Source organism: Deltaproteobacteria bacterium, from assembly GCA_028818775.1.
Lineage (GTDB): Bacteria > Desulfobacterota > Binatia > UBA9968 > JAJDTQ01 > JAJDTQ01.
In genome coordinates this window covers 1-57671 of the sequence record JAPPNE010000044.1, presented here as the reverse complement: position 1 = coordinate 57671, position 57671 = coordinate 1, and the positions used below count along the sequence as shown (strand labels likewise).

The following is a 57671-nucleotide window of genomic DNA, read 5'->3' as shown; positions in this document are numbered from 1 at the left end:
CGCCTTGATGTCGCTGCGGATGGTCGTTATCTCACCTTCGATGCGCTCGAACCGCTCATCGATGGTCTCGAACTTTGCATCGATGGTCTCGAACTTTGCGTTCACCGTGCGTTCGAAGCTCTCAAGCCGTTCATTCAGCACCTTCTCGAAGCGCGCAAACCGCTCGTTCATGGCGGCTTCGAAGCGGGTGAATCTCTCGTTTCCCTGCCTGATGCTGGCATCCAGCTTGCGGTCGATTTGCCTGAGCAGCGTCTCGTGCACGTCGATCCGCGCTTCCAGCCGCTTGATCTCGGGTGTGACCTGGGCATTGATGGCCCACAGACCCAGAGCACCCAAGGCGGCAATCACCGTAACCAACGCGGTGACAACCGCGGCGTATTCCTTCAAGATCACCATGCCTCATCCCTTCATCCAAAGATATCCTACATTTCGTTTATCGGACGGTCAAATATTTTTTAAGCGGGCAGAACATGACGCGGGACAATCTCATCCATACGCTGTATGGCAGCCGGGACGCGGCGCGTGCCGCCTTCCTGCGGCCGGGTCAGGCCGTATTGACCACCGGTGAAGCGCTCGCCGCCATCGACCGAGCGGCGGGAGCATTGGCGGCCTGCGGCATCCAGCCGGGCGAGCGGGTATCGGTCCGGGTGGAGAAGTGCGTCGAGGCGGTCTTTCTAGCTCATGCGTGCTTCAAGATCGGCGCCATCCTCCATCCCATGAACACGGCCTACACCCCGCGGGAGGTGGAGACCCTGCTGGATGACGCGCGCCCTGCGCTGCTCGTCTGCGACCCGGCCGAGAGGGATACCTTCGCACCAGCGGCCCGGCGGCTGGGGTGCCGGGTGGAGGATCTGCGCGGCGACCAGGGCTCCTTCGCCGAGTTGGCGCGCACTTCCGGGTCCGCGCCCGTGATTGCCGAGGTGCGCGAGGAGACGCCGGCCGCGCTGCTGTACACGTCCGGCACTACGGGCCGTCCCAAGGGCGCCTTGATCACCCACGGCAATCTGGCGGCGAGCGCCAAGGCGCTCGTGACGGTATGGCGGCTGGGACGCGACGACGTGCTGATGCACGCGCTGCCCGCCTATCACGCCCACGGGCTCCTGACCGCCATCAATGTCATGCTCACGGCCGGCGGCGCCGTCTGCTTTCTCCCCCGGTTCGAGGCGGAGAGCGTACTCCGGGAACTTCCGCGCTGCACCGTCATGATGGGGGTGCCGACGCACTACGCGCGGCTGCTCAAGGAACCGGGCCTGGGGGCGGCCGTCACCGGGACGTTTCGCCTGGCCATCTCCGGGTCCGCACCGTTGCCGCCGGAGACCGCCCAACAGTTCCGGATGGTCACGGGCATTGAAATCATCGAGCGCTACGGCTCCACCGAGGCGGCCATCATCACCGCGATCCCGCCGGGTACCGACGGGCGCCGGGGCTGGGTGGGCTGGCCGCTTCCGGGTATCGCGGTGCGGACAGCCAACGAGGACGGACGTTTCACCTCGTCCGCCACGGGAGTGCTGGAGACCCGCGGCCACAACGTCTTTGCCGGCTATTGGAACCGGCCGGAAGAGCGGGCCTTCACCGAGGACGGCTGGTTCGTGACCGGCGACGTGGCGGAGATCGACGGCGACGGTTGCGTACGCATCCTGGGACGGGAAACCGACGTGGTCATCACCGGCGGCCTCAACGTGTATCCCAAGGAGGTGGAGGACGCCCTCGACGGCTGCGAGCGCGTGTCCTCGTCCGCCGTGTTCGGCGTGCCTCATCCGGATTTCGGCGAAGCGGTGACCGCCGTGGTGGAGACCGCCACCCCGGCGGCGTTCGACGAAAGCGCCTGTATCGGGTATCTCAAGACGGAGCTTGCGTCCTTCAAGGTGCCGAAACGCATCCTTGTCGTGGATGCAATCCCGCGCAACGATCTCGGCAAGGTGGCGAAGGCGGCGTTGCGGGAGCGGTACCGGGATCTGTTCATCCGGGAGGAGTAAGCGCAGGAGTCGCGATCGCGGAGAACGGACGGCGCCGCACGGGGGTGGGTCCAAGACCCCGCCGTGCCTCGCAGGCCGCGGAGACCGGTGGCCGGGCGTCAACAGGAGAGATCCATGGACCTGGAGCTGCAAGGTAAGACCGCCGTCGTGACCGGCGGCAGCGAGGGCATCGGCAAGGCCATCGTGCAGGCGCTGGCGCGCGAAGGGGTCGACGTGGCCATGTGCGCCCGCCGGGCAGGGCCGCTGGAAGCCGCGGCCGAGGAGGTGGCGGGCGCCACCGGCCGCAGGATCGTTCCCATCACCGCCGACCTGACCAAGGACGAGGACGCGCGCCGCTTCGTCGAGTCCGCGGGCGAGGCGCTGGGGCGCATCGACATCCTGGTGAACAACGCCGGCGCCGCTCCGGGCGGGGTCATCGAGAACCTGACCGAAGACGACTGGGACCTGGCGTTGCAGCTCAAGTTCATGGGTTACGTCCGCTGCATGCGCTACGCTCTTCCCATCATGCGCGAGCAGGGCGGCGGGCGCGTCGTGAACCTCATCGGCAACGACGGTGTCAAGACGTCCTACTGGGAGGTCGCGCCCGGCGCGGCCAACGCCGCGGGCCAGAACCTGACCAAGTCGCTGGCGGGCCAGTACGGCAAGCACGGCATCAGCTTCGTCGCCGTAAACCCGGGCCCGGTGCGCACCGAGCGCTGGACCGGGCTGGTGCAGGCCATGTCCCGGGACATGCGCCTGAGCTACGAGGAGGCCGACAAGCTGGCGCCGCGCTCGATCCCGCTGGGACGCATCGCCGAGACCGAGGAAGTCGCCAATCTCGTGGTGATGCTGGCGTCGCCGCTCATGCACTTCGTCAACGGCACCATGATCGAAATCGACGGAGGCCAGGAAAAGGCCTTGATGGATCGTTCCCGTGACCGCGATTGACGTGCACGCGCACTTCGTGCCGCCCAGGGCGCTGGAGGCGTTGTCCGCCAGGGGCGTGGAGCTGGGCATCTCGCTGGTGGACAAGGGGGCCGGCGCCCGATGTTGCCGGTTCGACGACGGCCTGGAGGTGCGCCCCTTCCTTCCCGGCCTGCTGGACCTGGATGGGCGCCTGGCGGAGATGGACGGGCAACGGGTGGCGCGACAGATCCTCTCGGTGTGGACGGACATCTTCGGCTACGGCCTCGACGCCGGGCGCTGCGACACCTGGCACCGCATCCTGAACGACGGCATCGCCGAACTGTGTGCCGCCCGTCCGGAACGGTTCTCCTGGATGGCCTCGGCGCCCCTCAACGACGCGGCCGCGGCGGCGCGGGAACTGGAGCGTTGCGCCGCCAACGGCGCCGTCGGCGTCATCGTCACCGCCAATGTTGACGGCCGGAATTTGGGCGAGGTTTCCCTGGAGGAGTTCTGGAGCGCCTGCGAGGCCCTGGACATGCCGGTGTTCGTGCACCCTTCCCTGCCCCAGCCGCCGCCCCGGGCCGAGAAGTTCAGCCTGAACCAGACCTGCGCCTACACCATGGACACCACGTTGGCGGTGAGCTCCATGATCCTCGGCGGCACCCTCGACCGCTTCCCCCGGCTGCGCCTGCTGCTGGCCCATGGGGGCGGCAACCTGCTCTACCTCATCGGCCGCTTCGACCGCATGCACGACGCCGCCGACCGGAACGCCACCGGCGACCGGGCGGCGCACCCCCCCAGCGCCTACGTACGACGCTTCCTCTACGATAGCATCGTTCACAGCCGCGACGCGCTGCGGTTCCTCCGGGAGATGGCGGGCATCGACCGCATCCTGCTGGGCGGCGACGCGCCGTTCCCGCCCGGCGACCCCGACCCTCTGGGGAGCCTGGAAAAGGCAGGCCTCGACGACGACGCCATCGAGCGCATCGCCGTCACCAACCCGATGAGGGAGTACCGCCTGGATTAGCATCCGGCGGCGCGGACCCTCGAACGCCCATGGACCCAGAAGCTTTCAACAGGGAGTTGATGGACTTCCTGGCCGCGTCGCCCACGCCGTTCCACGCGGTGGGCGAGATGGCGCGGCGGCTGACGGATGCCGGCTTCGAACGCCGGCCCGAGGCGGAGCCGTGGGAGTTGCGACCCGGAGGACGCTACTTCACCACCCGCAACGACTCCTCCGTCATCGCCTGGACCCTGCCGGCCCGGACGTCGCTTCCGGCGAGCGGGCTGCGCATGGTGGGCGCGCACACCGATTCGCCCTGTCTCAAGCTCAAGCCCCAACCGGAAACCCACCGGAAAGGCTATCTGCAACTCGGGGTCGAGGTGTACGGCGGCGCGCTGCTGAATCCCTGGTTCGACCGGGACCTGTCCATCGCCGGGCGCGTGAGCTATCTCGACCGCGACGGGGCCATCGCCCACGGCCTCGTGGACTTCAAGGAGCCGGTGGCCGTGATCCCAAGCCTCGCCATCCACCTGGACCGGGACGCCAACGAGAGCCGCTCCATCAACCAGCAGACGTACCTGCCGCCCGTGCTCGGACGGCAGGGCGAGGACTTCGACCTGAAAACGCTGCTGCGGCAACGGCTGGAGGAAGCAGGCGCCGGGGCCGCCGAGATACTGGACCATGAACTGGTGCTCTACGACACCCAGCCGCCGGCCCTGGTGGGACTGGAACGGGAGTTCATCGCCTCGGCGCGGCTCGACAACCTGCTGAGTTGCTTCGCCGGCATGCGGGCGTTGCTGGAGGCAAGCGGCGACGCGGGCGCGCTGCTTGTGTGCAACGATCACGAGGAAGTGGGCAGCACCACGGCCTCCGGGGCCCGCGGCCCCATGCTGAACCAGATGCTGGAACGCCTTTTGCCCGACCCGGAGGAACGCAACCGCGCCCTGCCCCGCTCCATGCTCATCTCCGCGGACAATGCCCACGGCGTGCACCCCAACTTCGCCGACCGGCACGACGACAACCACGGGCCGCTGTTGAACCGCGGCCCGGTCATCAAGATGAACGCCAATCAGCGCTACGCCACCAACAGCGAGACCGCCGCGATTTTCCGGCGGCTGGCGGCGGCTGAGGGAGTGGCGGTCCAGACCTTCGTGGTGCGCAGCGACATGGCCTGCGGCAGCACCATCGGGCCGCTGACCGCGGCCGAAACCGGCGTGCGCACCGTGGACGTGGGCGTGCCCCAGTGGGCCATGCATTCGGTGCGGGAACTGGCGGGCGCGGCGGACGCGTTCAACCTGAGCCGCGTGCTGCGGCGCTTCTTCGACACGGCCGCGCTGTGACGCGCCGTGGCGCGTCGCGCATCAAGGCCACGTTGCCGCGGGCGTCAGATTCGTTCGAGAAAGGCGCCGTCGCCGCGGTTCGGCTGTCGCTGCGGCGACAACTGGCGCGCTCCCGGAAGCACTTCACCCAGGGCGGCGAGCGTGGACAGGCAAACCGCCGCGTTCCGGTTGCCGGAGCTGGCCTGGGTAGGGACGGCATACAAGCCGATGTGGGTCCGCAACCAGTTGTCCCTGAGCCGGACGAGCCGCCCGGAATCCAGGTACGCGCTCACGAAGCCGTTCCAACCGATGGCCATCCCCAGACCGCTGGCGGCGGCGTCCAGCAGCTCCTGATAGTCATCGAGGGTTTCCGTCGGGGCCTTGGGCGGATCGCAGTCGTGTGCGCTGAACCACGTCGTCCACGTGGCCCACGTTTCGCCGTTCTGGATCGCTTCCAGACGTGGAATATCCGCCCAATGGCGCGGGTGCCTGCCGAGAGCCCGTTCGAACCGTCTGACGAGGGTCGGAGAGGCGACCGGGACGATCTCCTCGTCCAGCACCTTCACCGCGGCCGGCTCGCTCGGCGCGGCCGCATACTCGAAAAGGACGTCGATCCCCGTCGGCGCGAGGAATTGCAGCATGTCGTAGTCGCAGGTCAGAACGCGCACATCCGCGTTGTCGTCCATGGCGCGCTTGACCTGTGGAATGGAGGGGCGCAGCAGGAAGTTCGCCACCTCCTTCGTGCACGCGATGGTCACGCTGGGCGTCTGCACGCCGAGCCCTTTGCTGGCCGCATGCAGGTTTTCCAACGCGGCCTTGACCGCGACATAGTAATCCTGACCGCTCGGTGTCAAAACCACTCCCCGGCCTTGCCGCCGAAACAGCTTCTCGCCGATCCTCGTCTCCAGGTTGCGGATGTGACGGCTGACCGCCGACTGGGAGGTGAGCAACTCCTCGGATGCGCGTATCACACCGCCGAGCCGAGCCGTAGCCTCGAACGCGACCAGAGCGCTGGTGGACGGGACTCTGAACCTGGGTTCACTCATATCATTTACGATATCAGTTTTTCTTGGAAAGAAAAGAGTTTCTTGAGGTATTGGAACAGGTTTTGTTCAGCCCACGGTGCCGCCGCTGCTGATGCTCCCGAGACCTTCCGAGCCGTCGGTGATCACGTCGATCACGGTGGGACGCTTCTTCGTCAACGCCTCCCTGACCGCGTCCTGAATTTCGGCGGGTTGGTCGACCCGCAGGCCGTCGGCGCCGAAGCCCCGCGCAATGGCGGCGAAGTCGGTGTCGCTGAAGGCGGCGGGGGAGTCCCCTCCCAGGTCGCCGGTGGCGATCATGCTCAGCGCGGAGTTGTTCATGACGACGAAGACCACAGGCAGGTTGTACTGCACGGCGGTGGCGATGACGTGCACCGACATGGAGAAGCCGCCGTCGCCGCTGACGCTCACCACCGGACGATCCGGGTGCACGAGTTGCGCGCCCACCGCGGCGGGCGCGCTCCAACCCATCCCGGCCAGACCTCCGGGCACGAAGAGGGTTCCCGGCGCCTTGGTCTTGAAGTAGTGGGCCATCCACACGCGGTTGCTGCCGGCGTCGAGGGTGACGATGGCCTCCGGGTCCAGCGCCTCGTTGAGATCCCGAACCAGGCGCTGCGGCAGGATGGGCACCGCGCCGGAGTGGAGCGCCGGGTTCTCGAAGAACCGCTCGGTGCGCTTGCGTTCCTCCAGCCGGACGGCCGCTCCTTCCCGGCCATCGCGCCGGAGGCCCTCGCCGCCCATGCGCAGCAGTTGCGCCAACACCGCCTTGGCGTCGCCGATGAGCGCCGTCTCCACCGGATAGGACCAGCCGGCGTTGCGCGGCTCGATGTCGATCTGGATCAGGCTCTGCCGGCCGGCGTCGATGAGCTGCTCGCTGTTGGTGTCGTTGGGGGCCAGCCGCGACCCCACCACCAGGAGGGTGTCGGCTTCGCGTATGACGCTGTTGGCCACCGGCTGTCCGTAACGGCCCATCATGCCGACGGCCAGCGGATGGGTCTCGGGGAACGCGCTCTTGCCGTTGTAGGTGGTCGCCACCGGGCTGCCCAGCAGCTCGGCCATGGCCGCCAGTTCGTCATACGCCTTGGCGGCGTGCACGCCGTTGCCCGCGATGATGACCGGCCGCGCCGCCGCCTGGAGCCGCTCGATGGCCGAAACCAGGTCCTCCACGGCCGGCAGGGTCGGGGACTTTCGCAGCCAGTTTTCGGTCGGGTGCACGCGCGGCGGCTTGTCCGGATCCAGCGCGCCCGCGATGGCTCCCTGGCGCATGACCACGGCGGTGGGGCCCGGCCGCCCGGTGACCGCGTGCTTGATGGCCATCTGAAGGCCCAGCACCGCTTCCTTGGGGGAGGCGGCCAGCACCGAGAACTTGGTGATGCCCTCCAGCAGCTTCCTCAGGTCGAACGCCCCGTAGTGGCCCCAGCCGCTGGCGTTCCTGGGGTTCAGGGAGAAGTCGCCGCCCTCGGTGGTGTCCCCCAGCACCACCATGGGCGAACCCGCCAGATACGCCTCCAGGGTGCCGAATATGGCGTTGGTGCCGATGAACGCACCCTGCCCGAGAACGACCCCCGGCCTGCCTGTAAGGCGGCCGTAGATGTCCGCCATGATCGAGGCGGACTGCTCGTGCCGCACCAGGATGGGCCGCACCTTGTCGGCATGGCCGGCCAGCGAATCGAAGATGCGCATGGCGCTGCCCCCGGGAATGCCGAAGACGAAGTCGATCCGCGCCTCCGACAGAACTTCGCAAATCTTCTCGTGGGCTGTGATCATCAGCTCTCCCGCGCTCCGATCATCGGCGCTGGTGTCCCGCGTTACAAATATGCTTATGAATATGCGGTGGCTCGAGTCCGGTTACCATACATGCCTTTTGTCGCCTACAGGAGTGAACCCCGATGAATGCCACAGACGAAAAATTCGTGGACGTGAACGGCATCCGCACGCGCTACTTCGAGAAGGGAAGCGGCGAGAACCTCGTGCTGATCCACGGCGGCGTGTTCGGCTCCAACGACGCCGCCGACTGCGGCCTGGACTGGGGGCTCAACTTCGACGCCTTGGCACGGTGGTTCCACGTCTACGCCCTGGACAAGCTCGGCCAGGGGCTGACCGACAACCCGCCGAGCGACGACGACTACACCATGGCGGCGACCGTGCGCCACGCCATCGGCTTCATCGAGGCCCTGAAGCTGGGCGGCGTGCACGTCGTGGGCCACTCCCGCGGCGCCTACGTGGCCGCCCGCATGACCCTCGAGCGTCCGGACCTGGTGCGGTCGTGCATCCCGGTGGACACCAACACGCTGGCGCCGGGCATGGGACGGAACCACATCGTCTTCGCCGACGCCCCGGAACCGCGGCTCACGCGGGAGAGCCAGCGCTGGGTCATCGAGCGCTACTCCTACAGCGGCGCGCACATCACCGAAGACTGGCTCGATTCCATGACCGAGATCGCGCAACTGCCCAAGTACCAGGAGACCGTGGACCGGATGGTCACCCGGGGTCTGCGCAAGAGCCTGTTCCTGACGAAGCACTCGCTCCAGAAGGAGGAGACCCTCGGCTGGATCCGCGACCGCGGGCTGCAGAGGCCCACCCTGCTGGTGTGGGGCTACAACGACCCCACCGCCACCCTGGCGCAGGGACTGCGGCTTTTCGAGCTGCTGGCCATGCGCGAGCGGCGCTCGCAGATGCACATCATCAACCGGGCGGGGCACTTCTCCTACCGGGAGCACCCGCGGGAGTTCAACGAAGTCGTTCGGGGATTCATCGCCGCCCAGGGACGGTAGGCGTCGGCCCTACCCGCCCAGCCACTGCAGCAACGCCTCCTGCGGGGCGGCCACCAAACCCTCCGGCCAGGGGATGTGGAGGGTGTAGTGGAAGATGCCCAGGAGCAGCGCCAGCGCCAGCGCGGTGTAACCGAGGGAGAGGCGCCAGCCGGCGTGGGCGCGTAGCGCCAGGTAGAGCCACATGAAGAGCGGCACGCTCAACAGGAAGCCCATCAGCCAGATGGATGCGAGCAGCCCCAGGATCCAGCCGAAGATGTCGGCGGCGCGGCGCGCGATGACCCGGCCCGGGACGCCTCGCTCCGCTTCCAGGTCCATGATGCGGCCGGCGCCTCGCACGGGGACCCGGAAGAGGTCCAGTAGCAGTTGAGCGGCGCACATGCCCGTCGCGGCCAGACCGATCACCAGGGGAAAGAGCCGTGCCTGGGGCGGCCACCCACGGGCGGTGACCACGCCGGTGAGCACCAGGAGGAGGATGGCCAGGGAGAACACGGCGGGGACGCTCAGGTGGAAGCGGAACGCCGGCGCCGACGGCTCTGGCGCGGGCTCGTCCGCCGGCATGCCCGTCCGGGTCCACCGTTGACCGTACACCAGGCTCAGGACGATGAGCGCGCCGATGACGAGGACGATGGGGCGCCACAGCCAGGTCACGCCGAAGTGGCTGGCGGCGATGAAGAAGTAGTTCTCCAGCACGCTGCTCAGCACCAGCCCCAGGATGAGGGGCGGACGGGGCCAGCCGAAGCGCTTCATCAGCCATCCCAGGATACCGAACGACAGCAGCAGGATCAGGTCGCCGAAGTGGCGCTTGGCCTGGAACGCGGCCAGGAACACGACGACGATGATCAGCGGCGCCAGCAGGTGCACGCGGACGTTGGCGAGGCGGGCCAGGTGGTTGGTGAGGAGCAGGCACAGACCCGTGCCGAAGATGTTGGCGATGGCGATGCTCCACACCATGGTATAGGTGACGTCCAGGTGCTTCGTGAGCATGTCGGGGCCCGGGGCGATGCCCTGGATCAGGAACACCCCGAGCAGGATGGCCATGGCGGCGCTGCCGGGCACGCCGAAGGCCAGGGTCGGGATCAGCGAGCCGCCCTCCTTGGCGTTGTTGGCGCTCTCCGGCGCGATGACCCCGCGCACGTCGCCGGTGCCGAAGGTGTCGCGGGCGCCGCGCTCCGTCTGCACCGCGTGGCCGTAGGCGAACCAGTCCACCACCGCGCCGCCCAGGCCCGGCGTCGCGCCCACCCACACGCCCACGGCGCTGGAGCGCAGCACCAGGAACCAGTGGCGCAGAGCGTCGCGGATGCCCGCGGTGACGCCGCGCAGCGCGTCCCTGGGCACGTCGGCGATGCGCGTGCCGCGGATCACGAGGTCCGCCATCTCCGGGATGGCGAAGATGCCCAGGGCCACCGGCACCAGCGGCACCCCCTCCCAGAGGTAGAGCTGGCCGAAGGTCCAGCGCATCTCCCCCACCTGGTAGTCCATGCCCACCATGCCCACCATGAGCCCCAGGGCCCCCACCACCAGCCCCTTTAACGGCGCACCGCCGCTCAGCACCGCCACCATGGAGATGCCCAGCATGCCCATCATGAAGAACTCGGGGGCGCTGAACGCGAGCACGATGGGCCGCAGCACCGGGATGGAGACGGCGAGGATCAGCGCGCCGAAAAGGCCCCCCATCATGGACGCCATGTACGCGGCGCCGAAGGCCCGCCCCGCCTCGCCCTTCTTGGCCATGGGATGACCGTCCAGGATGGTGGCCTGCGAAGCCGCGGTGCCCGGCACCCCGAACAGCACCGACGGGATGGTGTCCGACGTGCTCGTCACCGAGATGAGCCCGATCATGACCGCGAACGCGCTCAGGGTATCGAGGTCCAGCGTGAACGGCAGGAGGATGGCGAGACCCACCAGCCCGCCGAGGCCGGGAATGGCGCCCAGGGAGAGCCCCATGACGACGCCCAGGCCGAGGAAGGCAAGACTCTTCGGCACCACTCCGGCGACACAGGGACAGCCGAAGATGTTCTCCACCGCGCTGAGGGCCGCTTCCCACATGGGCACCTTCCCTTGTAATTCCCGTGCGGTTTGGACTAGTGGTTTGGACGAGTGTCGTGTCCCGTTGACTCGTATGAACGTGTGTAACCTACCGCAACGGATTCAAAGAGGACAAACCATGGGAATCGCAGCCATTGACCACTGGGTGCTGGTCGTCAAGGACCTGGAAGAGACCTTCGCGTTCTATCGCAAGCTCGGACTCGACGCGGGGTGGCAGGAGCGTCCGGGCGGACGCGGCACACGGCCGATCATCCGCATCAGCGAGACGCAGAAGATCAACCTGTACGTGGTGGACCGCTACGAGACCGAGAGCCCCACGCACGCACCCAACTACGCCACCGGCGGCGCGGACTTCTGCCTGCGCTGGGAAGGGACCGTGCAGGAGGCGCGGGACTTCCTGCAGCAGGCCGGAGTCGCCGTCATCTCCGGTCCCGTGGCCCGCACCGGTTCCGAGGGCGTCGGCACCAGCCTGTACGTCCGCGACCCCGACGACAACCTGATCGAGCTGATGACCTACGGCGACCCCGCGTACGCGTAAACGGGGTGAGGCTAGGCCGCCTCCGGCCGCGGCCCCACGCTGATGGGACCGGGCTCGTAGAGGGGCTGGTGGATGCCGGACTCGTCCACGTCCAGCTTGTAGAGCTTGATGGCGTTGTCCATCAGCATCTTCTTGCGCTCCTCCGCGGACGTGACGTCCTGCAGCGAGTGGGTACGGCACCACACCGACTTGGGAAACGTGGTGGTGCCGTGGGGGTAGTCCACCGAGTACATGATCTTGTCCACGCCGATCTCGTCGCGGCTGCGGATGCCGTGGCGCTCGTGCCAGAAGGTGGCCCACATGTTGGTCTGGAAAACGTCGCTGGGCTTGCGCGTGAGGGAGGAATTCTCGGCAACCTTGCGCTCCTCGAACTCGTGGTCCAGCTCCTCCAGCAGGTAGGGCAGCCAGCCCACGCCACTCTCCACGCTGATGGTCTTGAGCCTGGGGAATTTCTCGAACACGCCCGAATAGAGGACGTTGGAGACTATCTCCATGTGGCTCACGAAGCTCATGGAAACGCCGAGAGCAAACTGGGCCTGTTTCTCGAGTGACTCCCACGATGGCAGCGCGGGCAGCGCGGTGGAGTGCAGGCAAATGGGCACGTCCAGGTCGCAGCAGGCCTGATAGACCGGGTACCAGTAGGGATCGTTGAAGTGCTTGAGCCCCAGGATATGGGGAGCGCCGTGCCATACCAGCGCCTTGTGGCCGCGCTTCACCGCGCGATGGATCTCGGCCACGCTCAGGTCCACGTCCCACATGGGGGCGACGCACTGGGCGATGAACCGGGGGGTGACGTCCTGCCACTCGTCGATGAGCCAGTCGTTGTAGGCCTGGATGCAGGCCAGCCGGAAGGCCTCGCTGCCCTCCTTCTGGAAGTTCTGGTTGGTGATGCCGATGATGTTGGGGAAGAGCACCGAGGCGTCCAGCTCTTCCTGGTCCAGGACCTTCAGGCGCTCCGAAACCTCGTACGTGGAGCGAGGCACGTCCTCCCACCTCTTCACGTTGGGGTTGACGCCGGAAACACGAGCCAGCCCGCCGAATCCCTTGGCGTTGCCGCCCAGGGACCAAGTCTGGGTGCCGTCCGGCAGCTCCACGATGTGGGGGATGTCGTCGCCGAACTTCGCCTTCGACATCCTGTTGGTCCAGACATCCGGGGCCTCCTGGATGTGATCGTCCGCGGAGACGACGCCGTACTTCATCTTGAGCGTTGCCATAGAACTCCGGCCCTCCAGTCGAGCCTGATCGGTTCCCACGCCGAGTACGAATCGAACTTGTTCTCGGTGTACTCCCGGCTCAAGGCCGTGTCAAACCGGACCCTTACGGCTCCAGCCACGTCCTCCAAAGCCCGCCCTTGGCGTGCCAGTACTCCTGCGTGGGACCCCGCTCCCAGTTCTTGACCTCGTCGCGCCACACGTAGTTCCGGATGTTGGACCAGCCGATGATGTAGTGGACCACGTCGTCGACGAAGTATGTCTGGGCGAACTTCTTCCAGATGGCGAGCCGCTTGGCCCGGTCCGGCTCTTCCAGGTACTGCGTCACGAGCTTTTCCAGCTCGGGAGTGCAGTAGCGAGTGACGTTGCTGACGCCGTGCTTGCCCTCGGCGCAGCCGAGGTGCTGGATGTTGGCCACGAACGGCTCACCGGTCCCGCCTCCCCCGTAGACGGAGACGTGAAGCTCACCCGCGATGGTCTTCTTGATGAGCTCGGCTCCGCCCAGGTTCTGCAGCGAGAACTTGATGCCCGCCTCGGCCGCCTGCCGCATGATGGGCTCGGTCCAGGGATCGCCCTGGCCGCGGGTGGCTCCCAGGGTGATGGGCTGGCCCTTGTAACCGGCCTCCTTGAGCAGGCGCTTGGCCTCGGCCACGTTCCGCTTCCACTTGAAGCCGAGGGAGGTCTCCCAGTCGGTGTTCGGGACGCCCCAGGTCTCCACCGGGACGCCGAGCCCGAAGGTGGCCTCGTCGAGGATCGCGCCCTTGTCCAGCGAGAGCGCGATGGCCTTGCGCACGCGCGGATCGGAAACGGGCGCCGACTGGGTGTTGAAGACGAGAAGCCTGAGCCCGGCGGCGCCGATGGGCATGTACCGCAGCCCCTTGATGCGCTTGCTGTCGATGCGCTGCACAAAGGTCGGCCCCAGGCGCTCCGTCAGGTGCACGTCGCCCGCCTGGACCGCGGCGGCCCGGGCCGCCTTCTGGCGGATCACGATGAAGCGGACGCCGTCGAGGTACGCGGCCCCGCCCCAGTAGCCGTCATGACGGACCACGTGCAGCTCCTGCCCCGGGGTCCAGGACTTGAACTTGAACGGGCCCGTGCCCGCCGGCGGCGCGCCGCCCTTTATCTTCTGCTGGCCCTTGGCCAGAGACCCGGCCGGGGCGATGTGAAGGGTCGACGTGTTGGCGAGAATCTCGGGCAAGAGGCCGCGCGGCCCGGGTGCCTTGAACCTCACGGTGTGCTGGTCCACGGCCGTGGCCTCGGCGACGTTGTCGGCCAACTGCCCCTGGCCCGCCGCGCCGTTGGCCGGGTCCCGGATGTGGTTGACGGACCAGACCACGTCCTCGGCCGTCAACTCCTTGCCGTTGTGGAACTTGACCCCCTTGCGGAGCTTGAACGTCCACTCGCTGGAATCGGCGTTGGGCGACCAGCTCTCCGCCAGCCACGGATGGATGTCGCCCTTCTGGTCGTACATCACCAGGGGCTCGTACATGTTGTTCTTGATGTACTCGGGGATGGAGGTGAAGGCCACGAAGGGAATGGGCGTGCCGATGCCCTTGGCGTTGCCCAGCTTCAGGGTTCCTCCGATGCGGGGCTTGTCCGCGGCTTCGGCCGTGGAGAGGCCCGGCGGGCCGACGGCGAGCGCGACCCAACCGGCCAACAAAAATGCCACGCCCACCAATGAACCGCGCACAATATCTCTTCGGGTGCTGCCTGTCATCGTGATCTCCTCCTCTCGGGTTGGGCTCGATCAGGGTGATGATTCGGCCGCGACGCTAGCACCGCGGCCGGACGAGTGTCAACTTGCGCCGCGCGTTGGGAGGGCCCTCCGTGGCCTACCGCCCCCGCCGGTTCAAGGGCAGGCGCGTGCGCGGATCCATGCGGTCCCGCAGGCTGTCGCCCAACAGGGTGAAGCCCAGGATAACGCCGGCCAGGGCGATGCCCGGAAACACCGCCAGCCAGGGCGCCACCTCCAGAAAGTCCTGCGCCTCCCGGACCATCAGGCCCCAACTGATGTACGGCACCGACAAGCCCAGGCCCAGGTAGCTGAGGGCCGCCTCCACGCCGATGGCGCGGGCGAAGTCCAGGGTGATCTGCACCGCGATGGGCGCCATGATGTTGGGCAGGATCTGCTTCATCAGGACGCCCATGGGCCGCTGTCCCATGGCCCGGGCGGCCTCGACATACTCCCGTTCCTTGTGCGTCAGCACGCCGCTACGGACGATGCGGGCGTAGCGCGGGATGGAGCTGAAGGCGATGGCGAACCACAGCATCGGGACGCTGGGCCCGGCCAGCGCCACCAACGCCAACGCCAGCACCAGCGACGGGAAGGCCATGATGCCCTCCATCACGCGCTGGACCAGCGCATCGAAGGCCCCGCCCACGTAGCTCGACAGGGCGCCCAGCGGCGCCCCCAGCAGCAGCGCCACGATGACCGCGCCCGCGGCCACGTGCAGGCTCACGCGCGAGCCGGCGATGATGCGGGTGGCGACGTCCCGGCCGATGCGGTCGGTGCCGAAAGGGTGCTCCCAACTCGGTCCTTGCATGCGCACCTTGATGTTGGGCGTGGTGGTATCGTAGGGAGAGAAGCTCGCCCCCACCAGGGCGATCAGGATGTAGAGAAAGAGCAGCGTGACGCCCACCGCGGCCCGCGGATCGTTGCGGGTCGCGCTGACCGCGCGGCCGGACGCGCGCCACAAACGGTACCCCGGCCCGGAGGTTGTCGACGGATAGGGGGCTTGGAGTTCCACCCGGCGTTCCTCCCTACTTGTAGCGGACCCGCGGATCCAGCACCGCGTAGAGAATGTCCACCACCAGGTTGACGCCGATGGCGAGGAAGACCATGAACAGCACCACTCCCTGAACCACCACGAAATCCCGCGTGTGAATGGAGTTCAACAGCAGAAAACCGATGCCGGGATAGTTGAAGACGTTCTCGACGACGGTCACCAAGCCGCTCAGGTAGGCCATCTGCAGGCCCACCACCGTCACCGTCGTCATCAGCGAGTTGCGCAGGACGTGCTTCCACAACACCAGCCTCTCGCTCAGGCCCTTGGCCCTGGCGGTGCGCACATAGTCCAGGTTCATCTGCTCGAGGAAGTCCTGGCGCTGGAAGCGCAACACCGTGGCGGCCACGTTCAGGGCCACCACGGTCATGGGCAGGACCAGGTGCTGCAGGAACTCCACGATACCTTCCTGCGGAGGCGTATATCCGATGGCGGGAAGCCAGCCCAGGTACACCGCGAACACGAGAATGGCGACGAGGGCCAGCCAGAACGTGGGCACGGTGATGCCCAGGATGACGAAGCCCGTGGCGAAGTGGTCCCACTTGGTGTTGTTGTGGATGGCGGCCAGCACGCCGCCGGGCACGGCGATGGCCACGGCCATGATGACGCCGCCGACCATGAGGTAAGCCGTGGGCACCAGCCGGGCCAGGATGACGTCGAGGGCCGGAATCCGGTAGGTAATGGACGCCCCGAGGTCGCCCCGCACCATGTCCCACAGCCAGTCGAGGTACTGCACGATCAGCGGCCGGTCCAGGCCCAGCCGCAGGCGCATGGCGTTGTAGACGTCCTCCGAGATCGCCGCCCCTTCCACCGCGCCCAGCATCACCAGCACCGGGTCTCCGGGGATGATCCTCATGACGAAGAAGACCACCATGGTGACCACCAGCACCATGGGGACCAACTGCACGAGGCGCATGGCGACGTACCGTATGAGCACTGCCGAGTCTCCTCCTGGCCCTGCTTCGCCGGCCCGCTGCTCCGTCGCGAAGCGACGGTTGCGACGGCGACGCGGAAGGCACCGCCGACATTGCCACAAACCGCGCCTTCACACAAAGCCGGCCGTTCCGGGACGCCCCCCTTCTAACCGCGCCCGGCCGATTCCCCAACCGTGACGGCAGCGGCTTGACAAACGAATCACAAGTCACATAGAGGGGTCCATGACAAAGGGCGTCATCCAGAGGGAATCCATCCCACACGACGCACCGGAAGGAGGACGATGCATGACTGTTCTTCGCACTATCCTTGGAGCCCTGATCGTGCTCGGTTTCCTCGTCCAGGCGGCCACCGCGGACGAGTCGGTCTACAAGGGCAAGCAGGTGGTGATCGTCGTGTCCGCGGACGCCGCCACGTCCTACGACCTCTACCCGCGGACCGCGGCACGATACATCTCGAAATACATTCCCGGAAACCCGAAGGTGGTGGTGAAGAACATGCCCGGCGCCTCGGGGATGGTGGCGGCGAACTGGCTCTACAACATAGCCAAGAAGGACGGCCTCACCATGGGCGCGATTCACCGGACCCTGCCGCTGACGAAGGCCTTGGGCGTCAAGCAGGCGCGCTTCGACCCGACGAAGTTCAACTGGATCGGCACCCCGGTGCAGGAGACCGCGTCCTGCTTCGTCCGCTCCGACAGCAAGTACAAGACCGCCGAAGACCTGGTCAACGCCAAGGAACCGGTGAAGATGGCGGCCACGCAGCCGCGCTCCGACATCTTCATCGTGCCGCTGATGCTCAACAACGTCATGGGCACCAACATGAAGGTGACCTCCGGGTACCGCGGCATCATGGCTACCGCGCTGGCCGTGGACAAGGGAGAGGTGGACGGCATCTGCGGGTGGGGCTACGCCTCGCTGCGCGCCCTCAAGAAGGACTGGTTCGAGAAAAAGGCCATCCGCATCCTGGTGCAGGTCGGACGCGAGAAGCACCCCGGACTGAAGGACGTGCCGCTGGCCTCCGACCTCGCCAAGGGGGACAAGAAGGCCATCCTGGAAGTCTACAACAAGCAGCTCTCCGTGGGGCGGCCCTGGACCATGCCTCCCGGAGTGCCGCCGGAACGCGTGGAGACCATGCGCAACGCGTTCGCCCAGGTGATGAAGGATCCTGAATTCCTCAAGGACGCCGCGAAGGTGCGGATACAGATCAACCCGCTCCACGGGAAGGACCTGCAAACCCTCGTGCAGCAGATGGTCGACATTCCCGAGGCGAACAAGCCGGTGCTGAAAAAGACGTTCAACTACTGAGGAGGCGAGGAGCCTCGACCCAAGGAAGTGGCATGCCCCACGCGGAGGCACGGGGAACCTCCCGTGGTGCCCCACGCAGCGCCTGGAGGGAATCGTGATGAGGCCCAGCCTGGGCTCCATTGCAGGGTCGCTGGTATTGGCCGCAAGTCTCGTCCTTTCCGGCACGGCCGCCGCCGCCGAGGGCAAGCATGCGGGCATGGTGCTCATCCCCGCGGGGGAGTTCACCATGGGGCGGGACGGAGGTCCGCCCGGGGAGGGGCCGGCCCACAAGCTCTTCCTGCCGGCGTTCTTCATCGACCGGAACCTCGTCACCATGAAGGACTACGCGCGCTTCATCTCGGCCAAGGGGCCGGTGGGGCCCAAGGGCGAGATGTACCTGGACGTGCTGGACGACGACAACCGCATCCACCCGGCGGGCGACACCTGGCAGGTGGAGAAGGGTTTCGAGGACTACCCGGCCTCGGAGATGGCTTGGCACGGCGCGGTGGCGTACTGCAAGTGGCTCGAGAAGAAGCTCCCGAGCGAGGCGGAATGGGAGAAGGCCGCGCGCGGCGCCGACGGGCGGCTGTACCCGTGGGGCAACCAACCGCCCACGGGGGAGCTGGCCTTCTTCGGCGGCTGGCGCGGCGAATCGGTGCCCGTGGGCCGGTATCCCAAGGGGCGCAGTCCCTACGGCGTCATGGACATGGCCGGACAGGTGTGGGAGTGGACCCGCTCCACTGCGACGACTTACCCCTACGACCCCAAGGACGGGCGCGAGGACCTGTCGGTACCTTACCCGAGGGTAACCCGGGGCGGCAACGCCTCCAGCGATCCCGAAGGCCTCACCGCCACGTCGCGGCACATCGTGGACCCTGGCAGGCAGGCGCGCGGACACGCCTACTACGGGTTCCGCTGCGCGTCCAAGGTTGAGATGGTGTTCTGACCGCGCCGCCAATCCGTCGTTTCGTTCCTTCCTCTAGTTCGTCTCCGGGCTCCGCACCGGCGGCAGGAGCGTCCTCTTTCACCGTCACCTTGCGTTTCCGCCGCCACCGGGCTATCTGATTAGCCTAGATTCGATTAGCCCAGATCCGGCGGAGTAGGCGGTGAGGCGTTCGTTTCCCCGCTCACCGCCCATGCCTGTGCGATCCTGTCCCGGCAAATTCGCGATCCCGCACCGGAGGTATTCATGGCCCTGTTTTTCCATTCCCAGGACGTGGACGAGTTGGTTCCCTTTCCGGAAGCCGTCTCCATCACCGAGAACGCGCTCAGGAAGATCGGCACGTCCGAGGGCGTCAACGCGCCGCGCAAACGCTTGAACCTGCACCGCACCGTGGCCGAGGCGCCGTTCGACACCGTGCTCAACATCTACGCCGGCGGATCGTCGAGCTACGGCGCCGTGGGCGCGCAGGTGGCGCTGCACCGGAAGGCCATCGTCGGCGACCAGCAGCGGCGGCCGCCCTACAACCCCGACCAGACCGAGCTGGCACTGGTCTACGACGCGGACACGGGGACCCTCCTGGGGATCATGGCGCACCGGCCCAAGCACGCGGCGGGGGTGGCGGACCTGCGCACGCCGGCCACGAGCCTGGCGGGCCTCGACCTGTTGGCCAAGGAGGGCGCGCGCACGGTGGGCATCTACGGTTCCGGCAACCAGGCCTACTCCACCTTCGTGGGCCTGACCGAGCTGCGCAGGATCGACAGCGCAAAGGTCTACAGCCCCACGCCGGCGCACCGGGAGGCCTTTGCCCGAAAGATGACGGAGATCACCCACGTGCCGGTGGAGCCGGTGGCGGAAGCGCCGCGCGCCGCGCAGGACGTGGACATCATCCTGTGCATGACCAACACCAACGTGCCCGTCATCGACGGCTCCTGGCTGGAGCCGGGCCAGTACATCATCTCGGTCATCGGCAGCAACATCGAGCTGGTGAAAAGCGGCAACCTGGACAAGCCGCGGCGGGAGATCGACGACGCCACCTTGCAACGCTGCGACTTCATCGTCGCCCTCTCGCGCGAGCAGGCGGTGGACTCCCAGCAGGGCGACATCTACTGGCCGGTCCAGGACGGCGTCATCACCTGGGACAAGGTGGTCGACATCGCCGACATCCTGACCGGGAAGGCACCGGGACGCACCAGCGACGACCAGGTCCTCCTGTACAAGAACCAGGGCGGCCAGGGCATCGTGGACATCGCCCTGGCCAAGAAGCTGTACGAACTGGCGCGGGAGCACGGCAAGGGGTTCGAGCTGGACATCCAGGCGCGGGAGAACTGGTGGGTCCAGGGAGGGCGTGAAGACTACTGGTGCTGATTTGTGTGCGACGGGTCGCTGGGCTATATAGGGGAACCCTGAGCCGGGAACAGGCGTGCACCGGGTTCATCAGCCTTCTGGGGAGTTCGGATGGCCACAACGGAAGTAGCCGAAACGGTAGTGTGCCCGAACTGCAGCCACAAGGTCGTCATCAAGCTCTACAAGGTCGACGTCACCATCAACAGCTCCCAGGGCCACTTCCACACCGTCTACCACCGCCGCGAGCCGGCCTACACGGTCTATTGCATCAACTGCGGGCACTTCATCACCAACGACCCCAAGGGCACGCCGCCCAAGAGCGACGACCCGGACAGGCCAGCAACTCGAGGGACGCCGCCGTCGAAACGCGCTCCGTCGAAGCGGAGAGGTATCAAATAGAGGGAACGCATGCACGTGAACGAGGCTGTTCGGAAGTTCGTGAAGGAAGCGGCGGCCGTGTGCCGCCCCGACGACGTGGTCTGGTGCGACGGTTCGGAGGAAGAGCGGGAACGGCTGACCCAACTGGCGATCCGCGAGGGCGACCTGATCCCGCTGGACCAGAAGAGCCTGCCGGGCTGTTACCTCCACCGCAGCGCCTCCAACGACGTGGCGCGCACGGAGCATCTGACCTTCGTGTGTTCCCGCGAGCAGGACGACGCCGGCCCCTCCAACAACTGGATGGCGCCGGACGAAGCCTACGACCGGCTCGGGGTGATCTTCGACGGCTCCATGGCCGGGCGCACCATGTACGTGGTTCCCTTCCTCATGGGACCGGCGGGCTCCCCGTTCAGCAAGGTCGGCATCGAGCTGACCGACAGCGTGTACGTGGCCCTCAGCATGGGCTCCATGACGCGCATGGGCCAGGTCGCCCTCGACCACCTCGGCGGCTCAGACGACTTCACCCACGGACTCCACTCCAAGGCGGACCTGAACATCGACCGGCGCTTCATCTGCCACTTCCCGCAGGACAACACCATCTGGAGCGTGGGCTCCGGCTACGGCGGCAATGCGCTGCTGGCCAAGAAGTGCATGGCGCTGCGGCTCGCCAGCGTCCTGGGCCAGCGGGAAGGCTGGCTCGCCGAGCACATGATGATCGTCGGCCTCGAGAGCCCGGAGGGTGAGACCACCTACGTGTGCGGCGCGTTGCCGAGCGCCTGCGGCAAGACCAACCTGGCCATGCTGGTGCCGCCCGAGTCCATGAAGGGCTGGCGCGTGTTCACCGTCGGGGACGACATCGCGTGGCTGCGGGTGGGCGACGACGGGCGCCTGTGGGCGGTGAACCCCGAAGCCGGGTTCTTCGGCGTGGTCCCCGGGACCAACTCCAGGACCAACCCCAACGCCATGCGCACGATCCGCAAGAACACCATCTTCACCAACGTGGGGTTGAAACCCGACGGGGGCGTGTGGTGGGAGGGGCACGACGACCCGGTGCCCGAGCGCGTCACCGACTGGCGCGGGCGGCCGTGGCACCTCGCCAAGGAGGGTCCCGTGGCCCATCCCAACAGCCGTTTCACCGTGCCCGCCGGCGAATGCCCGTCCATCTCGCCGGAGCGCGAGAACCCCCAGGGCGTCCCCATAAGCGCCATCCTCTTCGGCGCCCGGCGCCAGAAGCTGGTTCCACTGGTCTACCAGTCCTTCGACTGGGCCCACGGCACCTTCCTCGGCGCCACCCTGGCGTCGGAGACCACCGCGGCCGCCACCGGAGCCGTCGGGGTGGTGCGGCGCGATCCCATGGCCATGCTGCCGTTCTGCGGCTACAACATGGGCGACTACTGGAACCACTGGCTCTCCATGGGCAAGCGCCTGACCCGTCCACCCAAGATCTTCCGCGTGAACTGGTTCCAGAGGGACGAGCGCGGCGGCTTCCTGTGGCCCGGGTTCGGCGAGAACCTGCGCGTGCTCCGGTGGATCATCGAGCGCTCGCGCGACGGCGGCAGCGCCGACGAGACCCCCATCGGCTACCTGCCCAAGACTTCGAGCATCGACTGCGCCGGAGCGGACGTCGCCGGCGGCGCCCTGAACCGGCTGCTCCACGTGGACCGGGAAGGCTGGCGCACGAACCTGCGCAGCCAGTCGGAGTTCTTCGAGAAGTTCGAAGACCGGCTCCCGGCGGGGATCAAGGAGCAGCACGCGAACCTCAGGCAGAGACTCCGCGGAGGATAGGGGGACGGGCGGTCCGCCGGTCCTCACCTGCCTGCTTGTTGCGCACATGCCTGTTTGTTGAGCAAGCGCGGAAACGAACCGCCGGCTCGGAACGTCATTCCCGCGAGCCGAGAGACCGACATCCCTGTTGGCACCGTATTTGCTTCTTCTCTCCCGACATCCGCCCGCGGATCGAACCGCGAGGCAGGAAATCACTTCAAACGGGGGACAATCTGGTGCAAATCAACAGCGGTGACACCGCCTGGATACTCACCTGTTCGGCGCTGGTGCTGATGATGTCCATTCCGGGACTGTTCCTGTTCTACGGCGGTCTGGTCCGAACCAAGAACGTCCTGGGAACCATCATGCAGACCTTCGTCGTCGTCGCCCTCATCAGCATTACGTGGGTGCTGTGGGGCTACACGCTGGCGTTCGGCCCGGACGTGGGCGGCATCGTCGGCAACCTCAAGTGGTTCGCCTTGAACGGCGTGGGCGCGGAGCCCAACCCCGACATCGTGGAGGGCATCCCGCACCTGGCCTTCATGGTGTTTCAGATGATGTTCGCCATCATCACGGTAGCCCTCATCACCGGCGCGTTCGCGGAACGGGCGAAGTTCAGCACCTTCGTCGTCTTCGCGGTCCTGTGGAGCACGTTCATCTACTCGCCGCTGGCGCATTGGGCCTGGGGCGGCGGCTGGATGGGCGCCATGGGCGCGCTGGATTTCGCCGGCGGCACCGTGGTGCACATCAGCTCCGGCATCTCCGCCCTGGCGGCGGCCCTGCTCTACGGCAAGCGGCGCGGCTACGGGCGCGACGCCATGATGCCCCACAACCTGCCGTTCAGCGTCATCGGCGCCGCCCTCCTGTGGGTGGGCTGGTTCGGCTTCAACGCCGGCAGCGCGCTGGCGGCGGACGGTCTGGCGGCGGTGGCCTTCGTCACCACCAACACCGCGGCGGCGGCAGCGGCCCTGGCGTGGATGTTCACCGAATGGGCCTGCGGAGGCAAGCCAACCCTGCTCGGGGCCGCCACCGGCGCGGTCGCGGGCCTGGTCTCCATCACGCCGGCGGCGGGCTTCGTGAGCCCGGGTTCCGCCATCATCATCGGCGCGGGCGGCGGCATCCTGTGCTACGCCGCGTGCAACTTCAAGACGCGCATGGGCTACGACGACTCGCTGGACGTAGTGGGCGTGCACGGCGTCGGCGGCGTGTGGGGCGCCCTGGCCACCGGCCTGTTCGCCTCCACCGTGGTAAACTCCGGCGGCGCCGACGGCCTGTTCTTCGGCAACCCCGGGCAACTGTGGATCCAGTTCGTCAGCGTGGCCGGCACCATGGTGTTCGCGTTCGTGGGGACCCTGGTGATTCTCGGCATTCTCAACGCGACCATGGGTCTGCGCCTGTCCGACGACGACGAGCAGATGGGCCTGGATTTGAGTCAGCACGAGGAACGGGGTTATAGCTGGTAGGCGCATTCCCGCTTCATTGCGCAGGAGGAACTTCATGAAAAAGATAGAAGCCATCATCAAGCCCTTTCGGCTGGATGAAGTGAAGGAGGCGCTGACCGCCGTCGGCGTCTCGGGGATGACCGTCAGCGAGGTCAAGGGGTTCGGGCGGCAGAAGGGCCACACCGAGCTTTACCGCGGCGCGGAGTACACCGTGGACTTCCTGCCCAAGGTCAAGATCGAGGTGCTGTTGCCGGAGGAGTTGCTGGCCGGCGCCGTCGACGCGATCCTCAACTCGGCCCAGACCGGCAAGATCGGCGACGGCAAGATATTCGTCACCACCGTGGACGAGGTCATCCGCATCCGCACCAACGAACGCGGCGACGAAGCCCTGCGTTGACTCCCTTCACCGAGGGGGGCGGGCCGCGAGCCCGCCTCCCTCTCCCCTCTCCGCGCGGGCCGGCCGACGATCCGGGAGCGCTGGCGGTTCCCGGCGTGTTCGTGTACGAACACGCCATAGAACCATCACCCGGAGGCCCGCATGCTCGTTCACTTCATCACTTTCGGCGAGAACCCCGCGGTCGTCATCGGACGCCAACGCGGCCTCTTTGCCGCCCACGGCCTGGAGGTGGAGACCATCGTCACCCGCAGCTCCACGCAACAGATGCGCGGCCTGAGCGACGGCACCTACGATCTTGCCTCCACCGCCTTCGACAACGTGCTCGCCTGGTCGGGGCGCGAGGGCGCCGACATCCACGCGGTGGCGCGGGCTTCCGAGCGCATGGGCCTGCCAGTGTACGTGCGCCCCGAGATCGGCGACTGGGAGGACCTGCGCGGCCGCCTGCTGGCGGTGGACGCCGTGGACACGGCCTACGCGCTGGTGCTCCGGCGGATCCTGCTGGCCCACGGACTGGACATGAAGCGCGGCGACTACAAGCTGGACCCGGTCGGCGCCACCGGTCCGCGCTTCGAATCCATGAAGAGCGGCCAGACCTTCGCCGGCATCCTGAACCCGCCCTGGGACCGGCGGGCGGAAGCGGAGGGCATGCGCCGCATCGCCGACTACCGCGAGGTGCTGCCCAACTACCCGGGCGGCGTCTTCGCGGTCACCACCGCGTGGGCGGCGGCGCACCGGCGCGAACTGGTGGATCTCCTCAAGTGCCTGGCCGAGGCCACCGCGTGGGGCAACGACCCGGGCAACCGGGCGGAGGCGCTCGGGGTGCTGCGGAACGCCCTGGAACTGGACGAGGCAGGCGCGGCCAAGGAGCTGTCCTCCCTGCCCGCCACCACGGACCTTGACGTCGACGGGTTGCAGGTGCCGCTGGACCTCCGGGTCTCGTTCGATCTCCCGCCGGGCAAGGGCACCGACCTCGCCGCCTACTACGACCTGCGGTACCACGCGGAAGCGGTCGGCTAGGGTCCTTCGACTTCGCTGCGCTACGCTCAGGACGAACGGGGAAGGCTGGGCTCCGTTCGTCCTGAGCGTAGCGCGAGCGAAGTCGACGGATAACAATTGATCAAAATTCCTCTTTGTTGTAGTTTCTCGTTCCTGCGTTGCCATGGCCGGACGGAAAAAAAATTCGACGCTGCCGCTGCGAAACAAGGAGATAAGCTGGCTGGCGTTCAACGGCCGCGTCCTTCAGGAGGCGTCGGACCCGTCGGTGCCGTTGCTTGAGCGGCTGACCTTCCTCGGGATCTTTTCGTCCAACCAGGACGAGTTCTTTCGCGTGCGCGTGGCGCACCTGCGGCGCCTGGAGCAGATCGGCGCCGGCGCGCAGCGCCTCATGGGCGACGACCCCGCACAGGTGCTCCAGGAAATCCATGCCGTCGTCCTGAAGCAGCAGGCCGACTTCGAGAGCATCTACCGGAACATTCTCGCGGAGTTGCGGCGCCACGGCATCTCCATCGTCACGGAGAAGGACCTGAACCGCGATCAGCAGGCGTTCATCGAGGAATTCTACCAGCAGAAGCTGCGGCCGAACCTGATTCCGTTGATGATCAACCACCTGACGGAGTTCCCGCAGCTCAAGGACCAGGCCATCTATCTTGCCATCTGGCTCTACAGCAGCGGCTCCCGGCGGTCGGAATACGCGCTGATCGAGATCCCCACCGACGTGTTGTCGCGCTTCGTGATCCTGCCGCGGGCGGGCGACCGGCACTACGTCATCCTGCTGGACGACGTCATCCGCTATTGCCTCAAGGACATCTTCTCGATCTTCCCGTTCGACCATTTCGAGGCCTACACCATCAAGCTGACGCGCGACGCCCAACTCGACCTGGACGACGACCTCTACGAGAGCTACATCGAGAAGATCTCCAAGGGACTCAAGCAGCGCCGGTCCGGGGCGCCGGTGCGCTTCATCTACGACAACCAGATCCCCCGGCGGTTGCTCAAGCTGCTGAAGGACAAGATGGGGCTGGACGACCAGTCGGGACCGTTCATCCCCGGCGGACGCTATCACAACTTCAAGGACTTCATGGGGTTCCCGCGCATCGGCCCGAAGAAGCTGTCGGCGGTTCCCTTGCCGCCGCTGCCGCACGGACACATCGACGCGGAGAAGACTTTCTTCAAGGCCATCCGGCGCCGGGACATCCTGGTGCACTACCCGTACCAGGACTTCGACTACCTGATCGAGTTCCTGCGGCAGGCCGCCATCGACCCCAAGGTGCGCTCCATCAAGATGACGCTGTACCGGGTGGCGCGGAACTCGAAGATCGTCAATGCGCTGATCAACGCCAGCCGCAACGGCAAGAAGGTCACGGTGGTGATGGAGCTGCAGGCGCGCTTCGACGAGGCCGACAACGTCTACTGGTCGGAGCGGCTGCAGGAGGAAGGGGTACGGGTCATCCACGGCGTGCCGGGACTCAAGGTCCACGCCAAGCTGATCCTCATCACCCGGGTGTCGCACCGCAAGACCGTGCTCTACGCCAACGTCAGCAGCGGGAACTTCAACGAGACCACCGCGCGCATATACACCGACGACAGCCTGTTCACCGCCGACGAACGCATCACCGGCGAGGTCAAGCGGGTCTTCAGCTTCCTCGAATCCAATTACCGGCGGACCACCTTCAAGCACCTGCTGGTTTCTCCCTACGACACCCGGCGCAAGCTCACGCGGTTCATCGACACCGAGATCAAGAACGCCGGCAAGGGCCTGCCCGCCTGGATCATCCTCAAGGTCAACAACCTCGAGGACCGCGGCCTGATCCGGAAACTCTACGAGGCGAGCGAGGCCGGTGTCGACGTGCGCCTCATGGTGCGCGGGATGTTCTCGCTGGTTCCGGGTGTCAAGGACGTGAGCGAGCGCATACAGGCCACGGCGATCCTCGACCGCTTCCTGGAACATTCGCGGGTCATGGCGTTCGCCGACGGCGGCGACGAGAAGTTCTTCATCTCCTCGGGCGACTGGATGGAACGCAACGTGGACCACCGGGTCGAGGTAGCCTGTCCCGTCTACGATCCTTCGCTCAAGAAGCGGCTCAAGGACCTGCTCGACATCCTCTGGGACGACAACGTCAAGGCGCGGGTGCTGGACAAGGACCTGCGCAACCGCTACCAGCCCGCGGCCGGCGGCAGTCGAACGCACGCCCAGGAAGCCATCTACGCCTACCTGGCCGAACAGCACGCGCCCAAGCCGGAAGCGGACGTGGGCCTGCGCCTGGCGCGCTGATCCGTCTCCCCTCCCCACAAACAGCCGTAAACTATGGTACAATCGCGAACCGCGGTTCTGGCCCTCCTGCGTCACTCCCAACCCCACCGTCATTCCCGCGAAAGCGGGAATCCAGGGGTGGTGCGGGGAGTGACGCAGGAGGCGGGAGTGACTACGGCGGCTCAGGGCGAGTCGACGCGGATAACGCGCGCATCAGCAAACGGCAAGGAGGGTACCACGGGACGATGAAAAGGCTGCCATTGGGAGCGGGCGAACCGTTTGCGCACTGGCGTTCGTGGGGCGAGGGCTTCGTGAACGTGAACGACGCGGGTCACCTGGAGGTCATCACGAATACGGCCACGGCCGGCAAGGTGGACTTGCACGAACTCGTGATCCGCCTGCAGCGGCAAGGGGTCCGGTTGCCGGTGCTGGTGCGCTTCCCGCAGCTCATCGACCGCCAGATGGAAACTCTCCAGCGGGCGTTCAAGACGGCCACCGAGACCTTCGACTTCCGCGGCTCGTTCACCTCCGTGTATCCCCTCAAGGTCAACAGCCGCAAGGCCACGGTGGCGCGCATCTGCGCGGCCGGCCGGCCCCACGGCGCCGGCCTCGAGGTGGGCACCAAGGCCGAGCTGTGCATCGCCCTGTCCATGCTGCGCGACAGCACCGGTCCGATCATCTGCAACGGCTACAAGGACTCGGCCTATCTCGAGCTGGCGGCCGCGGCCGGGGCGGCCGGCTACAACATCGTCGTGGTGTTCGAGCGCCCGCGGGAGTACGAGCTCATCGCCGAGCTGCGAGCCAAGGGGCTGCCGTGCCCGCGCCTGGGCGCACGGGTCAAGCTCAACGCCAGCGGCATGGGCCGCTGGGAGGAGTCGTCGGGCGACCTCTCCAAGTTCGGCCTGACCGCGTCCGACCTGCTGGACTGCACCCGGCTGCTCAAGGAGTGCAGGCTGCTGGACCGCCTGCGGCTGCTGCACTTCCACCTGGGCTCGCAGATCACCCACATCCGCAACTTCAAGCAGGCGCTCCAGGAAGCGCTGCGGTTCTACGTGGAGTTGAAGGAGCTGGGAGTCCCCCTGGACACACTGGACGTGGGCGGCGGGCTCGGCGTGGACTACGACGGCAGCAACAGCTCGGCGGACTCCAGCGTCAACTACAACGTCCAGGAATACGCCAACGACATCATCTACACCACCAAGGAAGTGCTGGACCGGGCGCGCATCGTGGAGCCGCGCATCATCACCGAAGCCGGGCGGTTCCTGGTTACCCACCACGAGGTGCTGCTGGTGGACCCGCTCGAACAGCCCAAAACGAGCCCGAAACCCGTGCGTGCCCGAGCGCGCGCGTCCAACGTGGACGCCGTCAACGAGCTCAACGACATGGTGGTGGAGATCAACAGCAAGAACTGGCGCGAGTATCTGCACGACGCCTACCAGAAGAAGGACGAGATGCTGTCGGCCTTCTCCTTGGGCTTCCTGTCGCTCAAGCAGCGCGCGCAGGCGGAGTCCGCCTTCTCCCGCATCGTCGAGCTGGCGAGCCGCTACGCGCGCCACGGACGCTTCGACGGCGAGGACAAGGCGGCTCTTGAACGCATCGCCGCGCGTCTGCACGCGTTCAACTTCTCGATCTTCAAGTCGCTGCCGGACAGTTGGATCCTGGACATGCTGTTCCCCATCATGCCCACCAGCCGGCTCAAGGAGAAGCCCGCCCTCAAGGCGGTGCTGGCGGACCTGACCTGCGACTCCGACGGCGTCATCAACAAGTTCTCGCATCCCCAGGAACCACGCTCGACCTTCGAGCTCCACGCGCTGCCCTGGGACGACGCCTACGCCCTGGCGGTATTGTTCGTGGGCGCCTACCAGGAAGCCCTCAGCAGCGATCACAACCTCTTCGGCCGGCCGGCCGAGGTCACGGTGGAAACGGACGCCGAGGGCGCCCCGGCGATCCTCGACGTGCGGGAATCCGACACCTGCGCCGACATGCTCGCCCGCTGGGGCTACGAGGAACTCGCCCGCGAGCAGGCCCCGAGGGAGCTCCACGCCGTGCCCGACCCGGCCCAGGCGGATGCCCCTTCGGCGCGCCTGGAGCGCCTCCTGGCGCAAGTCCTGGCCGCCGGCACCTACCTGGACCGGGATGTCGCGGCGGAGGAACCGGCCGCCGCCGGGGAGGCCGGTGCCGGGGCGGGACAACCAGTGGGTACCCGTTTACCGGCCGCCAGCGAGCCGAAACGGGTACGTTCGGCAACGGGTTCCTGAAAAGTTCCACCACTCTAACATTAAGGGTTTGAGTCACAAGACTTCTTGTGCTAGTTTCCGGCATCTGACGCAGGGCGGGCTTCAGGCTCGCCCTCGGCCGCACCGCGCATGGGCATCACCCCGGCCGCGGCCGGAGCAGCCAGCAGATGCAGGACACGCAGACCAATCCCGCCGGCGCGGCCTCGGCCGCGCCGCAGGTTCCCAACCAACGCGCCCGCTCCCGATCGTCCCGGCTCGACGGCTGGACCCTCGGAATCCTCGCCCTGGCGGCGCTGTTCTTCAGCCCGATGCTGGCGGTGCTGGGCATCGCCCTGGACAACAGCGGGGACGCGTGGACGCACCTTGCCTCCACCGTCCTGGGGACCTACATCGGCCAGACCCTGCTGCTCATTGCCGGAGTGGGCGCGGGCGTGCTGGTCATCGGCGTGAGCACGGCCTGGCTGGTCACCCTGTTCGAGTTCCGCGGCCGGCGCGTGCTCCAGTGGGCACTGCTGCTGCCGCTGGCCATGCCCTCCTACATCGTGGCGTACGCCTACACCGACCTGCTCGAATTCGCCGGTCCGGTGCAGACCGCCCTGCGCCAGCTCTTCGGCTGGCACCGCCCGGGCGATTACTGGTTTCCGGAAATCCGTTCGCTGGGCGGCGCCGCGACTTTCATGTCCCTGGTGCTTTACCCCTACGTGTACCTGCTCGCGCGAGCGGCCTTCGTCGAGCAGTCGCAGAACCTGTGGGACGCCGCCCGCGGCCTCGGGCACGACACTTGGGGCTGCTTCGTGCGCGTGGGCCTGCCGCTGGCGCGACCGGCCATCGCGGTGGGCGTGCTGCTGGCGCTCATGGAGACCCTCAATGACTTCGGCACCGTGGACTACTTCGCGGTGCAGACCTTGACCGTCGGCGTCTACCGCGTGTGGTTCGGCATGAACAACACGCCGGCGGCGGCGCAGTTGGCCTCCATGGTGCTGGTCCTGGTGCTGGTGATGGCCGCCCTGGAGCATATCGCCCGGGGGCGGCGGCGTTTTCAATTCAGCCAGTCCGCGCCCCGGCGCGACCCCATCGCATGCCTAAACGGCACCCGCGGCATCCTGGCGTTCCTGGCCTGCGCCACGCCCGTGGCCCTGGGCTTCCTGGTCCCCGCCGTGCTGCTGGGCGCCTCCGCCATCGGCAGCGAAGACGCCGCCGTCGGCGTCAGCACCCTGGGCCTCGCCTTCAACAGCATAGCGGTGGCCGGCGTTGCCGCGCTGGTGTGCCTGTGCGGCGGCCTCTTTCTCGCCTACGGAGCGCGGCTGTCCGGCACCGGCTTCGTGCGCACGGCCACGCGCTTGGCGAGCATCGGCTACGCGGTCCCGGGCGTCGTGCTGGCGGTGGGGGTACTGATCCCCGCGGCCGCCCTGGACAACCTCATCGACGGTTTCATGCGCCAGTACTTCGGCACCGCCACCGGCCTGATCTTCAGCGGCACGCTGTACGCCCTGGTCTTCGCCTGCACCGTGCGCTTCCTCGCCCTGTCCTTCGGTTCGGTGGAAGCGGGGCTCACCAAGATCACGCCCAACATGGACGCGGCGGCCCGCTCCCTGGGCCACCGTCCGGCGGGGCTGCTCGCCCGCATCCATTTCCCCCTGCTGCGGGGCAGCCTCATGACCGGCGCCATGCTGGTCTTCGTCGACGCCATGAAGGAGCTGCCCATGACCCTGATCCTGCGGCCCTTCAACTTCAACACCCTGGCGACCCACGTCTACGAGTACGCCTCCTACGAAGCGTTCGAGCAGGCGGCGCTTCCGGCCCTCGCCATCGTCGCCGCGGGCCTCGCCCCGGTGATCAGCCTCAGCCTCGGCTTTGCTGGCTCGCGGAGGTCTTCGCAAGCCTAGGAGTCGGCATCGTGACCCGTACCTACAGGGAGCGATTCGCAAAGTCGTTAGCCGATCGAGCTTTCTCCTTGCCGTGAAGTAGTGCCTCAAAGATCTCCGCGCTCGATACGCGTCGTGAGCCCCTGCAACCCGTGATCGCGCAACAGCACCAGCATCTCTTCGAGTGCCGTCAAGTCCTTGGAAATGGAGAAGTGCATGTCCACTTCGGCACGACTGTAGTTGCTCGCAAACCCTCTTACGCGTACGGCGTAAACTCGATCAAAGAGTAGTTCGTGCAGGAGTCGGTCTGCACGGCGTGCAGAAATGACCCGCCAAGGTGCACTATCTATTTGTACGCTGATCCGTTTGATTGCTTCCGCGACTGTCCGGACTTGCGGAGCGTCCACCAAGTGATGAACGATGTGGTCCTCGAAGTTCTGCTTGCGCGGTTGCGACGACTTCATGTACAGCGCTGTGAGGTGCGTCACGTCCTCCGGTACGGCAGCACCCGCGGAGTCGCCGGTTAGTCCAGGAATGCTGACGATGACAAACAGATAGGGCAGGTATTCTTGCTCTTGTTTCTTCCTGGCGGAATAAATCTTGTAGGTCGCGAGCGGGAAGCAATCAGCAGATTCGAGACCCACCAGTTCAACAGCCTTACGAAAAGCCGAGCCGTGGAATTTGATGTTGATTCGGAACACGGGGCGGTCTTGACCGTTGTAGACCCGGTAGTCTGTGTCGGTCCGGCCCGCTCGATCATCTTCCAGGCGAAGCTCATCCGTCTGCACGATACTCCGATAAGTTGCCTCGAAGGAGCGTTCTGCGAGAGTCCCGACCAACATCTGGCCAACACCTCTCCGTGTCTTCGCCAGAGCATCGTCGGTGGAAGCGTCGGTCAGACTGACGCCGAAGACCGCACGGATTGGATCAGTCGCGTCAGCCACTTCCTGAACTTTTGCCCGTGTAGACCTGATTTCCCGCGCGATGGCGGCTGGGGTCTCGCCACGCCTCACCCTACCCGCTGCCTGAAGCAGCGCAAACGGTTTGGGTACATCCGAAGAACTGAAGACCTTTCTGGCAGTGACGAGCAGGTCGTCTACGTTTGTGAGCATTTTAGTTGCTCAGGAATGAGTCCGAAACGCAGCTTCGAGTTTTCGACATATTTGGGCTCCGTCTCGAACGCCAACCACTGTCTGTGTAACGATTCAGCCACGGCGCCGGTCGTATTACTGCCAGCGAATGGATCGACGACCAAACCACTCAAGCGAGTCAAAAACTTGATGTAGAACTCAGGGAGGGCGGATGGAAATCGCGCAGGATGGGGTTTAATCCCATACTCAGCGCACAACCGGATGTATGGAGAGTTGCTCTCGTTGTTCCCCCTCATCAAGACATTGGAAGGGATCGAGCCGCCACGGTCAGCCTGGAATTTGTCGGTGATGTTGTGACCACTCGGACGTTTCCTTCTCTTGTATCCGCGTGTAATCATGCGGCGCATGTCGTCGCTGTACTCTTCCAGTACTTGCCGATTGTCTGCGTATGGGAACGGCGTCTTGGAAAGCCAAAACACATACTCCAGAGAATCCTTGATTCGGATTCGTCTTACGTTTACCCATTCCGCGGGACTGGGAAGCTTGGCGGGGTTGTACCAGAAGCATTCTTGGGCGAGGCAAAATCCAATGTCCTCACAGAGCATTAGCAGGAGGTGGAAGTGGTAAAGGGAGCGAGTGGGTCTTCCTTTTTCATAGCTGCCACCAATGTTTAGGACAAAGCTTCCTTCGGGTTTAAGTATTCTAAAAATCTGTTGGGCAAATGGCCGGAACCACTCAACGTAGTCTTCCTTTTCGGCGTTTCCGTACTCCTTCTTGAAGTGAAGGGCGTAGGGAGGCGAAGTGACAACTAGGTCAACGCTCTCGTCTGGCATGGCCGCCATTCCTTGGGACGAATCCGCCTGAAACATCGCGCCGAAATCCGTTGTGTAGGCGGGTTGCGGTTGCAGGAGCTTAGACGGATGGCGGTCCGGTTCGGGACGCCCTAATGGCAGAACTTTCTGGCTGGCCACGCCGCGTCCGGGCCTGTCTGGTTCACCAGCGGTGCCTCTTAACGCCGAACTTCCCGCTGGACCCTTCGGTTCCGCTCCCATCCTCTGACCTCCGTCACGACGAGCCTTCCAAGCACCTGGTCTGCAGGAGCCTTTGCTGTGGATAGTTGCCGGCTAAGGCTGACAAGACACCAGATGCCGAAGGTGGGGATTCCTGCCTAGTGGCGCGTGCCGTCTGTACTGTAGCCGTTCCCACTGTATCTCACCTGTTGAAATACGCGAACCCGAGGCCGCTGTCCTTAGGGCCACAAGGGATTCACTCCACCAATGAGTCAGTATACCGCTTACTTGCGCTGGTTCATATGGGTTGCTTCCGCTAATCGGGGAACGAGCCTCTGAAGCCCGAATCGGGGCGGATCAACATAGCCGGCGAGGTTGTCGGAGAGAACACTCGTTTCACCTCTGTCCACAACCCTGCGTCCGATCTAGCGCCGCTCGGGCTTGCGGCCCGAAACCGCAAAGGGTGGCACCCCCGCGATCGCGTGAGGACGAGGAAAGCGGGATGAAGGACGCCTTGTGGGGTTTCTCATCCAGAGATGCAGGATGGACGACGGCACGACTTACTTCGTGACTTGCTCGATCCTCTCAGCAAACTGCTGCTGGCGCTCGTCCACGAAGTCCGAGAACTGCCCCTCGCGGAGGAGTCGGTCCCGCCTGGAAGAAGGTGCGACTCCAGAACCTTGTCCAGGCGCTCTGCGCCCAGTTCAGCCTCGATCTCACCCAGATAGACCGCGGGCGCCTTCTTGCCGATCCCTATGTTGGTCTCCTTGTCGATGAGTGTCTGGTTCAGAACGCAGTCTCGAAGCGTCGCAGCCACCCCGAAGGCAACTCAACTGATGAAGGACAGAAATGCGACTTCTGCACCGTCGAGGGAAACCGGGTAATTCTACCGAAGCCACTCAGCAGCAGGCGGACCTGCGCCACGTACCGGTCAAGCATTGCCGTCCACCGCAGGTTTCTCGGGCGCGAGTGATCGGGGCATGTAGATGCGGTAGGCCGGGTGAAGCTTGCCGCCCTCCACCAAGGCCCGCGGTCCCGAACCGAAGTCGATCCTCGATGCGTCCAGGTGCTTGCGCCATTCGTGCCCGTGCCTGTCCGCGAAGACAAAGAACAGCCTGCGCACCTTTACGCTGCGGCAAGCCGTCAAAAGCGCCATGAGCCGCCCGGGTCGGAGCAACGCCAGCCCCTCGAATGCCTTGTCCAAGTTCTCGAAGCTCGCGTGCCGCGGCAGCTCGTCAAGGGCCTCCAGGATGGCTCGGCCTGGAGACGATGCCTTGAGAGGCCAGCGCCACACGCCGACCGCCGGTCCGCCCGCCCCAGCCCCGGCATCCTCGATGCCCAGCCGGTCGTCGCCGAAAAGCGTGCGCCGGCGCACCACGATCTGCGTCCCCATCGGCAACCGCTTGAGCCAGGACGGCGCCTCGCCGTAGAGCCAAACGCACCGCTTTCCTCCGAGGCTCAGATAATGCGCGTAGCCGAGTACATCGAGGGCGCTCTCCCCGCCCAGATGCACGGCGTATTTCATGAGCCACTGCAGGGAGAGAAGGGGGATTTCCCATGACTCTCCGTATGCCTCCCGTGCGCCTTCCGGCAGCGGACGGCGGTACACCCCTCGAATGACCCGCTCAAGCCATCCGCGGGCAACATAGTCGTGAATGGACTTGGGGTCGATGCCCTGAGCCCTGAGCCACGGCGTATCCACCATGAAGCCCGGGGGGACCACATCCAGAAGGGGTTTCAGACGTGGTGTTCTTTGTTGGCCCATAACCATTAAAATAACACCAAAACATTTCAAGATGCGTTTCGTTGAAAGTGTCTGTACATGGGTATTAACCATCTAAAATGGATGGCTTCAAAATCCGTGTGCGACAGGCGTTCAACACCGGCCGAGTCGGACGCCCTGCGTCGCGCCTAGCCGCTGCAAGGGTCCTTTCGTCCCTCATGGTAGTCCCATGCTAGGCGACCCCGCCACCGCGGTGATATGGCGTACTGGCTAACGGTTCACTGGCCAAGTACCAGACATGTCCAAGGCTATCCTGCGGTGTGGGCTAGTCCTTGGACAGAATGCCAATATCCGTTCGTTCAGGCCGTGGAGCCGCCTGGTGCGTCACTTCGTTTGTTGCGGCGAAACGAAGTTTCTCGGTACATTGCGGGCCGCTCACCAACTCCGCTCGACCGAATCAGCACGACTTCCCGGAACGGTTGCGGGTGCCATCCCGCGGCAGGAGCAATACACCGTCATTGCGTCATCGAAGCGCCTTCGTGCGCATGGCCCGGAAATAAAGTGGCGCCTAAGTGGTACCTGGTAGGGGAGTCGGGCGGGCTTGTGTTCTCCAGGCCCTTACTTTCTTTTCGCACCAAAGGCACCGATGTAGTCGGCGGTCTCGAAAGCGCCGACCACATCCACAACACCCACATCATCGGCACTCCGCAACAGCATGCCCTGTGCCCGATCCTGCTGAAAAGGATGGTGGTGATTGCCAGGACTGCTGAAACTTTTGTCACCACTGCCGGTGCCTGTCAGATCGTTGAAGATCAGCCTGTCGCCGTTATTCAGGTCGATCTGGAGTCTCATCGCGTAATAGTACACATCGACGGGGACCGTGGAGGCGCCCGTGACGGTTAGTTCGGCTGGTCCGTAGACGGTCTTGCGGGTCGTTTTCGAGAACCCCAAGGCATCCCCTGTCCACGTGGCGCCATGCGGGCCGACCGGGTCGGCCAAGCTCCGGTTGGGGCGGGGAAAGAAGTCTGGAAAGGCCGGGCTGAGTATTTGGTGGCCGGGACTATGGACTGCATAGAGTTGGTTTGAAAGAGACCGACTGAATCCAGCAACCGACCCCCCCTCTCCCCCGTCGTTTTCGGTGTCCAGGATCCAGAAGAGTCCGTAATCCAGAATGCCGTACACCGCTCTTCTCTTCCGGTCTTCATACCGCGGAGAGTATCGCCACTGAACCTTGGCGATATCCGGCGAAAGACGACTGTGGTTCCAAAAACCCCATTGACCGTAGGGGGTGTCGTTCGATGGCAATGCCAAATGGAAACCCGCAAAAGATTCGTTGCCGGTATTCCCTGCCGCGTCCACCGCATAGATTTGCGATCCGAAGGTTCTGGTGTCCCTGCCCGGGATCGCCGGGCTGACCCTTCGCTGAGCCGCCTCCAAAGCGTCATGGGCTTCTCCTGAGGCTACGCCTGTCAGCGGTCCTTCGATCCACCAATCGATTGATACCTCAGTGTCGGGCGGCACGACGCCAGTGTCAGGCGGACGGACCGGCGAGCCTTCCCCACCGCCGCCTCCACAACCGGATAGCGAGACCGCAAGCACGACAGCCATGGCCATCCTACGGATTCCATCGGACACATTCACCATGAATAACCTCCTTAGCGTGATTCCGTGGCGTTGAAGCTCCCATGCCAATCCATGACATTCCGATTGCCATTGCCATCTCGAAGAATATGTATCTTTCAATGAAAAACGTATACTGTTTGCACCCGCCGCACCTTGATGTCAAGCCAAGTTGCGAAGCGAAGCCTGGGACGAAGCTCGCCCTTGCACCGCCTTGCCAGGGTCTTCATTTCATGAGGCATGCTCAATCGTTGGGCAGCCATTGAACAAAAACTGTGCATTCGCGCGGCCGGCCGTTGACCTGCCACACACGCCGGACCCGCTCGGGCAGGCAAATACACCGCCGATCGGCCTGACGCCGCCTTGGCACGGACGTTGCGTCTGAATCAGAGGAATTACCGTCAACCACGCTCTTGAAAGGAAGAACGCCATGACAGCGAAACAAGTGCTCGACTTTGCCAAGAAGAACGGCGCGGAGATCGTCGACCTGCGCTTCTGCGACCTGCCCGGACTGTGGCAGCACTTCTCGATCTCCACCAACGAGTTCGACACCGATCTGTTCGAGAACGGCATCGGCTTCGACGGCTCCAGCATCCGCGGGTTCCAGACCATCGACGAATCCGACATGCTGCTGTTCCCGGATCCGAACACCGCCTTCATGGACCCGTTCACCGCGCTGCCCACCCTGACCCTGGTGTGCAACATCAAGGACCCGCTCACGGGCCAGCCCTACAGCCGCGATCCGCGCTACGTCGCGCAGAAGGCCGAGGCGTACCTCAAGTCCACCGGCATCGCGGACACGAGCTACTGGGGCCCGGAGATCGAGTTCTACATCCTCGATAACGTTCGCTTCGACCAGAGCTACAACTACGGCTTCTACTACATCGACTCCGAGGAAGGTTACTGGAACTCCGGCAACGGCGAGAAGAAGAACCTGGGCTACAAGCCGCGCTACAAGGAAGGATACTTCCCGGTTCCGCCCATGGACAGTCTCCAGGACGTGCGCTCCGAGATGGTCAAGACGCTGGAGTCTTGCGGCATCGTGTGCGAGGTGCATCACCACGAGGTGGGAACCGCCGGACAGTCCGAGATCGACATGCGCTTCGGCACGCTGACCGCCATGGCGGACCAGGTGCTGAAGTACAAGTACATCGTCAAGAACGTCGGCCTGCGCAACGGCAAGACCGTGACCATGATGCCGAAGCCGATCTTCCAGGACAACGGCTCGGGCATGCACACCCACCAGAGCCTGTGGAAGAACAACAAGAACGTGTTCTACGACGCCAAGAACTACGCGCTGCTGAGCGACACCGCGCGCTACTACATCGGCGGGCTGCTGAAGCACGCCGCCGCCCTGTGCGCGTTCATCGCTCCCACCACCAACTCGTACCGGCGGCTGGTGCCGGGCTACGAGGCGCCCATCAACCTCATGTACTCGCAGCGCAACCGCAGCGCCGCGGTGCGCATCCCGACCTACTCCACCAGCGAGAAGGCCCGGCGCCTGGAGTTCCGCAGCCCGGACCCGAGCTGCAACCCCTACTACGCCTTCCCGGCCATGCTGATGGCCGGGCTCGACGGCGTCGCCAACAAGATCGAGCCGCCCAAGCCGCTGGACAAGAACCTCTACGACCTCGCGCCCGAGGAAGCCGCCAAGGTGGAGTCCCTGCCCGGCAGCCTCGACGAGTCGCTGGACGCCCTGGAGAAGGACCATTCCTTCCTCCTGAAGGGCGACGTCTTCACCCAGGACGTGGTCGAGACGTGGATCGACTACAAGCGCACGAACGAGGTGGACCCCATGAGGCTGCGGCCGCACCCCTACGAGTTCGCCCTGTACTACGACATCTAGGAATCCGCACCACCGAATGTAGACGGACGAACCCGGGTTGGGGCGGCCGAAGGGTCGCCCCAACCATCTTCCGTCCAGTCACTCAATCCCGTCTTCCCGCGGCGCCGTCAGCAGTTGCACGGCGCGGTCGAGGTCCGCGTGGCTCCCCAGCAGCACCAGGATGTCGCCGGGGCACAGCCGGTGGTCCATGGGAGGGCTCTCCACCGAGACGCCGTCCCGGACCAGCGCCAGGACCCCGGTGCGCCCCTGGAAGTGCTGCTTCAGCTCCCCGATGGTCATGGACGCGCCCGGCGCCTCCTCCTGCACCAGGAACGTGTCGGCGGTGGCGCCGGTGAGGAACCGGCCGAAGCGGTCCAGGCTCTTGCCCTCCAGCCGCAGCCCGCGCAGCATCCCGTAACCCTCCCGGCGCACCATCTCCACCTGCAGGGTGATGACGTTGCGCGGCACGTGGTACTCCTGGAGGACCCGGGCGAAGATCTCCACCGAGGTCTCGAACTCCTCCGGGATGACCTCGTTGGCGCCCAACCGCGTGAGGCGCGCGATCTCGGCCACGTAGCGCGTCCGTACGATGATGTAGAGATCGGGGTTCAACCGCCGCGCGTTCGCGACGACGCGCGAGGTCGCCGAGGGGTCGCTGATGGCCACCACCAGGACCCGCGCCCGTTCCACGCCCATTCCGCTCAGCACCGCCGGACGCGTCGCGTCGCCGAAGTCGATACTTTCGCCCTCGGCACGCGCCGTTCGCGACGCCTGGGGGTTGAGGTCCAGTATTCTGTGGGGGATGTCCACCTCGCGCAGGACCCGTGCCAGGTTCCGGCCGTTGAGTCCGTAGCCCACGATGAGGACGTGCCCGGCCACGGCGTCTTGGGACGGCTCCCCAGGCGTCCCGGCGCCGCCGTGCAGCGCCATCCCCAAGCGACTCCCGGCGAGGATCAGCAGCGGGGTCGCCAGCATGCTGAGGATCGCGACGGCCAGGAACATCTGCTCCTGGGCCGGCGACAGGAGCTCGAACGCGCCGCCCATGCGCGCCAGGATGAGCGAGAACTCGCCCACTTGGGCGAGCGCCAGGCCCAGAAACAGGCCGAGACGAAACGACCGCTGCAAGGTCGCGAAGATGGCGGTGATGAGGCCGCCCTTGATGAGCACCAGCAGCAGCAAGGCGCCGGCGATCACGGCGAGTTCCTCGCTGACGAAGTGGAAGTCCACCTGCATTCCGATGGAGATGAAGAAGATGCCGGCGAAAGTGTCGCGCAACGGGTGGATGTCGGCGATCACCTGGTGGCTGTATTCGGAGTCGGAGATCAGCAAACCGGCGATGAACGCCCCCAAGGCGAGGGAAATGCCGGTCTGAAACGCCGCCCACGCGGTGCCGAGACAGATGAGCAGCACGAACAGGACGAAAACCTCCTGGCTGCGCAGGCGCGCCACTTGGTGCAAGAACCACGGCACGACGAAACGCGACGCCGTGAAGATCAGGAACACGGCCAGGATCGCCTTCCCCAGCGTGAGCGCAACCACCTGGAAGGAAAACGTGTCGGTCTCCCCCAGCACCGGCACCGACAGCATCATGGGCACGGCGATGATGTCCTGGAGCAGGAGGGTGCCGATGGCGAGCCGGCCGTGGAGGGCCGACAACTCGTCACGGTCGCTCAGGATCTTGAGCACGATGGCGGTGCTGCTGAGGGACGCCAGCATGCCGAAGAAGAAGCTGATGCGCACGGGATAGCCCAGGTGGACGCCCACCGCGGTCACGGCCAGGGCGGTGAGCGCCACCTGCAGCAGACCGCCGGTGATGATCGGCCCCTTGACGGCGAGAAAGCGCTCGAAGGAAAACTCCAGACCGATGGAGAACAGCAGCAACACGATGCCGATCTCGGCCAGGAGCTCGAGCTCCTCCCCGTGCCCGATGACGCTCAAGCCGTGGGGACCCATGACCACGCCCACCGCGAGATAGCCGATGACCGCGGGAAGCCTCAGCTTGTGGAACACGGAGACCGTGGCCACCGTAGCGGCCAGGACGGCCACCAGGCTGGTGAGAACGTGGAGCATGATGATGGTGCGTTACAGAGCCCGTGGACCAATATGTGCAGGATTTCCCGTCTCCGGCAAGGTGAGCCTGTTGCCGGGTGTTGAATTGTGGCGGGGGTTCCATGATGATGAAGCGGCAGAGTTCACGTGCGCGGCTACGAGGAGACGATGAGCGAAGCAGACAGAGTCATGGGCATCGACATCGGCGGCACCGGGGTCAAGGCGGCGCTGGTGGATACCGCGAGCGGAGAGCTGGCGACGGAACGCGTGCGCCAGCCCACGCCGCAGCCGGCGACGCCGGCGGCGGTCATGGAGACCATCAAGGAGCTGCGGCGGCAACTGCAATGGCGCGGCGCGGTGGGCTGCGGCTTCCCCGGCCTGGTCAAGAGCGGCCGGGTCCAGCGCGCACCCAACCTCGATCCCTCATGGATCGGCTATGACCTGGCAGGCCGTCTCGAGACCGAGCTGAACGCGCCGAGCGTGGCCATCGGCAACGACGCCGACGCCGCCGGGCTGGCGGAGTTCGAGTTCGGCGCGGGCAAGGGTGTCGCCGGCACCGTGCTGGTGGTCACCCTGGGGACCGGCATCGGATCAGCCGTCTTCCGCGACGGCGTCCTGCTGCCCGACACGGAGCTGGGGCACCTCGAGATGCGCGGCAAGCCCGCCGAGAAGCGAGCGGCGGCGAGCATCCGCACGAGCAGGCGCCTGAGCTGGAAGAAGTGGGGCAAGCGGCTCAACGACTACCTGGTCCACGTCGAGTACCTGCTGGGAGTCGATCTGTTCATCCTGGGTGGCGGCGTCAGCAAGCGCCCCGAAAGGTTCTTCCCCTACATCAAGGACGTGGGCTGTCGGGTGGAGGCCGCCCGCCTCGGCAACCAGGCCGGCATCATCGGCGCGGCCATGTTCCCTTCGCGCCGCCGAACGCCGCGCTAGTGACGGCGGTCGCCCCGGCCCGCGCACCGTGACCCGATGGAGGGTTACAACGGCCGCAGCCAGGGCAGCAGCAGCGTATACGGCGGCTCGGTTTCACGCAGGCCGCGGCTGAACTTGACGAACAGCCCGCGCACCCTGGCGCACTCCAGGTCCCTTTCCGCGCCCATGCGCGACACCAGCACCTCGATTGCCGGCAGCGCCGCATCGGAGCCCGCCTCCGACAGGGCGCGGGCGAAGTCCCGTGTCCGGGCCTCGTGCACGGTCAGGTCCTGTATCCTCCCGAGCGCGTCCTGAAGCTTCTTGAGGCGTGGGACCACGCCACGGACCTCCGGCGACAGCTCTGCGAGGACCTCGGTGAGGTAACGGAGCTGCTTGCACTCGATGCGCAGGGAATGCAACGCGTCCGGATCGGCGTTCTCGGGTATGGCGTAGCCTTGCTCCAGGACGGTGCGGCACCTCCGCGCCACGCGCGCGCCGACCACCTGCGCCAGGGGCTCCGAGCCGTGCCGGCCCGCGGGGAGTCCCGCGTCCTCCTCGACGCATGCCCGCCAGCGCTCCAGCGCATCGCGATAGGCGGCCGAGCCCATCGCGGCCGTGACCTCCCGCCGGGCCGCGGCCCGCGCCCCCGCGACATGATCGAACAGCGGCGCGAGATCGCCGGCCAGGGGATCACTGAGCAGGGCATGGTATTCCCCGCGGTGTTCCATGTACACGTCCAGATCGCGCAGGGCATTGGTGGAGCGGCCCAGGCGCGACAGGCTCTTCCTCAACTCGGCCGCGGGCCCGGGCTTGAAGACTTCGCGGAGTTGGCCCAGAAAGGAGCGGGCGCGGCGGACGGCCACCCGGAAGTCGTGCAGGAACTCGGCGTCCGTGTCGTTGCGGAGGCCCTCCTCGTTGGCGCGCGCCACCCGATACTGAGCGTGCAGCATGGCCCGGACCGCGTCGCTCGCGTGCATGGAGGCGGTCAGCGGAACCCGCGACAGGGACGCCGTGCGCGCCGGGTCCAGGTCCAACGCCTCGAGCGCCGCGCGAAAGCGGGAGTGGCCCTCGGGCCTGACGCCCCGCCGCTCCCACCACTCGCACACCTCGCGGAAAGACTTCTTGTAACCGCGTACCTGACGGACCACCACGCGGTGACCCAGCCGCTCGGAGCGCCCGCCGTACGCCGCCTCTTCGTCAAGGAGCGCCAACCGCAGCACTGTCTTCTGTTCGCGATTCGTCAGACGCCAGGCACGAACGTCGGAGCGGATCGAGAAGAGCGGCAGCAACGCGCGATTCCCGGTGAGCGGGCGCAACGCTTCCTGCAGCACACCCGGAGGAAGCCCGTCGGCGAATTCAGGCGAGCCATCGAAGGACACGCAAGCCACATCGTGGGGCGAGTCGAGACATTCGAGCGTCAACTCCCCCCGGGCGAGGCGCAGCGCGCGGGAGCGGGCAAAGAGGCGCCCGTCGAACGTGTCATGGTACAGCGTTTCCACCCTGGAGCGGCCGTCCTCGCTCAAGGCAAAGGTCCGGCGCAAGTCGCGCAACACGCCCCGGCCCGCCTCGCCGGACGGGATGAGGAAAGACTGTTCTACGGGTGGGGGAGTGGCCGGCGACTTCATTCCAGAACTTCGCGTACCGGAAACGACCGCGCCCAAGGGTCCGTTTCCGGGCCGCGGCCGTCCACGCGTCCGGCGACCTGTTCCCACAACTCCCGGAAACGCCGGGTCGCGACGGCTCTCGGGGAACGGACCGGAAGCGGTGCCCGGGCGAGGCCCATGCTCTCGACGTCCACGGTGTAGGGGATCGTCGCCGGCAACCATTGCGGGAACTGTTCCCGCATGGCCTGCATCGTGGCCCGGTGCATCTTCTTGCGGGCTTCCACCATGGAAAAGAAACCCCACACCTTTGCTTCATCATATCCCTTGCGCCGCAGGAAGAGGCGCAGGTTCGCGTAGGCGCGGGCCGCGAGGGTAGACGGGACCACCGGAACCAGCAACAAGTCGGCGGCCACGAATATGCACTCCGCCAGCAGAGTCGCGGTGGCCGGGCTGTCCAGGACGATCAGGTCGTACTCACCCCGGAACGGATCGAGAATCTCCCTCAGCCGCCTCTTGGATCGCTTGACGCGACCCAGCAGGGACGGCAGATGCCGAAGAGACCAATCCGCCGGCAAAAGATCCAGACCTTCGTAGTCGGTTCCCTTGATGTTGTCCGCGACTCTCGCGCCGCCCTTGAGGAGTACCCTCCGGGCGTGCTTGAGCGCCGGCTTGACACGGAAGAAATAAGTCGTCGAGCTTTGCGGGTCGAGATCGCAGATCAGCGTCTTGAAACCCGAATCAGCACTCAGATACGCAAGATTGACCGCGGCGGTCGTCTTGCCGACTCCGCCCTTCAAATGGTAGAGGGCCAGGACCCTGCCCTGTCTGGACTCCCCCGCCATGGTTCAACGTCCACCGAGTCCATCAGGACACCGCGCCGTGTGGAGGCCATCCTCCCATGACCTCCAGCCTGGGCGGATCAGCTCCGCGGTTTCTTCGGTGGTACGATGGCGTCCTTGCAAGCCTTGGCGACACGAAACTTGACCACCCTCTTGGCGGGAATCTTGATCGTCTCGCCGGTGGCGGGATTGCGTCCCAAGCGGGCCTTGCGGCTGTCCTTCACGAGGCGTCCGATGCCCGGAACGATGAAGACGCCGTTCTTCTTGACCTCCTTGACCGCCAACGCCGACAGATTGTCCAGGAAATCCTTGGCCACCGTCTTGCTGAGATCGCATTTGGCCGCCAGATCAGACACGATCTGTGCCTGGGTCATTCTCGTCGCTGTCTTGGCCGCCGTCTTCCGGGCGGCCTTCGCCGGTGTCTTTGTCGCTGCCATAACCCTCCCTTCCTCACCCCGGTGGACGGGATGTCGTTCCAATTTTAACCGGTAAGACCAATAGTATGCCGCTTTAACGAAGTTGTAAAGAAAAAGTTGAGCATGCACGGTCATGTTACGCCGACGGATACTCACGAGCGACTGCATCGTTGCTGATTTCGCGATACGTGAACGGCGGAAGATCCGCGGTGATGCCCAAATAGTGCCTCATGAGGATCAGGTAACGCTTCACCAACTCCGGAAGCAGGAAGTTCTCGCGCACGTGCTCCCGCCCCTGCCGCCCCAAGGCCGCCGCCGCGTCCGCGTCGTCCAGCACCGCCGCCATGCGCGCGGCGATGGCGTCGACATCGCGGGGTTCCACGAGATGGCCCGTGACTCCGTCGATGATCTGGCGCCGGATGCCGCCCACGCGGGAGCCGATGACCGGCGCCCCCTGCCACAGGGCCTCCGCCACCACCAGCCCGAAGCCCTCGCGGGTCGAAACGTGCACGAAGCCCCGTGCGATGCTCATCAGCGCCCCCACCACGCGGTCGTTGTCCTCCACGTTGACCCAGAACCGGACGTCCGCGCGGTCACCGGCCTGCTGCCGCAACTCGTTCAGCACCGCGTCTCCTTCCGGGTCGTCGGTGGCGGTGTTGCCGATGAAGAGCAGGTAGGGCCTCGGCCCCCGCGGCCGTTCCTCGACCAGCCGCGAGAACGCCTTGAGGATGGTCCCTTGGTTCTTGTGACGGTCGTAGCGGGAAACAGCCGCGAAGATGGGCCTTTCGGGGTCCACGCCGTCGGCCGTGAACAGCGGCTGGAGGATGTCCAGCGCCTCGGCCCGGGTGTAGTGCCGGTTCTTCGGCGCCAGTGGGTCGATGCACGGCATGATCTCGTACACGGGGACCTTGAGCCCCGGCCCCACGAACTCGCGCGTGGTGAAAATGGCACCGTCATATTGGTTGATGTACGGCAGGAGAAAGCGCCATACGGCCTTGTTGGGTATCGAGGTATCGATGTGGCAGCGCCAGAGCGTCTTGCCCAGAATCGGCGCGTTCATGATCATGGCCGCGGGCTGCGGGTCGTGCAGGACGGTGAGGTCCGCGGCGATGAATGCATCGCGGGCGTTCTCCTCGATGGTGTCGAGGTAGGCGCCGAATATTTCGTCCAGGGTAATCGGCCCGTCCGCGCCCTGCAGCAGGTTGTGGAACTTCTTGGTGACCTGGAAGAACGCATCGTTGCCGCGGATGGTGCACCAGCGGGCGGTCAGCCCCAGCGCCTGAGCGAAGGGAACCGCGCTGCGCAGCATCTCGGCGACGCCCCCGCCCACGGAGGTGGAGTTGACGTTGACCCACGTGCGTCCCGTCAACGGCTCCGCCAGCCGCTTGATCTCGTCCATGCGCTCCCCGCCGATGACCGCCGCGTAATCGGACAGGTCGAAGGAGCCTTCCGGCCGGTGTTCTTCAAGCCCCGCGAGAATGTCGTCGCGCCCGTTTCCGCCGAGGGGTCCGGACGGAGAATGCTCCAACGCATCGATGGTATCGTTGAGAAAGGTCAAGTTCTGTTCTCCTGTGCTGCGAAAACGGGCAGGAATTTTGCCGACTGTATAACGACTTAGGCGAAATTGTCAACACTGTGTGAAGGACTATCCGGGGACTCTTGCCACGGTGGTGGGCTTCGCGTATCCTTTGGCCCCATCACAAGCGCCGCACGAGCATTTATGCAAGCGAGAAAACCTCATTTCCTGCGAAACGCGATGATCACGGGGGTGCTGATCCTGATCCCCCTTTTCGTGACGTACCTGCTGATCGCGTTCCTTTTCAATCTGCTGAGCAACTCGGGCACGCCTGTGCTGAGGTGGGTCCTGTCGCTGTTCAACCTCGATGAGCTTTACTGGCTGACGCTCCTGGTCCCGTTCATCAACTTGCTCATCGTCCTGTTGCTGATCTTCCTCGTCGGAGTGTTCGGCACCAACATCGTCGGCCGCCGCGTCCTGGCAGCGCTCAACCAGGTGGTCATGCGCCTGCCGCTGGTCAGTTCCATCTATGGCGCCGTCAAACAGTTGGTGGAGACGCTCCACGGTCCGCGCCGGAGCTTCCAGCGGGTGGTGCTGCTCGAGTATCCCAGAAAGGGGGCCTGGATGATGGGGCTCGTGGCCACGCCCCGGCCCGACACGTTCAACCTTTCCTCCGCCGACACGATGCTGTCGGTCTTCATCCCCACCACCCCGAACCCGACGTCCGGCTTCCTGGTGCTGGTGCCCGAGAACGAAGTCATCGACACCGACTACAACATCGAGGAGGCATTCAAGTTCATCGTCTCCTCGGGCATCGTCGGCCGCGAATTCACCCCACCGGAACACGCCGGCGTGCCCGGGAAGGTTCCTCTGGCGGCGGCCACGGACAAGTCGTAGCGTCGCCGGCTACCCGGACGCCTCGGCGGGCGGATCCGCCGGGGGCGCCGCGTCCGTCCGGCCGCCGGGGTTGGTGAACTGGTCGTTGAGAGTCTGCACGTAGCCGTTGGCCTCGGTGATCACCTCGGAGAGTTGCTGCCGGGTGGCGGGGTTCCAGCCGGCCGGACGCGCCGAGAACACGTTGCGCCAGAGGCTCGTGTTCTTGCGGAATGCCGCGGTGAGGGCGTCGAGCACCTCGGTGTCGCGCTCGGCTCCCAGCGAGCGCCGGAGAGTTCGCAGGACCCGCCCGGCGGCCAATCGCCGGACGGTGTGGTGGACGTAGCCGGCCACCAGGGCCGCGGCCGCCAGCACGCCGTAGGTCCACGCCGACGCCCCTGAAAGCACCGCCCAGTAGTCGCTCCATGCGCCCTGCCAGACCGCCCACCCCAGCACCGCGGCCAGCAGCACGGCGAAGACGGCGCCGTCCAGCCGCCGCACCCGGCGGCGCCAGTCGGTGATCATCTCCCGGAGCCTCGGCACCAGGCGCAACTCGATGTCGCGCGCGGTGTGCTCCAGGACGCCCATGATGCGATAGCAGCGGTCCACGCCCACCTGCCGGACGCGTCCATGGATCTCCGAAAGATCCTCGTCCCGCTTCTGCTCGAAACTCCCCCGCAGCCCGTCGTCCTCGATGACGACGGCGGCGTTGGGGCTGTAGATGCAGTAGAAACGCCCCGCGGTGAGCCCCTTCTGCGCCAGCGCCCGCTGCCAGGAGCCCACGATGTCTTCCGGGTTGTTCTCCCGGGCGGTGTTGTCCATCTGGTTCAACACGTAAAGGAACTTGCTCGAGTCGGTCCGGTGGATCGTCTCCTCCACCAAGTGCTGAAGGGTGTCCTGCATGGTGCCGGGCTCCGGATGCCTGGCGTCGAAGAACACCAGCACCAAGTCCGACAGGTCGATGATGCGGTCCGTGACCCGTAGTGTCGCGGTCCGCTGCTGGTCGGCGTCGAAGCCGGGCGAGTCGATGAAGATCTTGCCTCTCAACGCCTCGCTGGAGCAGGTCTTGAGCTGGAGGTAGGCGTCGATGCGGCTGCCCTCGCCGGCGCTGATCTCCTCGATGGCGCGGCTCATCTTGTAGAACGGGAAGCGCGGGTCGGCGTCCAGCGCCACCCCCGGCAACACGCGGACGTCCTGCTCCTTGCCGAAGCACAGGACGCTGAAGCGGTCGTCCACCGCCTGGTTGCCGGTGGGCTGCACCCCCTGCCCCAGGTAATCGTTGATGAAGGTGGACTTGCCGGACGAATAGGTTCCCAGGACGGCCACCAGCGGCCACCACGGAATGCGCGTGGCGTGGGACTCGTCGGCGGCCAGGAAACCCAACCGCCGCGAGATGTCGTCGAGCTTGCGGAAGCTCTGGACCGCGCTCAGAAGAATCGGGTTCTCCGTACGCAGGTGGTTCTCCAGGCTCGCCAGCCTCGCTTCCAGTTCAGCGGGTACCGCCATGGCTTCCCCTCCCGTACCGCTCACGCGGTGGGCGCGTCCGCGCCGCCGGCCGTCTCGCCGGCTGCCGCCAGTTGCCGCAACGCGCGCGTGACATAGACGCGGGTCATGCGCTTTCGATACCAGTAATCCATGTCCGCGTTGTCCAGCGGATGGGACACGCGCATGGCCAGTTCCGCGGCCTCGTCGATGGCGCCCTCGTCCACCGGCCTGCCGCACAGGACCCCGGTGGCATCGGCCACCACCTTGGGCGCCGACGCGACCGCGGTGAGGACGATCTTGGCCCCCTCGCACGTGCCCGACGCATCGATCCGCAAGGCCGCCGCCACCCCCAGCACCGGGAAGTCGAAGGACCCCCGGCGGCGCAGCTTGAGGTAGACGTTGCGCCATCCGAACGCTTCCTCCGGGATCCACACCCCCCGCAACAACTCGTCCGGTTGCTTGGCGAGGTAGTCGATGCCGTCGTCGCGGTAGAGGGAGTCCAGCGGAACCTCGCGGCTGCCGCCGGCGCCGACGAGAACGGCCTCGGCGCCCAGGCTGCTGAGCACCGGGGCGGTGTCCGAGGAGCAGATGGCAAGGCAGACGCGGCTCTTGGGCGCCACCAGGCAGATGTCCCCGTCCTTCTTGAGGCAGAAGCCCACGGCCTGGCGCCAGAAGAACGACTGGTCATAGTAGTTGCAGCGGGTATCCACGAACAGGTTGCCGCCGATGGTGCCGGCGTTGCGGAGTTGAAGCGTGGACACCAGTCCGGCCGCGTCGGCCAGCGCCGGAAAGGCCCGGCGCACGGTTTCATGGCCGGCGACGGCGCTCAGGGTCTCGCCCGCGCCGATCCACAACCCGCGCCCCTCCTCGCGACGGATGCCCCGGTGCTCTTCGATACGGCTCAACGAAACCAGATAGCGGGGCGTGAATTGTCCGCGCTTCATCTTGGGGTAGACGTCGGTGCCCCCGGCCACGACCATCGCCTCCGCACCCAGCTCCTGAAGCGCGCCGGACGCCTCCGCCAGCGTGCGGGGCCGGACATAAGTGAAATCGGGAAGTCGCAGCATCAATCCGCCTCGTGACGATACCTAGCTCTTTTGCGGCACCTCGACGCCCTGGCCCGGGGCCCAGCGAATCGGCGTGGGAAACTCGAAGGCCGGCACGGTGGGATCCTTCAGCCGCTGGTCCAGCGCCCGCAGGATCTTGTCGGGGGTCACCGGTATCTCGCGGATGCGCACGCCCACGGCATCGTAGACGGCGTTGGACACCGCCGGTATCACGGGCAGCAGCGGACCCTGGCCGGCCTCCTTGGCGCCGAACGGGCCCTCGGGGTCGTCGGTCTCCACCAGGATGGTCTCGATGGGCGGCGTCTCCAGCGTGGTAGGGCTCTTGTACTCCAGGATGGAAGGGATCTTGTGCACGCCCGACTTGCGGAAGATCTGCTCTTCCATCAAGACCTCGCCCAACGCCATGTACACGCTGCCCTCCACCTGCCCCTCCACCCACAAGGGATTGAAGGCGCGGCCGCAGTCGTGGGCGATCCATACCTTGTCGATGCGGATCTCGCCGGTGTCGCCGTCGCAGTGGAGCTCCACCACCGCGGCGGAGTAGCTGTACGACGGCGTGGGGCCGACGCCGGCGCCCTTGTAGTCGCCCGGATGGCGCGGCGGCCGGTAGCTGCCGGTGGTGCCCAGGGTGCCGAAGCGGGTCTCGGCGCGCTCGACGCACTCGGCGAAGGCCAGGCCCCGCTCCGGCAGGCTGCGGCTGCGCACCTGCCCTTCCTCCATCTCCAGGTCGTCGGCGGGCACCTCCAGCACCTCCGAGGCCACCTCGAACAGGCGTTCCTTGAGGTTGCCGCAGGCCTGGATGGCGGCGTTGCCGGTCATCACCGTGACCCGGCTGGAGTAGCTCCCCAGGTCCACCGGGGTGAGGTCGGTGTCCGCCGTCACCACGCGCACGTCCTCCGGCCGAAGCCCCAGCTCCTCGGCCACGGCGAAGGCGAGGATCGAGTCCGAACCCTGGCCGATGTCCGTGGAGCCGCAGAAGACCGTGACGCCGCCGCCCCGGTCCGCCCGGAGCTGCACTCCCGAGTGGGGCATGTCGTTCCAGTAGATGGGCAGGCCCGCGCCGCTGATGTAGGAGCTGGCGGCGAAACCGATGCCGTGGCCGTGGGGCAGCGCGCGGTGCTTGTCCTTCCAGCCCGAGCGCTCGGCCACCTTCTCGATGCATTCCCGCAGGCCGATGGTGGAGACTCGCAGACCGTTCACGGTGACGCTGTCGGGCACCACCACCTGCTTGAGGCGCATTTCCACCGGGTCCAGCCCGAGCTTCTCGGCGATCTCGTCAAGTTGCACTTCCATGGCGAAGCGCGGCTGCGGCGTGCCGTGGCCGCGCTTGGGGCCGCACGGCGGCTTGTTGGTGAACACGCGCACGCCCTCGAACTTGTAGGCCGGCAGCTCGTAGGTCACGGTCTGCAGCGCGCCGGTGTAGTAGACCGTGGCCAAGCCGTAGCTGCTGTAGCCGCCGCCGTCCAGGAAGGAGCGAAACCACATGCCCGTGAGGGTGCCGTCGCGCTTGACACCCGTACGCATCCACATCTTCACCGGATGGCGTCCCCGGTGCACGTAGAACGACTCCTCCCGGTTGAGGGTGATCTTCACCGGCCGCCCGGTGACCATGGCCAGCTTGGCCACCGCGATCTCGTGGGAGAACGGGTCGCTCTTGCCGCCGAAGCCGCCGCCCACCGGCGTGGCGACCACCCGGATGTGCCCCATGGGCAGCCCCAGCACCCGGGACAGGGCACGGTGCACGTAGTGCGGCGTCTGGGTGGAGGACCACAGCGTGAGCTTGCCGTCGGGGGTGTAGCTCGCCAGCGCGCAATACTGCTCCATGGGCAGGTGCGTGTTGCCCTGGAAGAAGTAGGTGCCCTCGAAGACTTCGTCGGCCTCCTCGAAACCGCCGTCCACGTCGCCGAACTCGAAGGACACCGCCTTCTGGATGTTGGCGTGCCGGTTCCACGTGTGGATGCGGTGATCCTCGGCCGCCAGCGCGCCCTCGATGGACAGGATGGGGTCGAGCACCTCGTAGTCGACGTCGATGAGCCCCAGCGCCTCCTCGGCCACGTCCTCGCTCACCGCCGCCACCGCCGCCACCGGGTCGCCGACGTAGCGCACCTTGTCCACCGCCAGCGCCTCCTCGTCCTGGGTGGAAGGCATGATGCCGAACTTGGTAGGCACGTCCGCGCCCGTGATGACCGCGTGGACGCCCGCCAACTCCAGCGCCCGGCGGGCCGACACGCCGTGCACCAGGGCGTGGGGGTGCGGGCTCCGCAGCAGCCGGGAAAACAGCATGCGCGGCAGCACCATGTCGTCGGCGTAGCGCGTGTCGCCGGCGCACTTGGCCGGACCGTCGATGCGCGGCAGCGGCTTGCCGATGACCGAGAACCCGTTCTTCTTCATGCCCGTGTACCTTCTTGGCCGCGCATTTCCCTGACGGCCTGCTCCACCGACTCGATGATCTTGGTATAGCCCGTGCAGCGGCACAGGTTACCCGACAGCGCCTCCTCGATGTCGGCGCGTGCCGGGTCCGGCTGCTTGTCCAGCAACGCCTTGGCCGCCAGCAGGATGCCGGGAATGCAGTAGCCGCACTGGGCGGCGCTCAGGTCCGAGAACGCCCGTTGCAAGGGATGCGCCCGGCCTTGCAGGGCCAAGCCCTCCACCGTGGTAACCTCCCGGTCCTCGGCCTCCACCGCCAGCATCAGGCACGAGTAGATGGGCTCGCCGTCCACCAGCACGGTGCAGGTGCCGCACTCGCCCAGCTCGCACCCGTGCTTGGTGCCGGTGAGGCCCATCTCCTCCCGGAGCACCTCCAGCAGGCTGTGGGTGACGTGTCCCGCCACCTCGTGCGGCTCGCCGTTGACCCGCAGGCGCATCAGGCGCTTGCCGGTGATGGTCTCGCTGTCGGAAATGGCGCTGCTCAACTCCGAAAGAACCTCCTTGCCTTCAACTCGAACCGGGGCAGGGTCCCCGGCGCCACCACCTCCACCACCGGACGGATGTGCAGGTTGTCCCGGACGGACTCCACCACGCCTTCCCCGAGTCCGGCCGGCGCCCCGGCCGCGACCGGCTCCACCGTGATCTTCAACTCGGCCATCCCGTCGGTCCGCACCACGTCCACGCGGAATTCCTCCACCTCGGGAAACCGCCGGACGATGCCCTCCACCGCGCTCGGGAAGACGTTCACTCCCCGAACCACCACCATATCATCCACGCGCCCGAGAACACCCCCCTGCAACACCAGCGAATCGCGCCCGCAAGCGCAGGGTCCCCGCCGCGGCTCCACCAGGTCGCCGGTGCGGTAGCGGATGACCGGACTCCCCACCCGGCCCAGGTTGGTCAGCACCAGCTCGCCTCGGGCGCCGTCCGGCAGCGGCGTGCCGCTCTCCGGGTCCACCACCTCGGCGATGAACTCGTCCTCGTTGACGTGGACTCCCTCCGCCAGGGCCTCGCAGGCGAAGCCGAACGCGCCCACCTCGGTGGCGCCGGTGTGGTCGAAGCAGCGGGCGCCCCATGCCTCCTCGATGCGCTGCCTGGTGGACGCGATGCTCGCGCCGGGCTCGCCCGCGTGCACCGTTACCCGCACGGCCGAATTCCGCGCCAGGTCCATGCCCGCGCGGCGCGCCTCCGCCGCCATGTGCAGCGCATACGTGGGTGTGCACACCAGCACGGTGGCGCCGTAGTCCAGGAGGCTCTTGAGCCGCTGCTGCGTGGACTGTCCGCCGCCGGAGACGGCCAGCGCACCCACCTTGCGGGCGCCCTCCCAGCCGCTCCAGAACCCCACGAACGGCCCGAAGGAGAACGGGAAAAAGATCCGGTCCTCGGGCCCGACCCCGGCCGCTTCCAGCACCGCCTTCCAGCACTCGCCCCACCAGTCCCACGACGCCTCGGTGTCCAGCCAGTACATGGGCCGCCCCGTTGTGCCCGAGGTCTGGTGCACACGCACGTAGCGCTCCAGCGGATAGGTCAGGTCGCTTCCGAACGGCGGGTGCCCGAGCTGGTCGTCCACCAACTCCTGCTTGGTGGTAAACGGCAGCTCCGACAACTCATCCAGGCCTTCCGGGCGTTGTGCGACGCGCCCTTCGAGCTTGCGCCGATAAAACTCGTTGGTCCGGAGCACCTCGTCGAGCATGCCGTTGAGCCTGTCCAACCGGGCGCGTACCATCTTCCGGTAAACTTTGGCACGGAACGCGGACGCCGCTCAACCTTTCGTCGGGCCGATGAGGAGGAACGAGTCCGTAACGAAGAGAAACGGGTCCGAAAATGACAAGTCAGCCCAGGCGCGACCCGGGACCAACGCCAGCCTGCCCGGCGTATTCGGCGGCGCCGACCTTTGCGCGCGAATCATGCGCCCTCACCCGCTGCACCCAAACACTCGCCTCGCCGGCGGCGACTGCCATGCCGGCACCGGAGAGGTCGAGGATCTCTCCCGGCGCGCCCTTGTCCGCTCCCACCCGGCTGCCGAAAAGCTTCAGCTTGTTGCCGTCGACGGTGGTCCAGGCGCCGGGCTGGGGGTCGGTGCCGCAGATGAGGCGGTGCACCTCCTCCGCCGGCCTGGACCAGTCGACCTCCGCATCCGCCTCGCCGCACCAGCTCTCGTAGGTCGCCCGGCCGTGGTCCTGCTCGATGCGCGGGGCCGTGCCGGCGCGCACCAGCTCCACGGCCTCGGCCAGGGCGTCGACGCCCATGGGGAAGAGCTTGCCGAAGTAGAGACTGCCCACGGTGTCGTCCTCGCCGATCTCCACCTCCTTCTGCAGCAGGATCGGACCCTCGTCCAGAGCCTCGTCCGGCCAGAAGATGGTGAGGCCGGTCTTCTCGTCCCCCATGATGCGCGCCCAGTTGATGGAGCTGGGTCCGCGGTGCAGCGGCAACAGCGAGGGATGGTACTGGATCGTGCCCAGCGCGGGCGCGTCCAGCACTCGCTTCGGCACCAGCAGCGTCACATAGGCCATGACGCAAAGGTCGGGTTGGAAGGACCTGATCAGTTCCAGCGCCTCGTCCGTCTTCCAGGTGGCGGGCTGGCGCACCGGCAGCCCGCGCTCCAGCGCCGCTTCCTTGAGCGGGTCCGCGGGCCGGTCCTCGTGGTCCGGCGGACAGAAAACCCCAACCACCTCGTCGGGTCCCGTCGCAAGCCGTTCCAGCACGGCCTTTCCGAACGCCTGCTGTCCGTGGATCACAATGCGCATCGTAATGTCCTGTCCGGTTCCCTCGCCTGACAGGCCTGGAGATTCAACGCCCACACGCCTCCGCGATCCTCAGGGTTCACCCGGTAGTTGAGCGCCATGCCACACACCTGCGATCCAGACCGTGTCGCCTTCGCGACGGTAGAAGAAGCGGTAGGGAGGAACGACGACTTCCCGGTAGGGCAATTCCGGAAATTCGGGAATGACTCTGCCGGATTCCGGGAAGCTCTCGATCCGGCGTAGAACTTCCTCCGAGCGTTGACGAAACCGTCTCGCTGCTTCCGGGTTGTCGCGCCTGATATAGGAAATCGCGGCAAGGAATTGGGCACGGGCAGATAGCGTGAATCGGACACTCACAAGTCTTCAGCCGCGAGCAGCGCGTCGGCCTCCGCCAGCACCGCGTCCAACTGGACACCCCGTCCCTCGGCAATATCTTTCTCTCCTTGCGCCAGTAGCCGGAGCATTTGCCGTTCAGACTCCGCACGCTGGTAAGCTTCCGCACTCAGCAGCACCGCGGCCGCCCGGCCGCGCTGCGTAATGACGAAGGGCTCGCGCGACTTGCCGACCCGCTTCAACACGGCCGCCGCATCCTGCCGCAGGTCGGTCACGGGTATAATATGAGGCAATTTCGCCATTAGAACCTCCACCAATTCAACTAAACGTAGTGATAAACGTATCTTTAGACGCATGTGTTGTCAATAGGTATGCTGGCGGGACCTCCGCCCCGTCACAAAACGCCGTGAGGGTTGGAAGCATGAGCGTGGATTAGGCTCCGCCAGCGCCATCGCCGCGCCGAGCAATCCGTTACTGGACGCTGCCCAGGGCTTCCAGAACGGTCCGAAGCCCTGACCTCGAGACTTCGGAAGCGCTCAGCATCTCGACCAACCTCGGTGTCACGCCGATGTGACGCGCGCAAGCCTCCATGAGGCTGTCGGTGTGCCCATCCTCCACCAGCATCCGCAGACCGTCTTCAAGGAAGTGATCCTCACCTGCCGCGATGGCGGCGTTCACCGCGGCTCGGCGAACCAGGGGCGAGGAGTCGCGGAAACCCGCCACGACTCTCGCGGGCTGGACGGCGGCAACCGCCGTCAACGCCGCCGCCCGGACCGAAGCGTCGGTGTCGTCAAGCAGCGGGACGAGCCGTGGGGCCACATCGTCCGCCGCGCTGGTCAAGCCCCGCACGGCGGCGCAGCGCACCCGGGCGTCCTCGCATCCCAGGGAGCGGACCAGGACGGCCCGCAGGACGGGTGACAGCGGCATGGAGTCGGCGCGTTGGGCGATGGCTTCGAAGCAAGCCGCCCGCAGTTCGGACGCCGTCGACTCCGCGGCCGCCGCCAGCGAATCGTCGATGTCATCGCCCTCGCACTCCGCGGCAAGCCTGATCGCCGCCATCCGGACATCGGCCTCGACGTCGTCCGTGCCCTCCACCGGCACGCGGCGGGAGCGGGTCCGCCCGCCGGCCGGCGAAGACGCCGGAGGGGCCTGGGCCGGCGCGGCCGTCTGAAGCCCCGTGGCCTGAATCGCTTCCAGCGTAGAGCGCGGGTACGGCTGTCCTCCGGCGCCGGCGCCCCCGACGGCGGCGTTCGGCGCCGGCGCGTCCGCGGCCACGATGCCGCCTTCAGGAGTGATGGCGATGGGTCCGCTCCCGCCCGGCCCGGAAGCAGCGCGGACCGGTAGGTCATCGGCCGTGTCCGCGCCGTCGGAGGACCCACGCCGAAGATTCCCGCACACAGCGTCGATCAAGAGGGCTCGCGCTGGTCCCCGACCCTCCTCGGAGGTGCCGCGCGTCACCTCGGCAGCCGCCGCCAGCGCGGCCAGCCGGACCTGCCGGACCGGGTCCAGCGCCGTTGCCCGCAGCGAAGCGACCGCTGCCCGGGTGCCGATCTCCCCTAGTGACCTGAGCGCGGCGATGCGCACCTCGGGCAGCCTTTCTCCGTCCGCCGCCGTGTCGCGTAGCGTGCTCGCCGCCTCCGTTCCCATCACCCGGGGCAGCGCCGAGGCGCACGCCACGGCCAAGCGGGCATCGGCCTCCCAGAGCCAGGCCGTCAGTGTTGCGGCAAGCGCCGGCTCGTCACCGGGGGAGATATGCGGCGCCAGCGCTTCGAGGGCCGTGGCGCGGACTTCGGTGTCGGGATCGGCAAGAGCCGCCCGGACGATATCCGCACGGCCGGCAGCGACCCGTGACAACGCGACGGCGCGGACCGAGGCGTCGGGATCCTTCAATGCCAGGGCGGGCAACGCCGCATCTTTGGCGTCCAGGCAGTCCACGGCAAGCCGGCGAACGCCCGGGCTCGGGTCGACGACCAAGCGGTCGCGGAGCGGCGCCAGCCGATCCCGCCCGGCCCGCGACAGCGCCGTCAGAGCGCGCTGCCGAACCCGCGCGTCTCCGTCCCCGAGGAAATGAAGGAGAGCCGCGACTCCACGTCCGGGCATCTTTGCCAGGGCGGCAAAGACCACGTGGTCGAGATCCTGGCCGTCCTCGTCGGCCCGCGCCCGGATAAGATCATCGACCGCGGACTCGTCGCCCATGTCCCCCAGGGCCGTAATGGCGGCGACCTGCACGTCGAGCCAGTCGTCCCACGCACCCTCCTCCCATGCCGCCTCCGACTCGCATCGATCCCGCGCCAGCGCCCGCAGCAACGGCGTGGACGCCTCGTCCCTGAGCCGGCCCAAGGTCCGCACCGCCGCCGTCTTGACCTCGCCCACTGGGTCGCCCCGCAACGAGCGCCGGACCGCGGGCGCGTCCTCCGGCCGGGCGCAGCGCGCCAGCGCCCCCATGGCATCGGCGCGCACGTCCGGATCCGGGTCCAGCAACGCTTCCACCAAAGCCGGCGCCGCCTTCTCGTCGCCCAAAGCGCCGAGGGCGCGGGCGGCGGCGCAGCGGATCGGCTCTTCCGGCGCCCGAAGATACGGGAAGATTACGCTAGCGGGATCGGTCACGGGTGCTCGATCGAGACCTTGACAATTCTATTCCAGGGCGATGTCGCGGCGTGCGAAGGACATGCTGCGGAACTGGCGCTTGTAGGGGCTTTCGCCCATGCGCCGCAGCCGTC

At 66.3% G+C, this 57671-nt stretch carries 46 protein-coding genes and 1 pseudogene (1 of these 47 running past the window's edge); 20 read left to right on the top strand and 27 right to left on the bottom strand.

The annotated features are described in order from the left end of the window. A protein-coding gene (locus OXU42_04240; protein MDE0028600.1) for a hypothetical protein crosses the window boundary here: on the bottom strand, positions 1 to 396 show its 5' portion. 39 nt of this gene lie to the left of the window's left edge; only the first 396 of its 435 coding nucleotides appear in the window; it begins with the start codon at positions 394 to 396; its stop codon lies beyond the left edge, outside the window. 74 nt (positions 397 to 470) lie between these two features. Between OXU42_04240 and OXU42_04235 the strand changes: the two genes are divergently transcribed. The 4 genes from OXU42_04235 (at position 471) to OXU42_04220 (ending at position 5204) form a co-directional block, all read left to right on the top strand. After that, entirely contained in the window at positions 471 to 1976 is a 1506-nt protein-coding gene (locus tag OXU42_04235; protein ID MDE0028599.1) for an AMP-binding protein, read from the top strand. Positions 1977 to 2090: 114 nt separating this feature from the next. Continuing rightward, positions 2091 to 2903, top strand: a complete 813-nt coding sequence (locus OXU42_04230) for an SDR family oxidoreductase (GenBank protein ID MDE0028598.1) — start codon at positions 2091 to 2093, stop codon at positions 2901 to 2903. After that, positions 2890 to 3888 carry an amidohydrolase family protein gene (locus tag OXU42_04225; protein MDE0028597.1) on the top strand — a complete coding sequence of 333 codons (999 nt, stop codon included), beginning with the start codon at positions 2890 to 2892 and terminating at the stop codon, positions 3886 to 3888. The genes OXU42_04230 and OXU42_04225 overlap by 14 nt, the downstream gene beginning before the upstream one ends. 29 nt (positions 3889 to 3917) lie before the next feature. Further along, complete coding sequence (locus OXU42_04220; protein ID MDE0028596.1) at positions 3918 to 5204, top strand: M18 family aminopeptidase; 1287 nt, start codon at positions 3918 to 3920, stop codon at positions 5202 to 5204. Between the two features lie 44 nt (positions 5205 to 5248). Here OXU42_04220 and OXU42_04215 read toward each other — a convergent pair whose 3' ends face one another. Both OXU42_04215 and OXU42_04210 read right to left on the bottom strand, forming a co-directional pair. Continuing rightward, the gene (locus OXU42_04215; GenBank protein MDE0028595.1) at positions 5249 to 6229 is read right to left on the bottom strand and encodes a LysR family transcriptional regulator; all 981 of its coding nucleotides are present in this window, start codon (positions 6227 to 6229) and stop codon (positions 5249 to 5251) included. Between the two features lie 66 nt (positions 6230 to 6295). Beyond that, positions 6296 to 7993, bottom strand: coding sequence for a thiamine pyrophosphate-binding protein (locus OXU42_04210; protein ID MDE0028594.1), 1698 nt, complete (start codon positions 7991 to 7993; stop codon positions 6296 to 6298). 122 nt (positions 7994 to 8115) lie between these two features. On the opposite strand from OXU42_04210, the gene OXU42_04205 reads away from it, so the two are divergent. Continuing rightward, positions 8116 to 9000 carry an alpha/beta hydrolase gene (locus OXU42_04205; GenBank protein ID MDE0028593.1) on the top strand — a complete coding sequence of 295 codons (885 nt, stop codon included), beginning with the start codon at positions 8116 to 8118 and terminating at the stop codon, positions 8998 to 9000. 9 nt (positions 9001 to 9009) lie between these two features. On the opposite strand, the gene OXU42_04200 is transcribed toward OXU42_04205, so the two are convergent. After that, positions 9010 to 11046: a tripartite tricarboxylate transporter permease gene (locus OXU42_04200; GenBank protein ID MDE0028592.1), complete on the bottom strand. Its 2037-nt coding sequence runs from the start codon at positions 11044 to 11046 to the stop codon at positions 9010 to 9012. A 118-nt stretch (positions 11047 to 11164) separates the two neighbouring features. Here OXU42_04200 and OXU42_04195 point away from each other — a divergent pair, with 118 nt between their 5' ends. Further along, the gene (locus tag OXU42_04195) at positions 11165 to 11584 is read left to right on the top strand and encodes a VOC family protein (protein MDE0028591.1); all 420 of its coding nucleotides are present in this window, start codon (positions 11165 to 11167) and stop codon (positions 11582 to 11584) included. Between the two features lie 11 nt (positions 11585 to 11595). Here the strand turns inward: OXU42_04195 and OXU42_04190 are convergent, their stop codons facing one another. The 4 genes from OXU42_04190 to OXU42_04175 form a co-directional block, all read right to left on the bottom strand. Further along, positions 11596 to 12798 (bottom strand): amidohydrolase family protein, encoded by a 1203-nt coding sequence (locus tag OXU42_04190; protein MDE0028590.1) that lies wholly within the window; start codon positions 12796 to 12798, stop codon positions 11596 to 11598. Positions 12799 to 12901: 103 nt separating this feature from the next. Beyond that, entirely contained in the window at positions 12902 to 14464 is a 1563-nt protein-coding gene (locus OXU42_04185; protein ID MDE0028589.1) for an ABC transporter substrate-binding protein, read from the bottom strand. Positions 14465 to 14627: 163 nt separating this feature from the next. Beyond that, a complete protein-coding gene (locus OXU42_04180; GenBank protein ID MDE0028588.1) occupies positions 14628 to 15542 on the bottom strand; it encodes an ABC transporter permease in 915 nt (304 codons plus the stop codon). A 13-nt stretch (positions 15543 to 15555) separates the two neighbouring features. Then, complete coding sequence (locus OXU42_04175) at positions 15556 to 16515, bottom strand: ABC transporter permease (protein MDE0028587.1); 960 nt, start codon at positions 16513 to 16515, stop codon at positions 15556 to 15558. A gap of 283 nt (positions 16516 to 16798) precedes the next feature. Here OXU42_04175 and OXU42_04170 point away from each other — a divergent pair, with 283 nt between their 5' ends. The 11 genes from OXU42_04170 to OXU42_04120 all read left to right on the top strand — a co-directional run bounded on the left by OXU42_04170 (position 16799) and on the right by OXU42_04120 (position 31438). After that, positions 16799 to 17818, top strand: coding sequence for a tripartite tricarboxylate transporter substrate-binding protein (locus OXU42_04170; protein MDE0028586.1), 1020 nt, complete (start codon positions 16799 to 16801; stop codon positions 17816 to 17818). A 97-nt stretch (positions 17819 to 17915) separates the two neighbouring features. Then, entirely contained in the window at positions 17916 to 18743 is an 828-nt protein-coding gene (locus OXU42_04165; GenBank protein ID MDE0028585.1) for a formylglycine-generating enzyme family protein, read from the top strand. A gap of 243 nt (positions 18744 to 18986) precedes the next feature. Further along, entirely contained in the window at positions 18987 to 20105 is a 1119-nt protein-coding gene (locus tag OXU42_04160) for an ornithine cyclodeaminase family protein (GenBank protein MDE0028584.1), read from the top strand. Positions 20106 to 20195: 90 nt separating this feature from the next. After that, on the top strand, positions 20196 to 20483 hold the full coding sequence (locus tag OXU42_04155; protein MDE0028583.1) for a hypothetical protein: 288 nt from the start codon (positions 20196 to 20198) through the stop codon (positions 20481 to 20483). A 9-nt stretch (positions 20484 to 20492) separates the two neighbouring features. Beyond that, a complete protein-coding gene (locus tag OXU42_04150) occupies positions 20493 to 22247 on the top strand; it encodes a phosphoenolpyruvate carboxykinase (GTP) (GenBank protein MDE0028582.1) in 1755 nt (584 codons plus the stop codon). A gap of 221 nt (positions 22248 to 22468) precedes the next feature. Further along, positions 22469 to 23689: an ammonium transporter gene (locus tag OXU42_04145; GenBank protein ID MDE0028581.1), complete on the top strand. Its 1221-nt coding sequence runs from the start codon at positions 22469 to 22471 to the stop codon at positions 23687 to 23689. Between the two features lie 34 nt (positions 23690 to 23723). Next, positions 23724 to 24065, top strand: a complete 342-nt coding sequence (locus tag OXU42_04140; protein ID MDE0028580.1) for a P-II family nitrogen regulator — start codon at positions 23724 to 23726, stop codon at positions 24063 to 24065. Between the two features lie 141 nt (positions 24066 to 24206). Beyond that, a complete protein-coding gene (locus OXU42_04135; GenBank protein MDE0028579.1) occupies positions 24207 to 25082 on the top strand; it encodes an ABC transporter substrate-binding protein in 876 nt (291 codons plus the stop codon). A 142-nt stretch (positions 25083 to 25224) separates the two neighbouring features. After that, positions 25225 to 27336, top strand: a complete 2112-nt coding sequence (gene ppk1, locus OXU42_04130) for a polyphosphate kinase 1 (GenBank protein ID MDE0028578.1) — start codon at positions 25225 to 25227, stop codon at positions 27334 to 27336. A gap of 224 nt (positions 27337 to 27560) precedes the next feature. Beyond that, the gene (speA, locus tag OXU42_04125; GenBank protein ID MDE0028577.1) at positions 27561 to 29573 is read left to right on the top strand and encodes a biosynthetic arginine decarboxylase; all 2013 of its coding nucleotides are present in this window, start codon (positions 27561 to 27563) and stop codon (positions 29571 to 29573) included. Between the two features lie 146 nt (positions 29574 to 29719). Continuing rightward, positions 29720 to 31438, top strand: coding sequence for an iron ABC transporter permease (locus OXU42_04120; protein MDE0028576.1), 1719 nt, complete (start codon positions 29720 to 29722; stop codon positions 31436 to 31438). A gap of 86 nt (positions 31439 to 31524) precedes the next feature. Here the strand turns inward: OXU42_04120 and OXU42_04115 are convergent, their stop codons facing one another. The 4 genes from OXU42_04115 to OXU42_04100 all read right to left on the bottom strand — a co-directional run bounded on the left by OXU42_04115 (position 31525) and on the right by OXU42_04100 (position 36885). After that, positions 31525 to 32529 (bottom strand): hypothetical protein, encoded by a 1005-nt coding sequence (locus tag OXU42_04115; protein MDE0028575.1) that lies wholly within the window; start codon positions 32527 to 32529, stop codon positions 31525 to 31527. Further along, complete coding sequence (locus tag OXU42_04110) at positions 32514 to 33479, bottom strand: site-specific DNA-methyltransferase (GenBank protein ID MDE0028574.1); 966 nt, start codon at positions 33477 to 33479, stop codon at positions 32514 to 32516. The genes OXU42_04115 and OXU42_04110 overlap by 16 nt, the downstream gene beginning before the upstream one ends. A gap of 970 nt (positions 33480 to 34449) precedes the next feature. Further along, positions 34450 to 35283, bottom strand: coding sequence for a type IV toxin-antitoxin system AbiEi family antitoxin domain-containing protein (locus OXU42_04105; GenBank protein ID MDE0028573.1), 834 nt, complete (start codon positions 35281 to 35283; stop codon positions 34450 to 34452). A gap of 576 nt (positions 35284 to 35859) precedes the next feature. Next, a complete protein-coding gene (locus OXU42_04100) occupies positions 35860 to 36885 on the bottom strand; it encodes a hypothetical protein (protein ID MDE0028572.1) in 1026 nt (341 codons plus the stop codon). Positions 36886 to 37291: 406 nt separating this feature from the next. Between OXU42_04100 and glnA the strand changes: the two genes are divergently transcribed. Next, a complete protein-coding gene (gene glnA / locus OXU42_04095) occupies positions 37292 to 38707 on the top strand; it encodes a type I glutamate--ammonia ligase (protein MDE0028571.1) in 1416 nt (471 codons plus the stop codon). 78 nt (positions 38708 to 38785) lie between these two features. Here glnA and OXU42_04090 read toward each other — a convergent pair whose 3' ends face one another. Beyond that, on the bottom strand, positions 38786 to 40756 hold the full coding sequence (locus OXU42_04090) for a cation:proton antiporter (GenBank protein ID MDE0028570.1): 1971 nt from the start codon (positions 40754 to 40756) through the stop codon (positions 38786 to 38788). Positions 40757 to 40903: 147 nt separating this feature from the next. On the opposite strand from OXU42_04090, the gene OXU42_04085 reads away from it, so the two are divergent. Beyond that, positions 40904 to 41668 carry an ROK family protein gene (locus OXU42_04085; GenBank protein ID MDE0028569.1) on the top strand — a complete coding sequence of 255 codons (765 nt, stop codon included), beginning with the start codon at positions 40904 to 40906 and terminating at the stop codon, positions 41666 to 41668. A gap of 44 nt (positions 41669 to 41712) precedes the next feature. Here OXU42_04085 and OXU42_04080 read toward each other — a convergent pair whose 3' ends face one another. The 4 genes from OXU42_04080 to OXU42_04065 all read right to left on the bottom strand — a co-directional run bounded on the left by OXU42_04080 (position 41713) and on the right by OXU42_04065 (position 46064). Continuing rightward, entirely contained in the window at positions 41713 to 43200 is a 1488-nt protein-coding gene (locus OXU42_04080; GenBank protein ID MDE0028568.1) for a CHAD domain-containing protein, read from the bottom strand. A 68-nt stretch (positions 43201 to 43268) separates the two neighbouring features. Beyond that, a complete protein-coding gene (locus OXU42_04075; GenBank protein ID MDE0028567.1) occupies positions 43269 to 44093 on the bottom strand; it encodes a ParA family protein in 825 nt (274 codons plus the stop codon). Positions 44094 to 44170: 77 nt separating this feature from the next. Further along, positions 44171 to 44527, bottom strand: a complete 357-nt coding sequence (locus OXU42_04070) for an HU family DNA-binding protein (GenBank protein MDE0028566.1) — start codon at positions 44525 to 44527, stop codon at positions 44171 to 44173. A gap of 115 nt (positions 44528 to 44642) precedes the next feature. Then, complete coding sequence (locus OXU42_04065) at positions 44643 to 46064, bottom strand: glycosyltransferase (protein ID MDE0028565.1); 1422 nt, start codon at positions 46062 to 46064, stop codon at positions 44643 to 44645. 162 nt (positions 46065 to 46226) lie between these two features. On the opposite strand from OXU42_04065, the gene OXU42_04060 reads away from it, so the two are divergent. Then, a complete protein-coding gene (locus tag OXU42_04060) occupies positions 46227 to 46919 on the top strand; it encodes a DUF502 domain-containing protein (protein ID MDE0028564.1) in 693 nt (230 codons plus the stop codon). Positions 46920 to 46928: 9 nt separating this feature from the next. On the opposite strand, the gene OXU42_04055 is transcribed toward OXU42_04060, so the two are convergent. From OXU42_04055 to OXU42_04010, 10 genes and pseudogenes are all read right to left on the bottom strand, one after another. Beyond that, on the bottom strand, positions 46929 to 48401 hold the full coding sequence (locus OXU42_04055; GenBank protein ID MDE0028563.1) for a dynamin family protein: 1473 nt from the start codon (positions 48399 to 48401) through the stop codon (positions 46929 to 46931). A 20-nt stretch (positions 48402 to 48421) separates the two neighbouring features. Next, positions 48422 to 49447 carry an FAD binding domain-containing protein gene (locus tag OXU42_04050; protein MDE0028562.1) on the bottom strand — a complete coding sequence of 342 codons (1026 nt, stop codon included), beginning with the start codon at positions 49445 to 49447 and terminating at the stop codon, positions 48422 to 48424. 21 nt (positions 49448 to 49468) lie between these two features. After that, complete coding sequence (locus tag OXU42_04045) at positions 49469 to 51838, bottom strand: molybdopterin-dependent oxidoreductase (protein MDE0028561.1); 2370 nt, start codon at positions 51836 to 51838, stop codon at positions 49469 to 49471. Next, on the bottom strand, positions 51835 to 52359 hold the full coding sequence (locus OXU42_04040) for a (2Fe-2S)-binding protein (protein MDE0028560.1): 525 nt from the start codon (positions 52357 to 52359) through the stop codon (positions 51835 to 51837). Before OXU42_04040 ends, OXU42_04045 begins: the two co-directional genes overlap by 4 nt. Next, positions 52356 to 53585 (bottom strand): AMP-binding protein, encoded by a 1230-nt coding sequence (locus tag OXU42_04035; protein MDE0028559.1) that lies wholly within the window; start codon positions 53583 to 53585, stop codon positions 52356 to 52358. Before OXU42_04035 ends, OXU42_04040 begins: the two co-directional genes overlap by 4 nt. A 121-nt stretch (positions 53586 to 53706) precedes the next feature. Further along, complete coding sequence (locus tag OXU42_04030) at positions 53707 to 54621, bottom strand: methionyl-tRNA formyltransferase (protein MDE0028558.1); 915 nt, start codon at positions 54619 to 54621, stop codon at positions 53707 to 53709. A gap of 69 nt (positions 54622 to 54690) precedes the next feature. Beyond that, positions 54691 to 54975, bottom strand: coding sequence for a type II toxin-antitoxin system RelE/ParE family toxin (locus OXU42_04025; GenBank protein MDE0028557.1), 285 nt, complete (start codon positions 54973 to 54975; stop codon positions 54691 to 54693). Continuing rightward, entirely contained in the window at positions 54972 to 55253 is a 282-nt protein-coding gene (locus OXU42_04020) for a type II toxin-antitoxin system Phd/YefM family antitoxin (GenBank protein ID MDE0028556.1), read from the bottom strand. The genes OXU42_04025 and OXU42_04020 overlap by 4 nt, the downstream gene beginning before the upstream one ends. A 169-nt stretch (positions 55254 to 55422) precedes the next feature. Then, positions 55423 to 57180 carry a hypothetical protein gene (locus OXU42_04015; protein MDE0028555.1) on the bottom strand — a complete coding sequence of 586 codons (1758 nt, stop codon included), beginning with the start codon at positions 57178 to 57180 and terminating at the stop codon, positions 55423 to 55425. 63 nt (positions 57181 to 57243) lie between these two features. Beyond that, a pseudogene (locus OXU42_04010) lies at positions 57244 to 57564 on the bottom strand (HEAT repeat domain-containing protein). Positions 57565 to 57671: the final 107 nt, after the last annotated feature.

What these genes read in the sequence shown, in the direction of transcription:
- OXU42_04230 (MDE0028598.1), top strand. Translation starts at nt 2,091, where the DNA reads ATGGACCTGGAGCTGCAAGGTAAGACCGCCGTCGTGACCGGCGGCAGC.
- OXU42_04200 (MDE0028592.1), bottom strand. Translation starts at nt 11,046, where the DNA reads ATGTGGGAAGCGGCCCTCAGCGCGGTGGAGAACATCTTCGGCTGTCCC.
- OXU42_04070 (MDE0028566.1), bottom strand. Translation starts at nt 44,527, where the DNA reads ATGGCAGCGACAAAGACACCGGCGAAGGCCGCCCGGAAGACGGCGGCC.
- OXU42_04160 (MDE0028584.1), top strand. Translation starts at nt 18,987, where the DNA reads ATGGCCCTGTTTTTCCATTCCCAGGACGTGGACGAGTTGGTTCCCTTT.
- OXU42_04120 (MDE0028576.1), top strand. Translation starts at nt 29,720, where the DNA reads ATGCAGGACACGCAGACCAATCCCGCCGGCGCGGCCTCGGCCGCGCCG.
- glnA (MDE0028571.1), top strand. Translation starts at nt 37,292, where the DNA reads ATGACAGCGAAACAAGTGCTCGACTTTGCCAAGAAGAACGGCGCGGAG.
- OXU42_04020 (MDE0028556.1), bottom strand. Translation starts at nt 55,253, where the DNA reads ATGGCGAAATTGCCTCATATTATACCCGTGACCGACCTGCGGCAGGAT.
- OXU42_04085 (MDE0028569.1), top strand. Translation starts at nt 40,904, where the DNA reads ATGAGCGAAGCAGACAGAGTCATGGGCATCGACATCGGCGGCACCGGG.
- OXU42_04045 (MDE0028561.1), bottom strand. Translation starts at nt 51,838, where the DNA reads ATGAAGAAGAACGGGTTCTCGGTCATCGGCAAGCCGCTGCCGCGCATC.
- OXU42_04205 (MDE0028593.1), top strand. Translation starts at nt 8,116, where the DNA reads ATGAATGCCACAGACGAAAAATTCGTGGACGTGAACGGCATCCGCACG.
- OXU42_04075 (MDE0028567.1), bottom strand. Translation starts at nt 44,093, where the DNA reads ATGGCGGGGGAGTCCAGACAGGGCAGGGTCCTGGCCCTCTACCATTTG.
- OXU42_04195 (MDE0028591.1), top strand. Translation starts at nt 11,165, where the DNA reads ATGGGAATCGCAGCCATTGACCACTGGGTGCTGGTCGTCAAGGACCTG.
- OXU42_04060 (MDE0028564.1), top strand. Translation starts at nt 46,227, where the DNA reads ATGCAAGCGAGAAAACCTCATTTCCTGCGAAACGCGATGATCACGGGG.
- OXU42_04030 (MDE0028558.1), bottom strand. Translation starts at nt 54,621, where the DNA reads ATGCGCATTGTGATCCACGGACAGCAGGCGTTCGGAAAGGCCGTGCTG.
- OXU42_04100 (MDE0028572.1), bottom strand. Translation starts at nt 36,885, where the DNA reads ATGGTGAATGTGTCCGATGGAATCCGTAGGATGGCCATGGCTGTCGTG.
- OXU42_04210 (MDE0028594.1), bottom strand. Translation starts at nt 7,993, where the DNA reads ATGATCACAGCCCACGAGAAGATTTGCGAAGTTCTGTCGGAGGCGCGG.
- OXU42_04150 (MDE0028582.1), top strand. Translation starts at nt 20,493, where the DNA reads ATGCACGTGAACGAGGCTGTTCGGAAGTTCGTGAAGGAAGCGGCGGCC.
- OXU42_04090 (MDE0028570.1), bottom strand. Translation starts at nt 40,756, where the DNA reads ATGCTCCACGTTCTCACCAGCCTGGTGGCCGTCCTGGCCGCTACGGTG.
- OXU42_04050 (MDE0028562.1), bottom strand. Translation starts at nt 49,447, where the DNA reads ATGCTGCGACTTCCCGATTTCACTTATGTCCGGCCCCGCACGCTGGCG.
- OXU42_04220 (MDE0028596.1), top strand. Translation starts at nt 3,918, where the DNA reads ATGGACCCAGAAGCTTTCAACAGGGAGTTGATGGACTTCCTGGCCGCG.
- ppk1 (MDE0028578.1), top strand. Translation starts at nt 25,225, where the DNA reads ATGGCCGGACGGAAAAAAAATTCGACGCTGCCGCTGCGAAACAAGGAG.
- OXU42_04115 (MDE0028575.1), bottom strand. Translation starts at nt 32,529, where the DNA reads ATGCTCACAAACGTAGACGACCTGCTCGTCACTGCCAGAAAGGTCTTC.
- OXU42_04155 (MDE0028583.1), top strand. Translation starts at nt 20,196, where the DNA reads ATGGCCACAACGGAAGTAGCCGAAACGGTAGTGTGCCCGAACTGCAGC.
- OXU42_04140 (MDE0028580.1), top strand. Translation starts at nt 23,724, where the DNA reads ATGAAAAAGATAGAAGCCATCATCAAGCCCTTTCGGCTGGATGAAGTG.
- speA (MDE0028577.1), top strand. Translation starts at nt 27,561, where the DNA reads ATGAAAAGGCTGCCATTGGGAGCGGGCGAACCGTTTGCGCACTGGCGT.
- OXU42_04165 (MDE0028585.1), top strand. Translation starts at nt 17,916, where the DNA reads ATGAGGCCCAGCCTGGGCTCCATTGCAGGGTCGCTGGTATTGGCCGCA.
- OXU42_04170 (MDE0028586.1), top strand. Translation starts at nt 16,799, where the DNA reads ATGACTGTTCTTCGCACTATCCTTGGAGCCCTGATCGTGCTCGGTTTC.
- OXU42_04135 (MDE0028579.1), top strand. Translation starts at nt 24,207, where the DNA reads ATGCTCGTTCACTTCATCACTTTCGGCGAGAACCCCGCGGTCGTCATC.
- OXU42_04105 (MDE0028573.1), bottom strand. Translation starts at nt 35,283, where the DNA reads ATGGGCCAACAAAGAACACCACGTCTGAAACCCCTTCTGGATGTGGTC.
- OXU42_04190 (MDE0028590.1), bottom strand. Translation starts at nt 12,798, where the DNA reads ATGGCAACGCTCAAGATGAAGTACGGCGTCGTCTCCGCGGACGATCAC.
- OXU42_04055 (MDE0028563.1), bottom strand. Translation starts at nt 48,401, where the DNA reads ATGGCGGTACCCGCTGAACTGGAAGCGAGGCTGGCGAGCCTGGAGAAC.
- OXU42_04215 (MDE0028595.1), bottom strand. Translation starts at nt 6,229, where the DNA reads ATGAGTGAACCCAGGTTCAGAGTCCCGTCCACCAGCGCTCTGGTCGCG.
- OXU42_04235 (MDE0028599.1), top strand. Translation starts at nt 471, where the DNA reads ATGACGCGGGACAATCTCATCCATACGCTGTATGGCAGCCGGGACGCG.